Source organism: Cohnella sp., from assembly GCF_041640265.1.
Lineage (GTDB): Bacteria > Bacillota > Bacilli > Paenibacillales > Paenibacillaceae > Cohnella.
The window spans coordinates 1-57,671 of record NZ_JBEQAP010000015.1 but is presented as its reverse complement, the minus strand read 5'-3'; the positions used below and the strand labels follow the sequence as shown (position 1 = coordinate 57,671).

Genomic DNA, 57,671 nt, shown 5'->3' with positions numbered 1-57,671 from the left:
ACGTTGATTTTACGCGGGAACAAAGGATGCTTCTCCAGCTTCGGTCCCCATGTTGCCAAATCGAAACCGGCAGCATCATCCACATAAATAACGCAGTGAGGATTACCCATGGAAACCGCGGTGAAAGCAAACTCCCTTCCGTCTACCGTTACTTTGTGGCCTAATACCGGGTTAGCGTCGATCGTTGTCGGTACATCGAGCCCATTCAGGATCGGTTGTCCCATATCTACGGTTACGCGTTGAACCTGCCCGCCATCTATCTCTAACTGCACAGGCTGAACACCTGCACCCAAAGTTTCGATAGTCAGCTCCGTTTTATCCGTTAGTCCATTGTCATATACGTACTTCGCTACACATCGAATGGCATTGCCGCATTGCTCCGCTTCCGAGCCGTCGGAGTTGATGATCCTCATCCGGAAGTCAGCTTTGTCCGAAGGAAGAATGTATACCAAGCCATCAGCTCCGATACCGAAGAAACGGTTGCATAGCTTCTCAGCCAATTCCGCAACGTTAGCGGGAAGAGCATGCTCTCCTGCTACTATGATGAAGTCATTACCCAAGCCGTTCATTTTTGTGAATTCCATGTCCTATTTACCTCCCGCAAATATAAGCCCGTCTTATTGGTTCCCTATATTCGATCATATCGATTAATCGGGGGGAAGGGTATACAGCAATCCTCTTTTTGTTTGCACTTTTCCGCTTATTGCAACTTACTATTCACCTATTATACGTAACTGATCCAGCGCTTTCTTGGCCCGTTCACGAGCCTCAATTACAGTATCCCCGGTCGACAAGGTTACCGCCATTCGACGGCCTGACTTCGTGACTGGTTTCCCGAAAACACGAAGCTGCGTTTGAGGAACAGACAAAGCTTCGCCAATGCCTTCGAGCTTGTACGCCGCAAGCTCCGTCTCTGCTTTAAGCGGCCGGCTCGCACCCGGAGAGGTTACGTAAATTTCCGGAATCGGGTAGCCTAGTATTGCCCTTACATGAAGCGCGAATTCCGATAAGTTCTGGCTGACAAGTGTCACCAAACCTGTATCATGAGGACGCGGGGAAACCTCACTGAAATAAACTTTATCCTTGGCTAAGAACAGCTCGACGCCGAAAATACCGGCTCCTCCCAGCGCATCAGTGATGACTCCCGCTATTCTTTTGGCTTCCGCAATCTGAACTTCTGTCATCACATGCGGCTGCCACGACTCGATATAATCGCCGTCCTTCTGAATATGACCAATAGGCGGACAGAATAAGGTTCCGTTCACAGAACGAACGGTAAGCAGCGTGATTTCCGATTCAAACGAAATAAATTCCTCGACAATTACTCTCGCCTGCTGAACACGACCGCCTTCCATCGCGATGGCCCAACAGCGTTCCAGGTCGTCCTCGGAGCGACATACGCTTTGACCTTTGCCTGACGAGCTCATCAGTGGTTTAACGACACAAGGAAAACCCATTTCGCTTGCCGCTTGTGTAAATTGCTCATATGTATCCGCGAAGCGATAACCAGCCGTCGGAAGCCCAAGCGTCTCGGAAGCAAGCCTTCTAATTCCTTCGCGATCCATCGTCAGCTGCGCAGCACAAGCAGTTGGAATTACACGATAGCCCTCTTCCTCAAGCTTTACGAGCTCTGCGGTTGCAATTGCTTCGATCTCCGGTACGATGAGGTCTGGCTTTTCCCGTTCAATAACCTCACGAAGCGCTTGCCGATCCAGCATATCAATCACATAACTGCGATGGGCAACCTGCATAGCCGGCGCATGATCATATCGATCGACTGCGATGGTCTGGGCTCCGAGACGCTGCGCTTCAATGATGACCTCCTTGCCCAACTCTCCAGATCCGAGCAGCAACAACTTTTTAGCTAAATACATGAACCGATTCCTCCCAATTGCTTATGTAATAACGTCCATTATACACCAATGAACATAACAGGCTGTAGAGCCGAGTATCATTTCTCGCAAACACCTCCCCATTCGGTATAAGACGGAGATTTCCGGAGCGAAGTATGGAGGCTGCAGAAAACGAACTGATGATCTTAACAGGATAACCCGCGGATTATGCCGCGGGTTATCCTGTTTTCATAAGCATAATCCATGACCTGGCTTGACGCTTCGGATAGGACTATGTGCACTAATTCTTGAGCTTAATTTTTTAGTAAATCGTCAACTCTTGCTTTCATGGATGATATCGTCGTTTTCTTATACTGTAACCCGAGTCGAATGACTTTGATTTGCTGCCTCCGGGATAAATTTTTAAACCGGGGCTCCTGTTTTAAGAAGGTATTTATGATGGACCAGCTGCTGCCAGCGGACCTGCCCGGTTTAATGAGCGGAACATCATAAGGCAGTTTTCGCTTTCTGAAACGATAAATGAACGAAGCAATACCGGACGAAGCTTTACTTTCGTCGACAAGGCAAGGCGCATATTTTTTTTGCGTATGGTTTTTGAGGTATTTAAAATGAGTATCTCCGCTTACAATGATATAACCGCGCGGTTTCCTGCTTTTTCGAACAATCAACAAATGCATGCAATCCTGCGCCGCTCTGCGCAGCTCCTTAACGCGCTGCGTTATTCGGGCTGATAAGTCGGGCCTGATTTTGCTAAGTGGTATATATTGCACCGTATACCTCACGAGGCGGTTCCCCCTTTAGGAATAATCTTGTATGTAGTGTATGCTGTGCTATTGTCTTTGGTCAGGGGGAGCAAAGGCTTAGAGGATCTACCAAGGATAGGCTTAGTGAACCTTCATTTCGTTCGGAACATAGAAAAGACAACTCCCAAACATACATAACATCTGTATGGGAGCTGCCATATTTGGGTTTTGAGCTGCTAAGTTTACAATTATCTCACTACAGTAGGAGGTGCAGAGCTCCCTCGATAGGTAATTTTACGGTTCTTCTTCTGTTTGGACGAGCCGAGCACGCTGCCAATCCCCAATGCAAATGTAGGGATTCCAGCTGCAACTAGCACGAGTGCCCAATCCCTAAAGTTAAGCGGCACGGTTTTGAAAACCGGCTGTAATGGCTCCAAGTAAAGAACGGCAAGCATGAGCAAGAGAGAGGACAATACCGCTAGGACGAGAACTTTATTCTCTAGCAGCTTACGATGAAATATCGACCTGGAGCTCCGGCAATCGAACACATGAATGAGCTGTGCCATAACCAACGTTGCGAAAGCTACGGTTTGAGCATGAATCAGCTGCTGGGAATGACCGGCGCCTTCGTTTAATGCAAGAATGAATGCCCCCAAGGTACAGAAGCCGATGAGCAATCCCCGACTAATAATTTTCCAGCCCAGGCGGCGAGCGAAGATATTTTCTTTAGCGGAGCGCGGCTTATGCTGCATCAAGTCACTCTCTGCTTGATCGACACCCAGCGCCATCGCAGGCAAACCATCCGTCACCAGATTAACCCACAAAATTTGAATCGGAACGAGCGGCAAAGGCAATCCCATCATCATGGCCATAAACATCGTCATAATTTCCCCGACGTTAGAGGCAAGCAAATACCGGATAAACTTACGGATATTCTCGTATATTCCGCGTCCTTCTTCTACTGCCGCAACAATGCTGGAGAAATTATCGTCCGCAAGCACAAGAGCGGATGCTTCCTTCGTAACGTCCGTTCCAGAAATCCCCATAGCGATACCGATATCCGCAGCTTTGACGGCCGGCGCATCGTTGACTCCATCGCCCGTCATCGCAACGACATGCCCTCGACGCTGCAAGGCTTGAACGATTCTTAGCTTGTGCTCCGGGGAAACCCGCGCATAAACGTACACATCGTCCGCTATCTTTTCCAGCTCATCATCACTCATTCTGGATAATTCCGCACCTGTTACGACACGACCTCCGCGCCCCATAATCCCGAGCGTTTTGGCGATGGCTTCTGCGGTTGTTCCATGGTCCCCGGTAATCATGACCGTCTTAATACCTGCTTGACGGCATTTATAGATCGCTTCTTTAACCTCCTTGCGCGGAGGATCCATCATCCCTGTTAAGCCAACAAAGATGAGTCCATTTTCCGCCTGCTCATTGTCGCTGCACTCATCATTTGATTTCACCTCGCGGAAGGCCAAGCCGAGTACGCGTAGAGAATCCCTCGCCATGCCCTCATTAGCCGCCAGTACTTTCTGCTTCAGCGTTCCAGTGAACGGTACAACGTGATCTCCCCACAAAACATAAGCGCATTTCCCCACGAGCAAATCCGGCGCCCCTTTGGTACAAATCAGCTTGCCGCCTTGATGAGAAACAAGAACGGACATCCGCTTGCGCTCTGGATCGAATGGAAACTCCTTCACTCGAGTATACAAGCTTTCCAGAGACGATTTGGTTAAACCCGTTTTGGCAGCGAGTACGAGCAAGGCACCTTCTGTAGGATCTCCCTTAATCCGCCATTCCATGGAATCCTCGGATGCTTGTTCACCTTTCACTGATTTCCGCTTCTTCTGCTCTTCACTGTGCTCTTGGAGAGCAAGCTCCGAATTATTGCACAAAGCCGCAATTTGAGTGAGCCGCCTTAGCGCCGCATCACCCTTAGCGTCTATCCCTTTTCCATTTTCCTTTAATTGACCGACGGGGTCATAGCCTTCACCCGTAACCTCAATTACTCGGGCTCCGAGCCAGAGCTGGGTCACCGTCATTTTGTTCTGTGTCAGCGTCCCTGTTTTATCGGAACAAATAACGGAGGCACAGCCCAATGTCTCTACTGATGGCAGCTTACGAACAATTGCCCTGCGCTTAATCATTCGCTGTACGCCAAGAGCTAGAGCAATGGTCACGATCGCCGGGAGTCCTTCAGGAATCGCGGCAACGGCCAAGCTGACGCCCGCAAGGAACATATCGTACAGCGGCTGTCCATGCAGAATACCCGCAAGCACTACCATTACCGTAAGGCCAAGAGCAACGATGATCAGAATTTTGCCAAGCTGCTCCAAACGGTGCTGTAATGGAGTATCCGCTTCTTCCGTCTGTTGGATGAGATTGGCGATCTTACCCATTTCGGTGTTCATCCCAGTAACGGTTACGACTCCTTTGGCCGTTCCGCGAGTGACCATCGTCCCCAAGTATCCGCAGTTTTTACGGTCCCCGAGAGGGATATCGGCTCCATCGATGCTTGTTGATTCCTTGACAACAGGCACGGATTCACCTGTCAATGCCGCTTCATCAATGGAGCATTGATTGCATTCCACAAGCCTTAAATCAGCCGGAACGCGATCTCCGCTTTCGAGCAGCACCAAATCCCCTGCGACGAGATTCCGCGCGGGAATCACCTCATACTCGCCGCCGCGGATTACCTTGGCATTAGGCGCCGACAGCTCCTTAAGCGCGCGAAGAGAGCGTTCAGCCCGGAACTCTTGGTAGAAGCCAAGAATTCCGTTAATGAGGATGATGGCAACAATCGTTAATGCATCCAGCATTTCGCCCAGCAATCCCGAGACTATCGTCGCTCCAAGCAAGACCAGCACCATAAAATCCTTGAATTGATTCAGCAATAGCTTAAGTGGAGATTCCCCACGCTTTTCCTCCAGCTCGTTATGGCCATGCTCTTCCAACCGCTTGGCTGCTTCATCAGCCGTCAACCCGTTTTTGAGGTCGGAGTTAAGCACCTCCAGCATTTGCCCCTCGCTCATCTGATGCCATGCCTTTCCTTCCACGATGGTCAGCTCCTTCCGCCTTGTCCGCATTTATGACCTATATGTATTCAGACAAGCCAAGAAATATCCCCTTAGGCAACAGAAGACATTTCTGAAGACTTTCCCTTTGCGGGGATGTGTGGCATCATAGGAAGACACAAGCATAAACGTTGAACGCCGTCCTTTATCGGCGTTCAACGTTTATGTCGGAGACGATTCAGGACAAGTATAAAAAAGGTTTATGCTTTCTGAATCGTGAAAACACACATCCCAAGCGATGTAACAGGAGCTGCCGCTATGTCTTTGGACGGAATTGTCACACGCGCCCTCGTGCATGAGCTTCAAGCTTGCATCAGAGCCCGTATTCATAAAATTTATCAGCCTACAGATAATGAGTTGATTATGCATATAAGAGGACAAGGCGTGAACGGAAAGCTGCTATTGTCAGCACATCCGTCCATGCCGCGAATTCATTGGACAGAGCAAACCTGGGCAAATCCGCAGGAGCCGCCTATGTTCTGCATGCTGCTGCGCAAATATTGCGAGGGCGGCGTGATCGAAACGATCAGGCAGGTCGGTCTGGAGCGTATCATTGAGATCGAGGTTCGGCATCGTGATGAGCTCGGAGATTCTTCTCTTAAAAAAATTGTACTTGAAATTATGGGTCGCCATAGCAACTTGATCCTTCTTGATCCTGTTACGGGAATTATTCATGACGGAATTCGCCACGTAACCCCAGCCATCAGCAGCCATCGGGTCGTGCTGCCGGGCAGCGCTTATATATCGCCTCCGTCGCAAGACAAGGTGAACCCGCTGGAGCAAACGGAAGCGGAATTTAACGAAGTACTAGCTCGTTCCGCGAAGAATGAAGATACAAATTCAAATTCAATAGCACTCTCTACTATTCTTCTTAATGCTTATACAGGACTAAGTCCTCTCCTTGCGAAGGAGATTGAATATCGAGCCAAAGTGCAACAAGATAAGCCCTGGACTGCTTTCCATGAAATGATGGAGCAAGTCGCGAAACACAGCTACGAACCTAATTCTGTCATCTTAGAGGATGGCAAGTCGCTATTCTCAGCCATATCCTTAACTCAAGCACAAGGAGCAGTCCAGAGCTTCACTTCCATGCATCAATGCTTGGATGCTTATTATCAAGATAAGGCATCAAGAGACTTAGTCCGCCAGCGTACGACGGATCTGAATCGGTTTCTCTTGAATGAAGTGGCCAAAAACGAGAAAAAAGTCGTTAAGCTGCAAGAAACCTTGGAGGAAGCGATCGAAGCAGATCTTACTCGCCGCAGGGGCGAGCTCCTTACTGCACACCTTCATCTATATAAGAAAGGCGACAAATCCGTCGAAGTGGTTGACTATTATGACGAGGAGCAGCCGAAAATCTCCATTGCGCTGGATCCTCTTCTTACGCCAAACGAGAACGCACAGCGCTATTTCCGCAAGTACAACAAGTTGAAGAATAGCCGCTCTATCGTTATAGAGCAATTGCAAGCGACGGATTCAGAAATAAAATATTTAGCCTCTGTACTTCAAGGTCTTGAATCCGCGACTCCTAACGACATCGGAGAAATTCGCGAGGAGCTTATCGAACAGGGCTATATTCGGGAACGTGGTCTTAAGCGAGGCATGAAGAAGAAAAAGAAAGGAAGTCCCTCCATTCTCTGCTACACCTCTAGTGAGGGGATTCCGATCTATGTCGGCAAGAACAATACGCAGAACGACTATGTAACAAACCGCTTAGCGATGTCTTCCGATACTTGGCTGCATACGAAGGATATTCCCGGATCTCACGTCCTCATTCGCAGCCCGGAATTCGGGGACGCGACCCTGCATGAAGCTGCAATGCTTGCTGCGTTTTATAGTAAAGCGAGAGCTTCTAGCAGTGTCCCGGTCGATTACACTCGCATTCGTAATGTCAGGAAACCAAGCGGAGCGAAGCCAGGCTTTGTTATCTATGAAGGTCAAAAAACCTTATATATAACTCCTGATGAGCCTTTCATTCAACAAATGCCTTCTACAGTAAAATGAAAAAACAAGGGGCTGTCCCATTATGATATGCCCCCGCTATTTTTCTTGAAGGGTGTAACTCTATGGAGAAACTTGCTGCTTTTCTACCGCTAAATTTCTTCCGATATCTCAATATTGAATGACTAGCTGCAAAAGTACATCTAATTGACCCCCATATCCACTCAATCAGGACATTATAGGCAAATTAGAGGTATGAATACATCTACATCTCCAATAACGATAATATTCGAGAAATTAGCGGCACTTTTACATCAAACTCTACTTGTCCTTCTCCGATTGCCTCAATAGATCTATTTCTGCAAAAGCCGGCTTATAATCTCTATATCGACGCTTCGGCTGCCGATCGAGCCGTGGAAAGCTTCTCCGTCCTTTATACCATGAAAATCAGAGCCTCCCGTCACCAGCTTGCCCCGGCCCATTGCCCACTCCTCATAACGCAGCTCCGATGGAGCATCATGATCTGAATGAAAGGCTTCCAAGCCATCCGCTCCTGAATCTAACAAAGAGAGAACAAGATTATCATCGTTATATATTCCCGGATGAGCAATGATGGCCTTCCCGCCGGCTTCATGAATCCAGCCTATCGCCTCTAAAGGAGTAATTCGCGGCGGACTAACGTTTGCAGGCTTCCCCTCGCCCAAATAACGATCGAAAGCATCCTTAATATTAGCGGCATAGCCTTTATCGACAAGCACCTGCGCGATATGCGGCCTTCCCACCGAACCGCCGCTTGTATGAGCTTTACCTGCTGCATGTTCCAGCTCTTCGATGGAAACAGTCATGCCTAACTCAGCTAATCGTATTAATATTGCGTCATTTCGTCTATGACGTATATTCCTCTGAGAAAGCAATCGACTCTGAAGCAATTGATCATCATGCGATATCCCGTAACCCAATATATGAATATCTTTACCTTCAACGGCTGTACTAATTTCTACACCTGGCACGACAATAATTCTGTATGTTTTTCCCGCCTCTATAGCCTCCGGTATTCCCGATAGCGTATCGTGATCTGTGATTGCGATTGCCGATAAGCCCGCATCCTGAGCCAGCTTGACGTTGACTTCCGGGCGGAACATTCCATCCGACGCTGTTGTATGTGTATGCAAATCCGCTTTATTGATCATGTGACAGCCTCCTTAAATCATGCAGCAAAGCTTCGGCGGGCACCGGGAGGAGTGAAGATTGCAAGCGGATTGCGAAAAATTGCCTATTGAAGCTAACTCCTGTTATTCTGACCGGTTTGAGTAAACCGAGAGCAATTTCGTGCTTAATGGTCCATACAGACAAGATCGATAAGCCTAATCCAGCTTCTACAGCAGATTTGACAGCACCCGTGCTTCCAAACTCGCTAATAACGTGCAGCTGCGATTCCGAAATGCCATGACGAAGCAGCTCCTCCTCCATAATTTGCCGAGTCCCAGAGCCTTTCTCACGCAGCACCAACGGTTCCCTTATCACTTCTTCCAGAGTTACGGCATCACGGGATGCAAACGGATGCTCCGCAGGGATTACCAGCATCAATTCATCGTTCATTACCGGCTCCGCAACGAAACCGGCTACCTCGCAAGGCGCCTCAATAATACCGAAATCCAAGCCATGATGAGCAATCTCATCTATGATTTCAGTCGTATTCATGACCTTCATGTTTACCGAAACCTCGGGAAACCGCCGTAAGAATGACCCCAGCAGTCTTGGTAATACATATTCCCCTATGGTTAAGCTAGCCGCAAACTGCAACCGCCCCTTCAAATCTTCAATATAGCTTACCATCAATACATCGGTGTCCCGCATCAGCTCGACAGCTTTACGCGCTTGCGGCAACAGGCGATGCCCAGCCTCAGTCAGCTCTAATTTCTTGGTCGTCCTGTTGAGCAGCTTCGTTCCGAATCTTTCCTCCAGCGCTTGTACCTGCATGGTGACGGCAGGTTGTGTCATATGAAGCGACTGGGCTGCAGCCGAGAAGCTTCCTCTCTCTGCCACTGTGTAAAAAATATGAAGCTGATGTACGTTCAGAGCCATGCTTCTTCCGCCTTCCGCCCCAACAATTTACCCGCATTATACCACAAGTGATAAACGCGTGTTTTTCCTACAAACTAAAAACAACCAGGTGAGAATAGCTCTCCAGCCCGGTTGCTCTAAATTCCTTTATCGGCGTTTGCGGTTGTTCTTAATCAAGGTCATTCGTCGTGAATGCCTTAGCCACGAATAATACGTTTTCAAATCTCGCAATTCCATCGTCTCGGACATTCGCCCAAGAAAGGTTACGACAATCATTTTATGAAGCGGATTGCCCAGCAAATCGGTGTCAGTCTCGCTAAGCGAGAATTCCGCAACAAAAACGAGATCGTCATCAATCGTATACACGTCCTGCTCGTTCCGATAATAGGAAACGATACGATCTTCCTTCAAGCATTCCCACATGTACTCGGCGATATCTGAATAACCGGTTTTTTCACTCTCCACCCGGTCCGTCCAGCGCGTACGAGCATGGTTGGTAATGATAATATCAACAATCTTCTTATCCCCCAGAACGACATGGAAGGGTTCGTAAGTATGCCAACGCTCAGTGTGTTTGTCCTTCACCGGGCTATCCCCTTCCCGTTTCTAGGTCTTTTAGATCATATTTCAACCGAAAGCCTAGGAGTTTAATCTTATTTTACCGCATTTAATCCCGAGGATACAACAAAAAAATAAAAGCTATCCTTACGTTCCACCTTTTGTATAATAATATATCTATTAAAAAATACGAAAAAAAGTCTCCTAAAGATTAGGAGACTTTCAAATTTAATGGCTGTCTAGAATATCAGCCTTTACTGAAGCCCATAAAAACGCGATTTATCGGGTACATTTTTCTCATATTCGGTTTTGATCTCGTTGCGATAAGAACGTTCGACCTTGCGTACGAAGGGCAGACGCTGTAGGCTGCGAACGGCTTCTTCAGCAACATCGGCGTTCATATACATAACGGCATATTGCATTTTACGAGATAAATAATGCAAAGTTCCGAATTTCTCCAGCCCTTTGGCCGCTTTCGAATCGCTGAACCACACGATATATCCTGTCCGTTCGGCAAACATGTCTAACCTCCGTTATGTGCAAAATCTATTAGCCGCATCCACCCGTGCTGCTGCAAGAGCAGCTCCCGCCATTACCGCAGCCTGAGGCCTTAGGATTGGGATTATTGTCTGGAACCTTAATCGTTGTCGACACGGCATGAGCCAAAGTTCGAGATATATCATTAAGCAATTCATCCATCATGGATTCCGCTGCTTTAAATCTGCGAACGGACTCCACCTGATCTAGACGTCCTTCCATCTCATAAACATGGTCTAGAGCGGCGTTATATTCGGGATGAAACCTTCCGAACCGTTCACATTCGGCGAACTTTTCTTTCGCCTTCGCGAATTGCTTGGTTAAGTTCTGTACCTCGACGTCCTGATGTACTTGCTGTTTCCAATAAACATATTCCGCTGCAAAAGCGGATTGCTTAAGCGAATCCCCGAGCTCGAAGGCATGGGACAAAAGCAGCGCCATATCGGCTGGCTCGTTCTCCATCATACCTTCAACTGCCGCAGGGAGGGTTTGAGTCATACTGGCCATGGGCCTCACCTCACCTTTCGGCTATGCCATACCCTACTATAATAACATAATTCAACGATATTCGGTCAAATAGATTCCAGCTCCTGCAGCGGAGGCAGTAAAATCATAATTTCCCTTATGTCATCTGCCTGAACCGATACAATCCCTTTTTCCGTTAGCCACTGTCCATACACTCGCCAGCTTGAGTCTTCCTCTTCTAGTCTTACGGGAGTAAATGAATGTTGTCCGCTATTCTGACCGATTTGGACAGCTGCCTGCCAATTAATTGCACGGTGGATAATTTCCTTATGTGTGGTTTTATGGTATGTCCGAGGTTGAGAAATCCAGCTCGCGGGTATACTCGACATTCCGGGAAACAATTCATCCTTATTCGGAATTGTCCGATCAGCCTCATATACGGACAACGCATGGCTCCTGTAAATCCAGCCTTGCTCCTTTTTCGAAAGACGATCTGTAGCTGCTCCAGTTGCTGTTGCCTCCGCAGCCTTCGATGAGGCTGGGCCCCTCCGAATTTGTTCCAAAGGGGGAATTCCGATAAGTGGTGCAAACCAATCCTGAAGCGCCCTCAAGCAAGGCTCTGGCAGACTCGTGCCGCTATTTCGCTCCAGAAACGCCACAACGGATTGAACCGAATGTCCAGAATTAAAGGCACGGATACTCGCATCCCGAGTTAAGCGATAGACAAACAAGTGATCTGCTGTCACTCTTTCCGCGATTTCCTCCAGCATCCATCTCTGTTCAAGCACCGTCTCTGGCGGTACGAAGATTTCGCCATCCGGCTGCACAAAGATAGTTTCTGACCTCATAGGGACGGATTGCAAGCGAGGATCTAATCGGTCCTTCTTCCGGAAGACGGGCCTCCCTTTGTACATTCCTCTATCTACCCAACCGAAAGACTCCATAAGATCCAACCACTGATCAACTTTACCCTCTTGTTCACCCATAACCTTAATCGATTCGTCCATCACCCATTTCATGGTTGGCAATGATTGTACAGCTGACGCTGTCAGGTGTAAAGAAGGATCAACTGATCCATATCTTGTCATGATTAGCTCATGTAATCGAAGATCTGCTTCAATAGGAGAAAGAACAAGCCAAGTCTCAAGAATGCAATCGGAAATACGAATTTCATTCCCTTTCTCGCATAAAATCCCACAGTGCAAGCCGATGTCCAGCGCTAGAGCAACTTGGGCTGGGATCTGCTCTGATTGGGGGTAGGTCAATGCTAAACAGTCTAGCTCCCTCTGAATCAGACGCATTTTTGCAGCCATGCGGGCAATGGCAGGACGATGTAAGGCTCCCTTCGCGGTAAAGGCAATCGGTTGACGATAAATCGTATGCCATGCTATTAGCAGCTCTAAGGACAGCGGAAGACGAAAGTCTTTACCAGATTGTGATACCTCCCTCATGTCTTTCTCTGGCAACGCTTCATATTCCACAGGAAGAAGCAAAGGCTGCCACATTGCGAAGGTATCCGCAGGTAAATAAATCAGTTGCTCTCCCCAGGCTTTACGCATAGCAAATAGAATTCCGCTTCTACGCAGACGCGCCACCGCTACTCGAATTTCCGCTCCAGTTAGAAAGTGCCTTACCGTTCCCGTTTTCATTAAACCTTCCAATTCGAATGGCAATCCGGCGAATCGAAGCAATATCCTAGTTAGAACCTCAACTTGGGCAAGGTCGGTGGACTGTTGCCATGTTGCTGCCCATTTCGAACAGCTTAAAATTTGCTCCAGCCCTTCTCCCTGCTCGTAACGTCTTCTAACTGTTGGCTCTGATGAGATAAGCTGTCTGATTGAATCTGATATTCGTTCGATGGACATCTGTAGATTCACGGACTCACCTTCCCTTCGGGCATTGAATCCATGGGGTTCCATAGATCTACCTTATAAGGATAGCCTTGCTCCAGAAGAAATCGCCCTCGGTTACGTGAAAATTCCACCTCATTCGTTCCTTCGCTAACCAAAGAATAGAAGGTTGCCCCTTCGCCTGATACTTTCGGACGCAGGATGCGGCCAAGCCGCTGGGCTTCCTCTTGGCGGGAGCCGAAGCAGCCGGATACTTGAATGGCGACGGCTGCATCCGGGAGATCAACCGCGAAGTTGGCTACCTTGGAAACCAGGAGAACATCGATCTCCCCTTGATTAAAGCGATCGAACAATTGCTTGCGGCGCAAATTGGGCATCTTTCCTGTAATAAGGGGGAGAGACAGCTCGCTCGCAAGCTGGTGCAGCTGATCTAAGTATTGTCCAATAACTAACGTTGGAGAGCCAGTATGCCGCCTAAGCAGGGCTTTGACCACTTCGGCCTTACGCGGATTTTCCCCCGCGATGCGATGACGATTCCGCTTGGATGCATCATTATACAAGATAGCTGCCGCGGGATCGAGCGGTATTCTTACCTCCGTACAATCGGCTTTTGCAATCCAGCCGTTATCCTCCATCGTTTTCCAAGGTATCTCATACCTTTTGGGACCGATAAGAGCGAAAGCGTCTCCTTCACGACCGTCTTCGCGTATTAGTGTAGCTGTCAGCCCTAGCCTTCTCGTGGCCTGAATATCCGCCGTTATCCGAAAGACAGGGGCAGGCAGCAAATGAACCTCATCATAAATGATGAGACCCCAATCCCGATTTACGAATAACTGCAGGTGAGGATAAGACTCCTCCTTTGAGCGGCGATACGTAAGCACCTGGTAAGTTGCAACCGTTATAGGCCTAACGTTCTTTGCTTGTCCGGTGTACTCTCCAACCTCATTAGCCGTTAGGGTTGTATTCTCCAGCAGTTCTGAGATCCATTGGGACACCGACACTCCGTTAGGTGTTAAAATAAGGGTTTCACACTTCAATCGAGCGATTGCACTCATGCCCACCCACGTCTTCCCTGCTCCGCAAGGCAACACAACAACACCGCTTCCTCCTTCCCGAGTTTCGTCACCGAGTAACGCATCGACCGCATCGACCTGATAATCTCTCAGCCTAATGGGTCGGCCGGAATGCGACACAGCTCTCAGTGAAATATCCAGCGCTTGCCCTCTATGAAAACCAGCCTCATCCTTCACGGGATATCCTCGAACGGCAAGCTCACGTTTGATCCATCCTCGCGCCTCCGGAATCAGGCTAACTATAGTTCCTGCAGGTTCGCCAATAAAGGCCGCGGCAATATCCTTCCATGCCTTTAACGCCTTCATCCTCTCCTCTGTATCGGTTTCAAGCGTTAATCCGATTTCAGTGGAGTAAATTCTAATTTGTCCATAACGATTCATTTGGGTAAATATTTCCTCTTCCATGGCTCGAGGCAGCTGGTGGCAGAGACTAGCTAATTGATCTACAACCTCGTCAGCTTTCCACCCTGCTGCCGCAGCATTCCAAAGTGAGACTGAAGTTAGACGATAGGTGTGCAGCACTCCAGGCCGCTTATGCAGCTCCGCGATTTCCCTCAACAGGTTACGAGCATTCTCATATTCAGAGTGTCGTTCATCCAACAGCAGCGTTCCATCTGATTGTGCCCATAACGGACGAGAATTGTTCATTCTGCAACCTCCTTGCAACTACAGCCTTCCCATTCCGATTTCGTTAATGCATAACTAAACGTAATTCCATCCTAAATTAAAAAAAAGGTTCATTTTCCAGCACTGCCGGAAAATGAACCTTTTCGCTCAGTGGGAGTATGCCGACCCCTGATGCACATGCTCGGATATTTCGCTTAATGCTTCGCCAGCTTCGTTAACGAAGATTTCACGGACTGCCAAATCTCCTAAGGAGACGACACCTACAAGCTCCCCGTTCTCAACAACCGGTAAACGGCGAATCTGTCCCGATGCCATAATCGCGGTTGCTTCATCAATTGACGTATTCGGACTTACGGTTTTCACTTCATCCGTCAGTACTTCCCTAATGGATGTAGATCCGGAATGATTTTCTGCGTAACCTCTTATAACCATGTCACGATCGGTAACAACTCCGATCAGCTTGCGGTTGTCAATGACAGGCACGAATCCAATATCATGCTGCTTCATTAACGTTGCGACTTCGACAATACTATCCTGAGGAGTAACGGTCACACAATCTTCTGTCATAATATCGGCTATCTTTCGCAATGGGACTACCTCCTTTTCGGTCTTTTCTAGATTGACCATGATCGGGCTGCCTCATACGAAAAATTTAATTTATTCTTGCAGCTCAGAAGCTGCGTCATCCGATACCGCGATAAGAAGTCTTGCGGCTTGGAGCATCGCCTTCTCTTCAATATCGAATCGGGGGTGATGGTGAGCCTCGGAAGCCCCTTCATCGTTACCTGCACCCACGAAGAAGAAACAGCCCGGCTTTTGTTGCAGATAGTAGGAGAAGTCTTCCCCGGCCATGATCCTCTCGCAAGGCTCTATGCCAGATTCAGGCAATAATTCAGATATGATTCGAAGAACTCGGCTCGTTTCCTTGTCATCGTTCACAACCGGCGGATATCCCTCGATATATTTAAGCTTATACTCACACCCGTATAATTCGCATGTGTGCTTGACGATCTCTTCCAGGCGCTTACGTACGATTGAGCGAATATTGGAATTAAAGGATCTTATCGTACCGCTTAATCGGCAGCTTTCGGCGATTACATTATTAGCCGAGCCTGAAGCGAACTGTCCGACAGAAACAACAGCCGCATCCAAAGGATCGACACTTCGAGCTACGATCGTCTGTAATGCCATAACAAGCGAAGCACCCGTTACAAGCGCATCCTTGCTATGATGAGGTAAACCTGCGTGACCGCCATGACCAATAATTTCAATCTCGAATTCGTCCGGGGTCGCCATGAAGGGTCCAGGCCGGGTTCCTGCCCTGCCATAAGATAACGGTGACCACAGGTGAACGCCATAGATGATATCTACGCCGTCAAGCGCGCCTTCTTCAATCATGCGGATTGCACCGCCGGGCAATATTTCTTCTCCAGGCTGAAATAAGAATACCCGCGTACCTGCGGTTTCATCCTTATGAATACTGTAGTAGCGGGCGATCGCGAGGAGTTGTGCAGTATGGCCGTCATGTCCGCAGGCATGCATAACTCCGGGGACCGTCGAACGATAAGGGCAACTTTTCTCATCTTGAATGGCTAGAGCATCAATATCCGCACGAAGCGCTATAGTACGACCAGGCAAACGACCGGAGAGCTTAGCAACAATACCCGTTCCGGCAACGCCTTGACGGACCTCTAGTCCCCAAGACTCCAATAAGCCGACAATCATGCGCGAGGTTTCATATTCATGAAAAGAGAGCTCCGGGTGCTGATGCAAATGCCGGCGCCATTTCACCATGTCGCCATACAGTGACTGCAGCGTCTGTTCCTTTAATTTCAAGGTGGCGCCCCCCTTTTCCGTGTCCCATTTGTTTGTACCATTGTATCAGAAAGCATACTCCTACGTAACCTTACCTTCGCTGCATATGAAGAAAAATGTCAATGAACGTTCGAACTTGTGTGCTGATGCGGGCTTGCAGAAGGTCCGTAAACCGTCTATCATGGAATGGAACCATGCACGTTTTGACCTTCCAAAGGAGGATTATTTTATGTTGCTCGACAATACAGGATTAAACGGAATGCGCAGTGATCTCGGACATTTGGACGAATCCGGAGACAAATTGGGATTCGTTCGCTGGCAGTGGGAATATCGCCGTGCTACATACGACCTGAAGCTTGAAGACCGCACGAACGGAGAGGATTATTTCCTCCGTATTACGACTCGCGCGATCGAAGGAAAACTCGAAAATCCTGATGCTATACTTGAGGTGGAAGCCGTCTATATCGGCCGTGCAACTTTCCCGCATGGTCTTGATTACGAATCCCCCATACCACAACCTATCCTAAATATCGCAACACAGCGAGTGCAGGAATTGAAAAAACTGTTGTCTTGACGAAGCGGAGGATGCAGAGATGAAATCATCGGAGAGCGGCCAGCGCGGAACGCCGGATTTTCTGCTGCTTATTCTGACGCTTCTGCTTGTTGGTTTCGGTCTGATCATGGTGTTCAGTGCTAGCTCCAGTATGGCAGTCACCAAGGAATTGTATAACTATGATTCCTTGTATTTCGTGAAAAGGCAACTGATGTTTGCTGGGATTGGCACGCTGTCTATGTTAGTGCTAATGAACATTCACTTCGCGAAGTATAAGAAGTTGTTTATTCTTTTCTTTGTTGGAACGCTCTTATTGCTTATGATCGTCCCCTTCGTTGCAGACGTAAGGAACGGAGCTAGAAGCTGGCTAGACATTGGCGGCTTCGGCATACAACCGACTGAATTCGCCAAGCTCGCCATCATTCTCTATTTGGCTGCGATTATCGCGAAGAAGGATGAGAACTTCCGCGATTTCAAACGGGGGTTGCTGCCCGTGATGATTGTCGTTGGTTTCTTCGCCTTCCTGATTATGCTGCAGCCAGATTTCGGCTCTTGCGTTATCCTCGTGATGTGTGCCTCCGCGATCGTTATAGCCGGGGGCTCCAACCTCAAGCATATCATGTTGTCCTCGGCTGTACTGATTGGACTTGCCGCACTTGGGACAAGCTTCTATTTCTTGATCAATCCCGAAGCAGATTTCGGATTTCGGGGCGACCGTTTCACTTCCTTCCTCGACCCATTAGCTGACCAGCAGGGAAACGGCTATCATTTGATCCGTTCTCTCGAAGCTTTCGGTCATGGCGGCTTGAATGGAGCAGGTCTTGGGAACAGCGTACAGAAATTATTTTACTTGCCTTATGCATACAACGACTTCATTTTTGCCGTCATTGCTGAAGAGCTAGGCTTTATCGGTACAACGATTTTCATCCTGTTCTATATTTTCTTCCTATGGAGAGCGCTCATCGTCTCGCTTCGTTGCCCGGATATTTACGGCACCCTAATCGGAGTTGGTCTTGTATCCTTGATTGCGATTCAAGCTCTCATTAACATGGGCGGTGTCAGCGGCGCTATTCCCATTACCGGAGTAACTCTGCCCTTCATCAGCTATGGAGGGTCGTCGATGCTGACATTATTGATTGGAATGGGGATATTGCTTAGTGTTTCCAGAGAGTATAACCGTGTGGAACGGGATAGCAGCGCTCCTCAAACGACCAGATCACGGCAAACCTAAATTAGTCGCAAAAAAAGTGGTGGACAGGATTATTCCTGCTCCACCACTTTTTTAGTTGAACACATCCAATCAGCAGAAATGGATTATTTCACACGGTGAGCATCATCCGTTTCCTCATCCTTGAAGGCTACGCCTTCTACCTTCACATTCACTTCCACAACGTTAAGACCGGTCATATTCTCTACAGCTTCACGTACATTATCCTGAAGTCTTCGTCCGACCTCTTGAATCGGAATTCCATACTGCACCACGATTCTTAAATCAATTGCGGCCTCCACTTGTCCGACCTCGACGGAAACTCCTTTTTGTGCGTTACGTCCACTTAATCGCTTGGCCAAGCCCTCTGAAATCCCACCTGACATGGCGGCTACTCCAGGAGTCTCTAAAGCTGCCAATCCTGCGATTGTAGCGACGACATCATCCGAAATACGAATCAATCCTTGTTGCTGCTCTTCCGTCATGAGGGCCCACTCTCCCGAACCTAATATGCTTCCATTGTAAAGGAAGACCCGCCTATAAGCAACCGCATGTATTCCAGCATATCCCAAATCACAATTAAGCTTTTCGTTTACTTCAAATTACTTTTTGGTTATAGTATTTAATGCCTATCATTAAGAAACCCTAATTAGAAAATGAGGTGTCGAATTGATCAAAAGAATGTTTTTCCCCTTAATAGCAATAACTTTTATATTGAGCGCCGTGTCTCATTATATGCATTGGGGAGCGGAAATCGAATTCGCCTTCGCAGGCTTAGCGATATTATTCGCGGCCGGTCTACTCGGCAAAGCAACCGAATCTGTTGCCCATTATGCGGGACAGCGGATAGGGGGCTTTCTCAACGCTACATTTGGGAATGCAGCCGAGCTCATCATCGCCATATTTCTGATAAAAGAAGGACTATTCGAAATTGTGAAAGCGAGTTTGACAGGTGCAATCATTGGTAATCTGCTCCTCGTACTTGGTGCTAGTGCTCTTGCGGGAGGCTTGAAGTATAAGGAGCAGAATTTCAATGTGCATCTCGCCGGTCAGAACGCTACACTTATGTTACTCGGCGTTATCGCGCTGTTCGTCCCTGCAATCTTCGTTAAAACCGAGCATATCAGCACGGAAAACACGATGACGATTAGCATTATCGTTGCAGCCTTTCTTATTTTCGCTTATTTGGGATGGTTGTTCTATTCGATGTTCACGCATAAGGACATGCTGGAGGATCATATGGATACGCAAGCGGACCACGGCGAGAAGCCTGCTTGGAGCAGAAGAACGTCCATTATTTTCCTGCTTATCGCTACTGTAATGGTCGCTTTCATAAGCGAATGGCTCGTACATACCCTTGATACTTTCTCAGCGCGCTTCGGCTTGTCCGATTTGTTCGTCGGAGCATTTGTAGTTGCGATTGTAGGTAACGCCGCAGAGCATAGCGCAGCAATCCTGCTGGCGATGAAGAACAAGATGGGAGCTGCAGTTGAAATCGCTGTAGGCAGCAGCTTACAGATCGCACTGTTTGTTGCTCCTGTATTGGTATTCATCAGCTTGCTATTCGGCCAACAGATGGATCTTATCTTCACGACGATCGAGATCGCAGCCATCGGCGTTGCCGCATTGATCGCCATATCGATCTCCAGGGATGGGTCGACAACTTGGTTCGAGGGTAAGCTGTTGCTTATTGTCTATGCGATGCTTGGCGTTTGTTTCTTCTTCGTGTAACAATCGTTCCAACACACCTTTACGCAATAAAAAAAGAAGAGTGAGCACCCCTGGGTGCTACTCTTCTTTTTTCTCCAACGCTTCGTATAAAATCGCCAGGTTACGTTCAAGCTGGCTAATCAACAATTTACCCGCACCTTCGTCCACCAAACCTGTCCGCACCGCGAAATCAACCGCTCTCGAGAAGCCATACATCTGAGTGTCCAGCACTTCCTCATACAGCGGGCATTTGCGGGTTGTCAGATTTTCCATCTGGATCGCGATCAGCTTTTCGATTTTATCGGCATCTTCCTGAAGAAGACGTAACGCCTTTTGATTCAGATCGATGATTGTATCCGATGTAGCCATTCTCACTCCCCCTGTGCCCATACTCCCATTCCCAAGCGAACTGTGCGCTAGTGATGTAACAAGCACTCCAGTCATCTCTAGCTATCACTTTTATATTAGACGATATTAAGCAGAAGCACAAGGACGGGGTATCCAATTTGCCAAAACTCATTCTCATTTTCTCGTTTCATAATAAAAACGCCCCGTCCGTGGACAAGGCGCTTCATTCAAAGAGCAAGAGTATTCCGTGCTTACTATTCCATTACTTTGACTTTTAGGCTATGTTTGGCGAATACTTCTCCAAGTTCCTTCTTAGCCTCTTCGGCATCAGGACCGTGAACATGAAGCTCATAAGAAAGATTACCAACTAACGTGGTAAATAATCCCAGGATGCTTTTTACATCAATGTACTTGTTCTCGGCTTGAAGAACGATTGAAGAACGGTACTTGTTAGCGGTTTGAGATAGTTCTACGATCGCCGCGTTGTTAGACATGGGATTCCCTCCTAATATTTAGGCAATTTGTTGTCTATCACATCATACCTTGTTCCCCTAAATTCACGCAAGAGGAGAATGCATTATTTCAAAGATTCAGGGTTAAGTCCTTCAAGCTCGGGAATGACGAAGATTCCATCCTTACGAATTAAAATGTCGTCAAAATACACTTCTCCTCCCCCGTATTCAGGACGTTGAATAAGCACTAAATCCCAGTGGATGGATGAACGGTTGCCGTTGTCGGTTACTTCATATGCTTGACCCGGCGTAAAATGCAGGCTGCCTGCGATTTTCTCATCGAACAGCGTATCTTTCATCGGATGCAGAATATAAGGATTAAACCCTAAGCTAAATTCCCCGATATGGCGTGCCCCGTCATCGCTATCAAGAAGCGCGTTGATTCTATCCGTGTCGTTAGCAGTCGCCTTAACAATTTTACCGTTCTCGAAGGTGAATTTGACGTTCTCATAAGTAAAGCCGTTATATACGCTGGGAGTGTTATAAGCTAACGTCCCATTGATAGAGTCGCGTACAGGGCAGGAGTATACTTCACCATCCGGTATGTTGCGCTCGCCTGAACATTTTTGGGCGCCGATACCCTTTATTGAAAAGCTCAGGTCTGTACCTGGAGAGACAATCCTTACTCTATCGGTCCGGCCCATTAGCTGCTGCAGGGGATCCATGGCGCGGTCCATCTTGGCATAGTCCAAGTTACATACATCAAAATAGAAGTCCTCGAAAGCCTCTGTCGACATATTTGCAAGCTGAGCCATTGAACTATTCGGGTAACGCAGAACGACCCACTTTGTCCGCTTCACTCGTTGTTCCATATGTACGGGATGACGATGGATCCTATCGTATAGCTTCATTTTCTCTGAGGGTACATCAGCCAATTCGTTTACGTTCTCTCCCGCGCGAATTCCGATATAGCCTTGCATTTGTTTCATTCGTTCAAGATCGTAAGCAGCCCAGGTTTCTAACTGATCGGCTGTCGCATGATTAAGCAGTGTGCGAAGAACGGATCGGTCCTCGATTTCTACATAAGGACGTCCGCCAAGCTTGGTTATCTCTTCGATCAGACACTTGAGAAGTTCACGTTCGGAACCAATCATCTCGATAAGAATATTATCTCCCGGTTGAACTTTAACGGAATATCCAGCTAAATTGGCAGCTAATTTTTGCAATCTCGGATCTCTCATTTTAGAATTTTACCCTCCTAGATGTCCTTTACTTCTCTTTATTGTATCATCTTGAGCATGGAGGTGGAAATTGGTTTCCGAGACCCGTTCTTCCTTGAATGCTTTAGCATTCCATGTATAGCTCAAGACGGTTTCCTCCTTCAATTGCCGAGGAAGCCAATCCTGCGGATTTGCAGTCCAGGCACATGTTGTCGTAACCTTCAACGTGGCAAGAGCCTCCTCTAACCGTTTCTCTGCTCGGCTTAGTACTTTATTCGCTTCAACCGGATCGCGCTTTAGAAGGCCGCTCTCGCTGCGCAGAAGCTTCATCTCCGCTCTCAAGCCGCCCGCTGCTCTTTCACGTGCGATCCGATCATCCAGCTTAATCTTGAAGTGAACCATCTGATTGGATTTAGGTGTTTCGGCATAAGTAATTACGGCTGATCGATCGTTAATGATCTCCAATAATTGCAATGGGCGATAAGACGTAATCGCCTGTTCCTTAACAGAGGCAGGTTGAACGCTCAAGGCTCTCCACTGCAGCTTCAGATTCCCATGGCCTATGACCTTTCCTTCGTATCCCGCTTTATCAAAAACATAGCCGCCGGGCCCTAGAATAAATACTTGACCTTCGATCTCATAACGATCTATTCCAGACAGAGCCGATGCCGACAAGGCAAAAGCTTCATGCGCTGTTAATGAGGTTGACGATGCCATACAGCCTTGTAAGCACATGAGCAATAATACCGTGCTTGGTGCTGCAGCAAAAGCTTTCACTTTGTTAAGAATGCACACCTACCTCCTTTCGCTTCGTATCCTCTCCCCATTTGCAGGCAATATGCATGCATATTCATAAAAAAAGAAGCTTGCTTTTAGCCGTATGGCTAAAAACGTAAGCTTCAGAGATAAAGTAACTATCCTATCATTACGCAATTACGTCCGTGGCGTTTAGCATCATACAGGGCCATGTCCGCCTTATAGAACAAGGATTCTACACTCACTTTCTCATCCGTAGAGCGCCACTCCGAGATTCCGCAAGATACTGTTACCTGCGGGCTTGTCTCGCTTTCAACACGGGAACGAATCCGCTCTGCGACTCGCTCAGTTTGTTCCAGGCCAAGCAGGGGTAAGTAAATAGCCAGCTCTTCCCCGCCCCAACGGGCGGCAATATCGTCATCTCGGATGGAGCCTCGGATGATGGAGCTGACATGAATGAGAATATCATCACCAACCTGATGCCCGTACGTGTCATTGATTTTCTTGAAGTGATCGATATCTACGACGATGAGTGAGCCCGAGGCGTCTCTATTCTGCTTGCGTCCGATTCGTTCATTCAGGTAGTGTCGAGCGAACAAACCGGTTAAATTATCAGTGATGACCATCCTTCGAACCTCTGCATGAAGGGTCGCGTTTGACATCGCAAGCCCAAGATGTGTAGACAATACTTGCAGGAGCTTGTAATTGTCGTAAGAGAAATGATTCGCTTCACGCTTTGTAATCATTACCGCACCGATTAGATCTCCATTCAGCAGCAAGGGAGCTGCAAGGAGGGATCGAGAATTTGTGATGTCCATCAGTTCCGAACCGACTGGAGTTGCCGAAAAATAATCCGATAAAATTATCGGCTCCTTCGTCTCCCACATTACTCCAAGGAAACCATAATCCTTCGGGTATTTCGATCCGATAATCTCTTCCACGTTCGTAGACAAAACAACAAAATCACAGGTTGCCGGCTCAACCTGAAAAATAGTGCACTTATCCGATTTAAATATATTTAATAATTCAGCGGACGCGAATTGCAACGTATCGGACAACTTCAAGCTGCTATTCAGTCTTTGTGTCAGCTCATTAATGAGCCTTAACTCGCCCACCAGTATATTTGCCTGTTCATGAAGCTTTGCTTTTTCGAAAGTAGCCCCTGCAGCACCTGCAAGTATCGTCAAAAAGTTGATATCGGCCTCGTCAAATTCATTGTCCGGTAAGTCCAGCCTTAGAACGCCATATACACCCTGCTTGCCGGCAAGCGGCAACGCAAGCCGATGACGACCCTGAGAATGCTCCTCACGAATACGCCCGTCTACAAATGCGGATTTGCACAAATCCATGTCGTTGAGATGGAATGCAAGAGGCTTCACTTTCTCAATATTACTGTTATAATCCTGGGATAAAAATAAATCGGCTTTACAAACCGGATATAGTTGCTCGAGACTGTCCAATACTTCGGACAGGACATTCTCCACATCCATATGATCGTTTAATCGCCGCATGACATCAAACAGGATGTTGCGTCGGCGCTCTTCCTTTTTTGTAAGCGTCTGCTCTCTCAATAAGCTGCCAACAAAAAGACTCTCGAAGTGATAATAAATACAGCTTCGCAAATGGAGTGCAGCCGCCTGAAGCAGCTTTAAATCACCAGCCTGAGCAATTCCAGCTGGGAGTAAGCAAGCGATAACCGCATATGGAATGCCGGTCGTACGGGTAAAAATAGGAACGGCAATAGAATCGAAGGCTTTGAATTTAGGAAATTGATGCTCTTCGGCTCGCATGAGGGTAGGCCTGCAGGTAGCAAGAGCCGTTGTCGCGGCAGTCGGACCTATCACTTCCGTATTCCATGAGACCGGACAAGCTTCTTTATCTTCTACGAGTTGTCCATTGACTAATATATTCGTACCGTCCGGATGAAGCAGAACCATTTGACCGTTAAGCCACGGAAATCGATCCACATCCTCCAACCAATCTGTAAAGCTATTTACTAATAAAGGGTGAATATAAGGCAGGTCCGCTTCTGTAAGATCCTGCTTCTGCAGCCAGCCAGGAAATTGCTGACGGGTGCCGGATGGACTATTATGATCCATATCTTCTAGTTGCTGTATCTTCCTCTTATTAACCAAGCCCCGACACCTCCGCCCCCGATGTCTCTTTCTTTTCACTATACAATGAAATTGTGATTTTTGCACTAGGTTCATATAAGTCTATAGTCTATAGGACCATATCAGGAGAGTTATTAATAAATCCGATTTGCTTCATACGAATAACTTGACATTTGCGTACAATTTCATATAATATAACTTGTTGAATACTGGGCTTAGCTCTTGTGACACCCTCTCGGATTTCCCACCAGCGGGCTGCGGCTGAACATCCCTACTGGAACCGAAACTTCGGTTATGGAGAAATCCGCGCAACGAAACCCATTTTCAAAACATTTTATTTTGAAAAAGGAGTTTTCAAATCATGTCAAGATATACAGGCCCTAAGTTCAAGTTAAGTCGCCGTCTTGGAATTTCTCTAAGCGGATCCGGTAAAGAATTGAAGCGTGCATTCCCTCCAGGTCAGCACGGTGCTAACCAACGCCGCAAAATCAGCGGTTACGGCATGCAGCTTCAAGAAAAACAAAAGCTTCGCCATATGTATGGCCTGAACGAGAAGCAATTCCGCAACTTGTTCGACCGTGCATCGAAGCAACAAGGGATCGCCGGCGAGAACTTCATGTTCTTGCTTGAAAGCCGTCTAGACAACCTCGTGTTTCGTCTTGGCTGGGCTAACTCCCGCTACGGCTCGCGCCAGTTGGTTTCTCACGGTCACGTGACAGTCAACGGTAAGAAAGTCGATATCGCATCTTACACTGTACAAATTGGCGACCAAATCGGTCTTCGTGAGCGTAGCCGCTCCCTCAAATCGATCAAAGAAGCAATGGAAGGCCGTCATCACCTGCCGGGCTACGTTGAATTCGACGCTGATGCTATGCAAGGTAAGTTCATTCGTCTTCCAGACCGTGGCGAGCTGTCCCAAGATATCGACGTTAAGCAAATCGTTGAGTTCTACAGCCGTTAATTAACCAACATTGGACCGCTAGAACCATTCCAGTTATACTGGGGTGGTTTTTTTCTTTTGTATTGACTTTGATAATGATAATTAATATCATTTAACTTAGACATTGAATTTTTCTAGGAAAGTCGGGTTGCTCATGAAAAAGATCAAGTACTGCTGTAAAAATTTCAAGCACGGCTCCAAAGCGGTTTACAAAACCTTAAAAGCCGAATTCCCCGACTTGAAGCAGAAAAAGAAAGATTGTCTCAGCAACTGCAGGCTATGCGCCAAGCAGTGTATGGTCATGATCGGCAAAGCTGAAGTTCTTGTTGCTCCCTCCCCTAAAGTGCTCTATAAGAAATTAAAGCAGCGAATTGGTTGACTCGACATTAATATGGTACAATTCGAGTACAACTTCACCAATTCCTGAGGGAGAGTGTGTCAAATGATGAAAGAATCTCTAAGCGAAAGCTTAAACGAACAACTTAATTTCGAGCTCTATTCTGCTCACGTATACTTAGCCATTGCCGCATATTGTTCTGGCGAAAGTCTTGATGGCTTCGCCAACTTCTTCATGGTCCAAGCGGAAGAAGAGAAATTCCACGCGATGAAACTTTATAAATACTTGAATGACCGCGGTAAAAGAGTAACGCTATCCGGAATGAATGTCCCGAATAATACCTACCATTCCATTCTCGAAGCGTTCGAGCATGCGTATGAACATGAGCAAGAGGTTACGAAGCGGATTTATCACTTATCCGATCTCGCTATGAATGACCGGGAGCATGCAACCATCCAGTTCCTGAAATGGTTTATCGATGAGCAAGTGGAAGAAGAATCAATGTTCGACAGCATTATTAACAAGCTTAAGCGTATCGATAAAGACAGCAATGCGTTCTTCATGCTCGACAGCGAATTCGCTCAGCGTACGTTTACTCCACCAGCCATTTAAGTGTAATACAAAACCTGCCTTCGAGTTATAAACAAAATCAAGAGCTCTCCCCATAAGTCTATGACTTAAGGGAGAGCTCTTGACCGTTTATGGGGAAATGTTATTTTTTCACGATATCCGATACGGCTTTATCAAACTTCTCAAGCAATTGGTCGCCATTGATTTGCTTACCGAGATATTCCTGCATCGCCGCGCCCCATTGTTGTGTAATTCCATCTGGGAAGCGATCCCATTGCCAGCCTTTAACTTGATCCGGTTTAGCTTGTGAGAAGACCGCGAAGTCGCCTGCGATCTTACCGATCGCTTCTGGATTCGGTGTTATCGAATTTAATGAAGGAACGAATTTGAAATCGGTAGAGATGAATTTCTTGCCGGTTTCAGAGGTTACCATCCAGTTCAAGAACGCTTTAGCTTCTTCCGGATGCGCGGATTTGTTGTTGACAACCCAATTGCTCGGTACGCCGGTAAAGACGTTCGGTTTATCTAGCAGCGGAACCGGCATCATACCCAGATTTAGATTCGGATCAACTGCATCGACATTTCCTTGGATCCAGTTTCCGTGCTGAATCATCGCGCCTTTACCCGCTGCGAATTCCGCAACCTGGGTATTATAATCGACTGTAATCGCTTTTTCTTGGCCGTTAGCGAACATGATATCAACCAGGCGAAGCCATTGTTTCATGATTGGATCGTCTTTGAATGTTTTCGTTCCTGCTTTCACTTCTTCAATCCATGCCTCAGGATCCGGTTGGTTCGCGATTGCGATATTCAGCGTATGAATACCCATGGACCACCATTCGTTGGTAAGAGCAAATGGGGTAATACCGGCATCCTTCAATTTCTTAACCATAACCTCGAACTCATCGAGAGTTTGCGGAAGATCAGTTATGCCCGCTTGCGCAAACAGATCTTTATTATAAGTAAATGCGTAAGCTTCCAAATTCATTGGCAAACCGAGCAGCTTCCCATCACGCGAGATTTGTGCTTTGGAAGCTTCGACCAAATCTTTGGCCCATGTTTCATTGGACAAATCCACGGCGCGGTCGACATAAGGGTCGAAACCTGCCGAGCCGGCGGAGGTGATGATTTCCGGTTCTTCTCCCGCCGCAAGCGTAGCTTTCAATAAGGCACTATAATCCTCGCCGCCGCCGTGGGTTTCGATTTCTACTTTAACGCCGGTTTCTTTCTCGTATTCCTGTGCCATTTTTTCAAGTGCATCCCTGATCTCTACCTTGAATTGGAAAACTCTGATTGTGACGTCTTTTTTCTTCGGTTCAGCTGAAGCAGACGCCGATGCGGATTCTGCAGAAGAAGCTGGCGCCGAGCTAGCTTGTTCGCTCGTGTTGTTGTTTCCGTTCCCGCAAGCGCTGATAAGAGTAACAAGCATTACGGTAAGTAGAGCAAAGATTGAGATTTTCTTTAACAATTGAATGACCTCCCATAATGTATCTTAATGGTGCTGCCTCATTATAATTTGGAAACGCTTTAGTCCGACACCTAGAATATTGAACAACTGGGTGGAAAATCTTGATTATTTCTATCGGTTTAGTCAAATTCATTAACCTTTGACGGAACCAGCCGTTATTCCCGCTACGATATGCTTCTGAAGCGTCAGGAAAAAGAGAACGATCGGAATGGTGCTTAACGTTAACGCAGCCATTGCCAGATCCCATTTGCGCGTGTATTGGCCGAAAAAGAGCTGAATGGAAAGCGGGATCGTCGTATAGTTCTTGTTCACTACCAATACCGGAAGCAGATAATCGTTCCAGATCCACAGTACGTTCAGAATAATCACCGTTGCCGAAATCGGCTTGAGCAAAGGAAAGATGATTTTCCAGAACACGCCGTAGGGGGAACAGCCATCGACAATCGCCGCCTCCTCGATTTCGCGGGGAACCGACTTCATGAATCCGTGGAAAAGGAACATGGAGAGAGAGATTCCGAATCCAAGATAACAGATAAGCAGCCCGTAGACTTCGCCTCTCAAGTGAAAGAGCGAGGTGATTTTCATCAGTGGCAGCATGACGGATTGGAAAGGAATGATCATCGCCGCGATAAACACCGTGAATAGCACGCGGTTAAACAGAGTCGCTCTTCGTAAGATCCGGTAAGCGGACATGGAGCTGACGATGATCAGGCCGGTAACGCTTAGTACCGTAATGACAACCGAATGCATGAATACGGTCGGAAAGGCAATCGCTTCCCAAGCTTGACGGAAGTTATTCAGGCTGAATACCTCCGGCAGCTTTGCGGCATTCAGAAGAATTTCCTTTAAGCTCTTGAATGAATTGACCACTAGGAAATAGAACGGAGACAAAAAGACAAGAGCGAGCAATATTCCCCCTATTTCCGCCGCAAACAAACCCGGCGAATACCGTTTACTCTCTTCCATTATTCCTCTACCTCCCTTTTCTTGGTGATCAATACTTGAGTAACCGTGATGAGCGCAACCCCGAAGAAGAAGATCATCGCCTTAGCCGTTCCGAGGCCAAAGCGGCTATTCGTTAAGGCTTCGCGGTAGATGTTCAAGGCAATGGACTCTGTAGCATAACCCGGACCTCCCGAGGTCAATGATAAATTAAGATCGAACATCTTGAACGCATTGGATGTCGTTAAGAACAAACAAACCGTTATGGCCGGCATGATCATCGGAACGACGATGCTGCCCAGCATTTGCCATCTGCCAGCCCCATCAATCGTAGCGGCTTCTGTCAAATCCTTCGGAATACTTACCAGAGCGGCGATATATATGATCATGATGTATCCCGCCGTTTGCCATACGAATACGATAACGATACCCCAGAATGCCGTATCAGGCGTCCCGAGCCAAGGTAAATCAAACCAGCCGATTCCGGTAAATTCACCGATCGCTCCGAAGCCGCGAACAAAAATGAACTGCCAGATATAACCGAGAAGCAAGCCCCCGATTACATTGGGAAGAAAAAATAAAGTCCTTAAGATATTTTTGGTTTTCAGGCCGCGATTGAGCAGCATAGCCATGAAAAAGGCCAGTAAATTAGCAATGATGACCGAGGCTATCGTAAATTTCAAGGTAAACCAGAAGGCCGACCAGAACCTCTCGTCTTCCGTAAAGACGCGCTTTAAATTAGTGATTCCGGTCCATTTTGCATTTTCTGAAACCCCGTTCCACTCCGTAAAAGAGTAATAAAACCCCATAAAAAAAGGAACAAGAACAATCAGGGTAAAAAAAACAAGACCCGGTCCTACGAAAATAGCTTGCTGCAGCCATTCACTCCATCTCTTTCCCTTTATAACCATGATAACAACTCCCTTCAGCCTGCTCACGTATGTCCAAACCTTCTGCTAATCCCTAGATTTAGTATAAGACTGCTCAAATCTCTGTAACTACCTAGGATGATGATAATCTAGGTGGAATATATTGACCATTTGGAAAGCATGGTTTACTGTTCTTATGTGAGATTGATATGACAGAAAGGAGAAAAGAAGATGACTTCCCCTTCCTTTTTTCGCAATACGATACGCAACAAGCTTATGCTTCTTCTCCTTATTGCAACCATTTTACCAATCGCGACCTCCATGGTCATCTCCTATAATTCGACCAAACGTTCCATCTCCGAGGAGGCCTATGAGAAAAACACACGTCTCTTATCTCTCGCCAAGACCAATATGCTCAACTACATGCATAATATTAATCAGAAGTCTCTAGCCGTCTATAATTCTATCAATGTGCCGCGCTCCCTCTACTACATCCTAGAACACAACATGGAGAATGAAGTGTTTCCCAGCGGGCTGTCCGATGTCATCCGCAACCGAAACTTGTTAAAGGACCATCTCCTAAACATTTACCAAAGCGTCAGCGAATTTCATCAGGTAAGGCTTCATGTGGTCAAGCAAAACACGACCTACCTCCTGAAAAGCGATGACGATATCAAAGTAGGAACACCTGAAAATCCTCATCATGTTACCTTGAAAAAAACATTTATCGAGCCTAGTCATATGAGCCATAGTTACGGTTTGGCTTTCAAAACTTATAAAAAAGATGAGTTTGTTATCACCTTGCATCGTCCGATATTTCGCGCGCCCAGCGAAGATCTTCTCGCCGTGCTGTCCATTGACGTTAAGTTAAACGTACTAGACGATTTAAACGGCCAGGTCTATGACTCCGGACAAGAAACATTTTATATATTCGATGCGAACGGGAAAACCATCATTTCTTCGGAGAAAGATACCATTGGTGAAAATATAAGCGCTAAATGGTTTAATCAAATTCGCGATGCCAAACAAGTGAACGGATATATCAACTGGGAGGATGAAGCTTTCTCCGGAATGGTATTCTATGATCGCTTAGAAACTCCTTTTATGGATTGGTACTTAGTCAAACTGACCCCGTACACGCATTTATATAAGACCGCCGAAGGAATAACCCGGATTAATACGTGGGTTGGGGCGATTTTTTTATCTATAGCGGTTCTTGCAACGTTGTTTATTTCTCTGCGTTTCACGAAACCTTTGTTAAGTCTTATTGGATATGTGAATCAGATTGAAAGAGGAAATTTGAATGTTGATATCGATATTCGCAGTAACGATGAGATTGGATTACTCTCCAGAAGGTTCAGGTCCATGATGCAGACGATAAACAATCTTATTCTCAAGGAATACCGGCTCAAGCTTGCGAACAAGACCAATCAGCTCAAAGCCCTGCAGGCGCAGGTTAATCCTCATTTCCTATACAATGCGCTGCAATCTATTGGAACGGTCGCCTTGCAGCATAAGGACCAGCAGATTTATTCACTTGTTACCTCTTTAGGTAAAATGATGCGTTACAATATGAATACCAGTGATACCATCGTCGAGCTAGAAAAAGAACTAAATTATGTACAGGCTTACTTAGATTTGCAGAAGCAGCGATTCGACACTTCTCTTGAGGTAAATTTTCGATTGGAGCCTGAAGTCAGCGCTATCCTGGTTCCCAAGATGATTCTCCAGCCGCTTGTAGAGAACTTCTTCAAGCACGGCTTCCGTCAACGAAGCGACGAGCCCGCACGGCTGCTCATTTCCTGTACTCTCGAGAATCAGCTTCTGAAAATAAAAGTGGAGGATAACGGCCAGGGAATGACGGATAAACAGCTTGAAGCCGTGAACAAAAGTTTACGGGTCGGCGAAGAAACTGGTTTGGGTCAGGATAGCGGAATAGGTCTATTAAACGTACTCTCGCGACTCCAGCTCCATTTTCACGAATCTGCATCTATTACGCTGTCCAACCTTTCTCCGGAAGGCCTTTCCGTGGACCTTCACATTCCTCTAGGAAAGGAGCCGAATTGGAATGAAAGCACTCATTATTGACGATGAAAAGCACGTTAGGGAAGCCATTAAGCTTCTAGTACCTTGGGAACAATTCGGTATTCATCATATCCTTGAAGCTTCTGACGGACAAAGCGCCATCTCTATCATCCAAGCGGAAAATCCGGCTATTCTTTTTACGGATATGATGATGCCTCGCATGGGAGGCGTCGAGCTGCTCGAGTGGGCATCCGCGCACGCCCCAGCTAGTAAAATCATCGTGGTCAGCGGGCACGAAGACTTCGAATTGGTCCGACAAACCGTTAAATATGGCGGTATGGATTATTTGTTAAAGCCCATTGATGAAGCTCAGCTAATTACTGCATTAACAAAAGCTATTAAAGACTGGAAAGCAGACGAGGAAATTCGGTCAAGAGATCGAAATCGGAATATGGAAATCAATCAGCTAAAGCCAGTTTATTTAGACAAGTTCTTCTCTACTGTTCTTAGTGTACATGGTGAAAATACTGCAGTTCACGAAACACTCCAGCAGCAATTCGGCATCGATCAGAAGATACAACAGGCACGGGTTTGTGTTCTTACGCTTGAGTTGGCTCCTCCCTCTATTCGGAAGAAATTTCAGGCCGGGTGGGATCTACTCTACTTTTCGCTAACGAACATATGCAATGAATTTCTACGTAGACAGGGGTCGGGTTTTGCATTCCGTTATTGGGGTGAAGAGAACGAAATTGTTATCATCTATTGGAAAAACAACGAGCCGGCAGAAGCGATACTCACAGAAATTAATGAAGGAATCTTTCGGGCGTTAAATGTGAAATTAGCCTTCGGTATCGGCGAAACAACGCTGTTTCCCGAACAGCTGCATCTCTCCTATAGACAAGCGCGGAGCAATATTCGTCACCGTAACCTGAAACTTACGAGGAATTGGTCTCAACCCAGCGCTTCAGCCGAACCGGTAAATAAAAACACGATATACTTCTCGGAATATGAACCAAGGATACGTTATGCCATCCAAGGCGGAGATAAGGAGCAGCTTGAAGCCGCTCTCGCTGCTTGGTTTAAAGCCATCGAGCAATCCGAATCCATTACGCTCGAACAGCTTCACCACTGGAAGCTGGAATTCCGGCTTGCTCAAACCAGTTGGATGAACAATTCTCTCGAGCAATCGTCTTTTGCCCGCGAAACACAGATACTTACAGTGGTCGATGATCAAGGAAGTTTTACTTTAGAGGAATGGAAACAATACTTTGAAGGAGAAGCTCACACGATGTTGGAGCTCTTGTCGGTTGGCTCAAGCCGTAATCAGAGCTCTATGCAGGCAATTGCCAAATATATAGATAAGTTTCTTCATGAGGATTTGTCGCTTCAGGATATATCCAATCGTTTCTTTCTTAGTCGAGAGTATATCTCGCGCAAGTTCAAACAGGAGATGAACGAGAACTTAACCGATTATATTACACGGATTCGGATAGAACGTGCCAAAAGCTTGCTGGCGGACACTCAGCTGAAAATTGCCCATATTTCTGAAAAAGTCGGCTTTCAAGACGAAAAGTATTTCAGTAAGGTGTTCAAGAAATGGACGGATTGCTCACCTAACGAATATCGTAAGCAAGCGTTTGGCGGCAAATAAGCTAACACATACGAAAAATCATAAAAAGGTGCCTCTTCAAAGTCAAATGACTTTACGAGGCACCTTAGTTTTTCAACCTATTTCATCGAGAACCGGACAAATTTCCTTTTACCTACCTGCAGAACGTCGCCGTCCTTCGGCTCGATGTCTCCCATGATATCCGTAAGCTTCTCTTCATTGAGCCTTACGGCGCCACCCAGAATACTTCTGCGCGCTTCACTTACGGAGGGTTGCAAGCCAAGCCAAATAAGAAGCCTTGTCGTACGGATTTTGCCTTCAATAAGCTCCTCAGCCGGTACAGTAACCTCTTCGATGTCTTCTGGAATCGCGCGCTGCTGGAAGACGGTAACAAAGTAATTCTCCGCGGCTGCAGCAGCTTCTTCCCCATGGTACATTCGGACAAAAGTACGAGCCAGATTCATCTTCGCATCACGCGGGTGCACAGAGCCGTCCGCTAACCCTTCGCGGAGTGCTTTAAGGTCATCGTTGGTGAGATCGGTTGCCAGGTCATAGTATTTCAGCATCAGCTCATCGGGTACGCTCATGGCTTTACCGTAGATTTGATTCGCTTCCTCATCAATCCCGATGTAATTACCTAAGCTCTTACTCATTTTGTTGACGCCATCTAGACCTTCTAACAAAGGAAGGGTAATTGCAGCTTGCGTCGCTTTGCCATATTCTTTCTGCAGAGTGCGCCCCATCAGCAGGTTGAAGGTCTGGTCGGTTCCACCTAGCTCAATGTCGCTTTCCAGTGCAACGGAATCATAACCTTGCATAAGAGGATAGAAAAATTCGTGTACGCTGATTGGCTGATTCGATTGAAACCGCTTCGTAAAGTCGTCTCTCTCCATCATTCGGGCAACCGTGATTTTCCCTGCTAGTCCAACTACATCTGCAAAATTTAGTGGAGACAGCCAGGAAGAGTTATAATAAACAGTCGTTTTTTGCGGGTCTAGTATTTTGAAAATTTGTTTCTGATAAGTTTCGGCATTACGTTTAACGTCCTCCTCGCTAAGCTGCTTGCGAGTTTCTGACTTCCCTGTCGGATCGCCGATTCGTCCGGTGAAATCTCCGATAATAAGCTGAACCTCATGGCCCAGCAGCTGGAACTGCCGTAACTTGTGCAAGACCACCGTATGCCCGATGTGGATATCCGGTGCAGAAGGATCCAATCCCAGCTTAACTTTTAGCGTCCGGCCTGTAGTTACGGACTCTGTAACCTTTGCGACCAATTCTTCGTCTGGTACAATATCTGCAGTGCCGCGCCGGATCATCTCCAGCTGACGTGCGATCTCATTTTTCTGTTCATGGGTTATTGTCTTTTGTCCATCCGTCTTCAATTCCGATTTCCTCCCTTTTACTCAAACGCTTTTGTCCCGATTACCACGTATTCAGGTGCGAATTTCTCTCTTTATAGCACACCCTTCCGAAGGAAGTCAAACGATGGGTAAATGTGCTATAATAGTTGTGTTTGTTGAAGGAGGCTTTCCTATGAATGAAACTAAACAACCCTCTAGTTTGTCTTCACGTAAAGGTCAAGGCATCAAGACAGCTGGGAAAATCGCTGGATTTACTGTTCTTTGGCTCATTTTATTCGGTGTGCTTGCTGGACTAGTCGCAGCCGGCGCGGTTACGGGGTACATAGCATCATTAGTTCATGACGACCCGATTCGTGACGGGAGCTTTATCGAAGAGAAGATTAATGAGAATGCCATTACCGGTTTTGTCTATTTCAATGACGGTACCCCCGTAGGACAATTACGTACGGAAGAAGACCGCCGCCCTGTTACGTTTGAACAAATACCCGATATCATTATCGATGCGGTTATTGCGATTGAAGACAAAAATTTCTTCTCCCATTTAGGTGTCGATACGAATGGTCTGCTGCGTGCCGTTAAGCAGCAATTGTTGAATGAAAGCGTCCAAACCGGCGGGAGCACGATTACCCAACAGCTTGCACGCCGCGTTTTCTTAAACCTTGACCAAACGTCCAGCAGGAAAGCCAAGGAAATTTTCCTGTCATTGAGACTTGAACGATATTTGAGCAAGGAAGAAATTATTACGGCTTACTTAAATAAAGTACCATATGGCAACGGATCATCCGGTTATCAGGTGTTCGGAATCAAAGCCGCCTCCAAGGGTATATTCGGTATCGAGAAATTAGAAAATCTGAATGTGGCTCAAGCTGCCTATCTTGCCGGAGTTCCGCAGCTGCCATCCTTATATTCCGCTTTTACAGGCAAGGGAGATTTCAACGAGAAAAATTTCAAACGCGCGGTAGAACGGCAGAAACTAGTCCTTAGCCGTATGCTTATAGAGAACAAGATCGACCAAGCCGAGTATGAAGAGGCTTTAGCGTTCGACCTCTATAGTTCTTTGGCCAAGCCTACAGAAAAAGCCTATAACACGTTTCCGTATCTGATGCTTGAAGTTGAACGTCAAGCTGCAGAGGTACTCGTCTTGCAGCAGAACCCAGGGCTTAAACGGGAAGACCTGCAAAGCAAGGAAAATTCCGTTCTTATAGAGGATGCACGCAGACAGCTTCTTCGCAGCGGATACAGAGTCACAACAACCATTGATAAAAAAGTTTACAATCTCATGCGCCAAATTGCTGATAATACGGACAATTTCGCTCCCGACCATAAGGTCAAAGGAGTTGAGCAAATTTCCGCAGTGATGATGGATCAGAAGACGGGTGCGATTCTTGGTATGCTCGAAGGGCGCGACTTCCACATCGAGCAGATGAACTTCGCAACCCAGATGACCCGGCAGCCAGGTTCGGCAATGAAGCCAATCGCCGCATACTTGCCGGCAATTGACAAAGGTCTAATACAACCCGCCAGCATCCTTGATGATGCCCCTCTTATTCTGAAAAACGGAAGCAGCGGGTTCCATATCCCGAAAAACTCCAATAACCGTTATTCCGGGCTCGTAACCGCTCGCCAAGCCCTTAATATGTCTTATAATATTCCTGCTTTGAAAGTGTTTCTCGATAAAGTAACCATTTTGGATTCCTGGGCTTTCGCACGTTCTCTCGGAATTACGACTTTGGTTAAAGAGGATGATGTGGCTCAAACAGGTGTAATCGGTGGTCTTAAGTATGGCGTTTCCGTTGAAGAATTGACCAATGCTTATGCTGCGATCGCCAATAAAGGTGTCTTTAACGATGCATACTTAATCGAAGAAATACGTGACGCCAATAACAAAACGGTCTATAAGCATGAAGCAAATCCGCAGCGCGTCGTATCTGAGCAATCAGCATTTCTTATGACCGACATGTTGCGTACAGTCGTCACGAGCGGGACGGGAGCCTCTCTTAAATCACAATTTAAGAATTTTGGAGAAATCCCAATTGCCGGGAAAACTGGAACAACCCAAAACTATGGAGATGTATGGTTCCAAGGCTTTACGCCAGATATTACGCTTGGGGTATGGGCAGGTTATGAGAAGGTGATTCATACGCTGTCCTCAGGCAGCCATGGACGCGCTCGCTCGATCTGGGCCAAGATCATGAATGAAGTATCGGAAGCAAAGCCGGAGTTATTCCCTACCAAAGCCTTTGAGAAGCCTGAGGGTATCGTTAATATGACTGTATCGAGCGTCAGCGGTAAGCTCCCTACGGAATTAACGAAGGAAGCAGGAAAGCTCGTATCCGATATGTTCAACAAAAAGTTTATACCGACGGAAGAGGATGACGCTCTCGTCAAAGTGAAATACATTTCATTCAATGGCGTGAATTACTTGCCGCAGGATGGAACGCCGGAGGACTTGCTGCGTGAATCCGTCATGGTCATTCGCGAGACGCCGCTTGATGCGCTGATGGAAGATTTGCAGGCAAAGCTTGGAAAAACATCCGCCCAATCTCGTAAACCGCTCGCTTACTATTTGCCGCAGGATGCCTCCCAGAGTGCACCTTCCAAAATCGATCCGCGCGTAGACGACGGCGCAATGCCTAACGCTCCCGCTCATATCACTGTGGAGGTATTGGAGGGCAAGGCGAGAATTACATTCACGCCAACCGAACAACCAGACGTTGCCGGCTATCGATTATACCGTTCCCTTAATGGCAGTCCGTTCGAGAAGGTTGAAGCTTCCGTTCCGACAGGTAATGATCCGAAATTCGTCAATTTCATCAACGCTAGCCAATCTTACGTTTATTATGTGACCGCTGTAGACGTTGCTGGCCATGAATCTTCGCCTAGCCAAGCCGTATCGCCGGATGGTCAACAACCGGATTTTGACCCTAATTTCCCAGGTGACGGCAGCACCGATAATCCAGACGAGGGTAACCCGGCAAATCCTGCTGATCCACATAACGGAAGTGCACCCTCAACTCCAAGCGGACTTACTGCAAGCGGATCGGCTATCGGCGTAACGTTAAGCTGGAATGCGAATTCAACTCAAGAAGCCATTACCCAATATCAAATTTGGTACAGTCCAACGCAACAAGGTAAATATAAATTACTCGGAGGGTCGGAGTCCCCGAACTTCGAGTACATCTCTCCCCTCTCTTCCGGCTGGTACCGAGTAACAGCGTTAAACGCATCTGGAGAGTCAGCACCAACGGCATCAGTGGAGGTAGCTCCATAAAAAGAACCCGCCTCCGTTAACTAGAAACGGAGGCGGGTTCTTTTTAGGAGCATTATATATTTATTATAAAATCATGTCTTTCCTGACAGCGTCGCGAAGACTGTAATCAACAATTAGTCTTCAATCGTGGACAAGTCACCGGTTGGGAGATTGAGCTCCCATGCTTTTAGCACACGGCGCATGATTTTGCCGCTGCGGGTTTTAGGAAGCTTATCTTTGAATTCAATCTCGCGCGGGGAAGCATGAGCGGAAAGTCCTTCCTTAACGAAACGCACGATGTCTGCCTTTAATTCATCCGAAGGTAAATACCCTTCGCGCAAGGAAATAAAAGCCTTTATAATTTCTCCGCGCAATGGATCCGGCTTACCGATAACACCTGCCTCGGCAACTGCAGGATGCTCAACCAGCTTGCTCTCTACCTCGAAAGGTCCAACACGCTCGCCGGAAGTATTAATGACATCATCGATCCGCCCTTGGAACCAGAAGTAGCCTTCCTCATCCATATAAGCCGAATCACCTGAAACATACCAGCCTGGGATATGGAAATATTCAGCGTATTTCGTAGGATTGTTGAATATCTTGCGCATCATAGACGGCCATGGCGTGCGAATCGCAAGATTACCCATCCGGTACGGAGGAAGCACATTACCTTGGTCATCAATAATAGCTGCCTGGACACCCGGTACCGGCTTACCCATCGAGCCAGGTTTAATTTCCATGCTTGGATAGTTACAAATGAGCTGTCCACCGGTTTCTGTCATCCACCATGTATCGTGAATACGCTGACCGTACACTTTACTCCCCCAACGAACAACCTCGGGGTTTAAAGGCTCTCCTACGCTAAGGACGTGTCGCAAGCTGTTCAGATCAAACCCGGTAACGATATCATCTCCTGCTCCCATAAGCATACGGAAAGCAGTCGGCGCACTATACCATACTGTAATTTTATATTTTTGAATGGTTGAATACCAATCCTGAGGACTGAATCTGCCACCACGAACGACATTCGTAACTCCATTCAGCCAAGGTGCAAAAATACCATAAGAGGTTCCCGTTACCCAGCCTGGATCAGCCGTACACCAGTAGATGTCGTCTTCTTTAAGATCCAGTACTACGCGTCCTGTATGATAATGCTGAAGCATCGCATTCTGTACATGGAATACGCCTTTGGGCTTGCCGGTAGATCCAGAAGTATAATGCAAGATAAGTCCGTCTTCCCGATCAAGAAAAGTGACTTCAGCCTCATCAGAAGAGTCCGCCATTACTAAGCGATAATCAATTATTCCATCGCCCTGTTCTACCGAATCACCTAGAACAATGACATGCTTCAGATCCGGCAAATCCGCACGGGGTATTCTAGACAGGAGCGAAGGTGTCGTAACGATTGCGACAGCACCGCTATCCTGCAGGCGGTCTCTTACCGCCGATTCCATGAATGCCTCGAATAATGGACCTACTACTGCGCCGACTTTAAGAGCTCCGAACAAGCTGAAGTACAATTCTGGCGTACGAGGCATGAAAATAAATACACGGTCACCCTTCTCAACGCCAAGATTACGGAGGACGTTACCGAACCGATTCGATTGCTTGGACATTTCTGAGAAGGTGTAGCTTTCATCGCGCTGGCTGTCGCTGTAATATAGCGCGACCTTGTCTCCTAGACCATTGATCACGTGGCGATCTATGGCTTCATATGCCATGTTAACCTTGCCTGTCGTTGCCCAAGAAAATTGCTTCTCAATATCCGTCCAGTTAAATGTCTTTACAGCTTCTTCATACGATTTCATGTTAGACTCCGTCGCTGTGACGGCTAATCTCTCATTCTGCTCAAATGTCACGATCCATCACCTTCCCGTTTGAGTGCGGGCATTCGATAGCGAATGCGCTTTCATCTATCTGAGGGAACCTCATCTCAACCACAGTCAATTATATCATAGTGATTAATGAATCTGCATACCGTTTAAGGATATTTTCCCATGATAGTGTATAATAACAACAAAGTTTGATTACGGCTGAAATTCTATCGTCGCAGTCGTCGTGAAGGGAGAACGGCATGGAGCATATCAAATCTTATGTCCGGCATCCAATAAATCGTAAAGGCCGTTCTTTGATTGTAGAAGGTCCCGTCGCTCCGGAAGCTCTCAGCGAGCTGACTCTCCATCCTAAGCTAGATGCCTTCCGGAGACCCGCGGAGCAGCATCGGGCTTTGGTAGAAATTGCAGGCCTGCCTGAAGGGCGGATTATCCTCGTACGCGAAGAGAATGTCATCGTGGGTTATGTAACCTTTCACTACCCAGATGAGATGGAACGTTGGTCAGAAGGCGGCATGCTCGATTTGATAGAGCTTGGAGCAATCGAGGTAGCAGATGAATACCGTCATCTGGGTCTCGGTAAAACGCTTATTTCAGCAGCATTTCAAGATGGACAGCTCGACAATGCCATTGTCTTCACTACGGAATATTACTGGCACTGGGATTTAGAAACCAGCGGCTTGAATGTATGGGAGTATCGCGAAATGATGGAACGATTAATGAAGTCGGTTGGTATGGTTTGGTTCGCAACGGATGATCCTGAAATTTGCGCACATCCCGCCAATTGTCTCATGGTAGCCATAGGGAAGGACGTACCGTTCTCTTCCGTGGAACAGTTCGACCGCGTAAGATTCCGGCAACGCTTCATGTATTAATTTGAAAGGCAGGCGACCTTCTCTGAATTCTCGATCAATTTGGATTAACAATAAAGCTTCCGAGCAATATCGGTTCCATGACGAGCATCCCTTTCATCCGATACGCCTACAATTAACGGAGAATCTACTGCAAGCAAGTCATTCGTTGGATGATGCTCAGATAACTTCTGCCTTCTCTCTGATAGAAGCTGAAAGGGTAATTAGAGAGATCCATCGGGCGGATTATATTGATGCTGTTACTGCGCTTAGCAGTACATCTCCGAATCAAACCGCAATCAGGTTGGCGGAGAAATACGGATTGCAAACAGATGGCGACACCCCGTTTTTCCCAGGTATGCATAAAGCCGCACTTAGCGTGACCGCCGGTTCTCTCGCCGCTGCCGATGCGGTTATGTCCGGTCGATCGGAACATGCGCTGAACCTGGCTGGCGGACTGCATCATGCATTCCCTGATCGGGCCTCTGGCTTCTGTGTGTATAATGATGCTGCCGCAGCAATCTCCTACATTCGTCAAAAATATCATGCGCGTGTCCTTTATATCGATACCGATGTTCATCATGGGGATGGTGTTCAGTGGTTTTTCTATACGGATCCTGACGTCTTTACACTATCCATACACGAGACAGGCAAGTTCCTATTTCCTGGAACGGGCTTCCACCATGAAAGAGGAGAAGCTTCTGGTTACGGGGCTTGTCTTAACCTATCCATGGAGCCCTATACGGAAGACGAGTCCTGGCTGGAATGTTTTCAAGAGGCTGTAGATCATGCAGGACGCAGCTTCAAGCCAGATATCATTGTCACTCAGCATGGCTGCGATGCGCATGCCTTCGATCCGCTTGCTCATATTCATTGCAGCATGAAAATTTATCGTGAAATGCCTAGAATTATCCATGATGCAGCAGTGCGTCATTCACAAGGGAAGTGGGTGGCACTTGGCGGCGGAGGCTATGATCATTGGCGCGTTGTTCCGCGAGCCTGGAGTCTGCTATGGCTGGAAATGAGCGGTCATCCGTTACTTGCGCAGATTGACAGCTTACCTCATGGAGGTTTGTTGCCACCGCAATGGCCGGCTTTTCAACTGGCTGACGCGCCCTCTCAGCTTCCCCAAACATGGCTTGATGACACCAGCACCTGGATACCTATGCCAAGAAGGGCTGAAATTTCAGCAAAAAATAAAGCCATGCTCGAGATTGCTCTACAGCATATCGGCTAGACATTTCGTTGCCGTTATTCAGGAACAAAATAACCCTAAAGGGTCGTGTTAGAGGTGCGGAAGCAGTTAGTTTAGGCGGATTAAGACGCTCCGAGCGTGTTAGAGGCGCGGAAGCAGTTAGTTTAGGCGGATTAAGACGCTGTGAGCGTGTTAGAGGTGTGGAAGCAGTTAGTTTAGGCGGATTAAGACGCTGTGAGCGTGTTAGAGGTGTGGAAGCAGTTAGTTTAGGTGGATTAAGACGCTGTGAGCGTGTTAGAGGTGTGGAAGCAGTTAGTTTAGGTGGATTAAGACGCTGTGAGCGTGTTAGAGGTGTAGAAGCAGTTAGTTTAGGTGGATTAAGACGCTGTGAGCGTGTTAGAGGTGTGGAAGTAGTTAGTTTAGGTGTTTCCGCGCTTCACGCGAGTATATACAGAGGCAGCTCCAAAAGTCTTCGACTGTTTGGAGCTGCCTTTACATTACGTGCGCACCTTGCGGTACTTTCCTCAGAAGCCTACAGCCTATAGCTGTTTAATCATCTCATTCACGATAGCGTAGGATCGATTTGCTGCCTCCACTGTAAATTCCGCGAAGTTAACATGCGCGGACCCGTCAGCTTTATCTGACATCGAACGAATGATCACGTGCGGAATAGCATTCATATAGCACACTTGAGCTACTGCTGCCCCTTCCATCTCTGTGCATGCCCCTCCTAGCTCCTCGTAAAGTCGCTTAACGACTCCACGATCCGCAATAAACTGATCACCCGATAAAACCTTACCCTTATGACAGCGCCCCGGATAAACCGTTTTCCCGGCTTCTTCAGCCAGCTTCACTAATCCGCTGTCCGATGGGTATTCCGATACATCCTGAAAGGGGATCGTACCGCGCGGGAATCCTAAAGCCGTCACATCCACGTCGTGCTGCAGGCTGCTTGTAGAAACAACAATGTCACCGATGTTTAAAATCGGATCAACTGCTCCTGCCACTCCAGTGAAGATGATCACATCCGTATTAAAGCTATTAATTAAGATTTGAGTACATACCGCCGCATTCACTTTACCTACTCCAGAACGGGTTAGAACAACCCTCTTACCTTGAAATACGCCGCGATGATAAGTGATACCTGCATGCTCCTCTGCCGTCGCATCCTGCAACTGCGCTAACAGAAGGTCAATCTCCTCCTGCATGGCTCCCATAATACCAATTGTTCCATAGACCATCTCAATCTTCCTTCTCTCATAAAGAGGCCCCGCACCGGTCAAGTATTGACCGAGGCAGGGCATTCTATTTGTATTTTATTCGTATTAGTTGCCTTTGGGTCCGGTTACGGAACGTCGTATGATTAATTCATGCGGTAAAGTTACCTTCGAATTTTCCACGGACTCCTTCTTCATAAGCTTCGTAAGAAGTCTCATAGAAACGGCCCCGATATCGTACATCGGTTGGGCAACTGTGGTCAGAAGAGGACGAACCATCGATGAAATACGGCTATTATCCACGCTAATGACAGATACATCCTCTGGAACGTTTAACCCTGCATCCTGGATACAATGAATAGCTCCGATAGCCATCTCATCTGTCGCAGAGAAAACTGCAGTAGGCCGCTCAGGCAAGTCCAGGAAGTACTGCATCGCATCGATGCCTGATTCGTACTTATAATTACCCACTCTTACGAATTCCTCGCGATAAGGAATACCTGCTTGCTCCAAAGAGCGTTTGTAACCTTGGAAACGAGCATATCCATTCGCAGGATCCTGCAGGGTACCGCTGATCATCGCAATAGACTTATGTCCCTCAGCGATGAGTCGGTTAACCGCGTCAAATGCCGCTCCTTCATGGTCGATATCGACGGAAGGAATTGTACCCTTATCATCGGTTGTCGCACAAAGAACAATCGGTACATTTGAGGATCGGAACGCTTGAATGTGCTCTTCAGTCACAGCACCGCCCATGAATAACAAGCCGTCTACTTGCTTCTCCAGGAGGGTGTTAATGACTCTGATTTCTTTGTCTTTGCGTTTATCTGCATTACAAAGAATAATATTGTAATGGTACATATTCGCAATATCTTCTATTCCTCTTGCCACCTCAGCAAATATGGCATTGGCGATATCGGGAATGACAACGCCAACGGTCGTCGTCTTCTTGCTTGCTAAACCTCGTGCAACCGCGTTCGGTCGATAGCCAAGGCGTTCGATGGCTTCGAATACCTTCTTGCGAGTTTGGGGTTTAACATTAGGATTGTTGTTGACAACGCGAGAAACCGTCGCCATCGAAACTCCGGCTTCACGTGCCACATCATAAATGGTTACCGTCACTAGAATTCGCTCCAATGTTCGTGATCGGAGAGCAGATGCTTGTCCGATCATGGATTATAAAGGTAATCATACGACAAAACCTCATGTTTAGCAATCTGACATGAATGTAATCAGAATGTGAATTCGATATTATTGGCTATTTGCAGGGCTGCCTAGCTTCTCTGAAAGGAAGGCATATGTAATATGCCAATGGGAAGTATCCCAAACAGCCTCTCCGTCCTTCACAAGAATGGCTTGCGGAGAAGCATGTTTAATTCCCAGCTGTTCTGCAATCGCATTGCTTATCGGGCGTTCTTCAATAACATGTACAATGGCGAAATCGACTGGCGCTGTATTCGTATCTTTGATATAGTTCATCAATTCCTCGTGAGCACCTGCACTGACGGAACAGCTCGTGCTGTGCTTGAAAACAAGCAAGGGCTTCTCGGAAGACGCCTTCAAAGCAACGTCCCATTGGTTCACTGACATTAATTGCTGAATTTCTGCCATCATTTTTAGCCTCCTAGAAACACAATAAGCTAAGAGTAGCAGAAAAGTAAGCCGTTCGCAAAAAAAGGGAGCTGCAGCCCCCTTCTCTGTCTATGATATATATTGCGCGCTTAATTGGGATAATCGGTTATGTAATTCACTCTTCCACATTTTATCCCCTAATGATGAGGCAATCAACAATAAGTCTAGCAATTGATTCACTCTCTCTTCAGCCGCCCTAGCAACAACTGAGGCTTGCAGCGAATCCGCTTGGTTCATCACATGGGATAGCACGCCTGCCCACTCATGTACCTGATCGAACGGGATACTATGGGCCGCTGGCTTAGATCCTAATTGACCTACCAGCTTTCCAACGTCTTCCTTGACTCCTGGGAATACATCATGACGTCCACATTGGGAACAATTGTACACTGGGACATTGTTAATTTTTACTTTTCTCGCGAAAATAACGGTACGGAGCTTGAGATTCATATTTCCTCCGCATGAGCAGGTTTTAAGCAACGGGATTCTCTCCTTTAAACAAAAAGAGCTTACATCCCAAATATATTCGTTTACAACTCCTCAAATCCTGCTTTAACTGCCGGTGTAATTTCTGGAATTCCGTCCTCTATTCAGAAAAAAGCCAAATAGGACTAGAAGGCTGGCTGCCCCTGCACCAATAGCATCATGCCACAAATCTAAGCTGTCTGGACTCCTCATCGGAACATATGCTTGATGCCATTCATCCGTAATTCCGTATAACGTGCATATCGCGACGTTTAACAAACATCCCAGCCAAGTCCCTGCCAGCTTTCCAAGAGCAAAAGCAACAGTTAAGCCGAGAATAAAAAAAGCGACATAATGCATCGGATTGAAATCCGTCAACCAAGGCAGCCATTTCTGAACCCAAGGCAGAACGCTATCCAATTGATCCCCGCTGCGCGAGGAAAAAATGAAGATTGCCAGCATACAGAGGATGGCCGGAAGGTATCGCCAAGCTCGCTTGTATATTGCCAAATAGATGAGCTCCTTTCTTTTCTCGAAAACAAACGTGAAGGATGACTTATGATTTGGTACAATAGATGTCTGATGAACCCCTTAAATCAAAGATTGGAGGCTCACGAATGTCTGCAACCAAAAGTGTCGTATGTTTGCTGGATGATGAATTCGAGGATCTAGAACTATGGTATCCCGTATATCGAGCTCGCGAAGAAGGAGCCGAAGTCCTGTATGCCGGTCCTGAGAAGGGCCGTAAGCATATCGGAAAATATGGCGTTCCTGCCATAGCTGATATTTCGTATGATGAGCTTGATGCGGATCGCTTTGACGGAGTTCTTGTACCCGGAGGCTGGGCACCGGACAAAATCCGTAGAGATCCGAGAGTACTAGACTTCATAAGACGGATGAACGAGCTAAACAAACCGATCGGCCAAATCTGCCATGCCGGTTGGGTACTCATATCCGCTAAAATCTTGGAGGGTAGAACGGTTACCTCCACGCCTGGAATTCGGGACGATATGGAAAATGCCGGTTCGATCTGGCTGGATGAAGCAGTCGTGATCGATCGGAATATCGTATCCGCCCGCAGACCGCCTGATCTTCCACCGTACGCCAAAGCCTTCTGCGACCTTCTGTTTAACCGTGAATAATCTTTTCATTGTATGATAGCTAGCCTTCATGCCGCCGGGTATCCCCTATGCCAGCGGTGCGGAGGCTTTTTACGCTGCCTTCACACTCTTTATTGAACGCTGCCGGGTGTAAGCGCCGCTTCCGCGTGAAACTGATTTGCCAGCCGGCGGATTTCCCCTGCTGTCGCGCACCGGAACATCTCCTCTAGCAGCTTACGGCTATCTGCTGCCTTTGTCCGGAGCACGCTCTGTTTCACCGGCAGAATGGCTTGAGCAGATAAGCTAAGCTCCTCGATGCCAAGGCCAAGCCAAATCGGCAATGCATTCACGTCACCCGCGATTTCCCCGCAGACGCTGACTGGAATACCACGCTCTTTAGCCGCTTTGGTAACAGCTCGAATCATTCTAAGAATGGCCGGATGATACGGTTCATATAAATGGTTAATCTGTTCATTCATTCGGTCTACAGCCAATGTAAACTGGATCAAATCATTCGTTCCTATACTGAAGAAGGATACCTCCCGGGCTAATAAATCCGCGATCGCTACCGCAGCGGGAACCTCGATCATAATGCCTGTTGGGATATGCGCCATGTAGGGAATACCCTCTTCCAAAAGTTCGCGCTCCGCCTCAGCCAATACCTCATTCGCCTCGCGGACCTCTTCTACGGAAGCAATAAGCGGGTACATGATCTTAATGTTGCCATAGACGGAAGCTCTAAGAATAGCTCTTAACTGGACTTTGAACAAATCCTTGCGCTCCAAGCTGAAACGAATGGCTCTGAACCCAAGAAAGGGGTTAACTTCCTCAGGCAGCTCGTAATAATCAAGCTGCTTGTCACCGCCGATATCCAAGGTCCGAATAATCAATGTTTCTCCCTGAAGCTTCTCCGCGACTGCTCGGTAAACAGCGAATTGTTGTTCTTCAGTAGGGAAATGATCACGATCCATGTAAAGAAATTCCGTCCGAAACAGCCCTACGCCCTGCGCTCCGTTGCTCAGCGCTGCTTCTAATTCCTTTAATGAGCTGATATTCGCCGCCAGCTTCAGAGCGATTCCATCCGTCGTTATGGCTGGCAGTTCTACGATCGATAAGAGCTGTTCTCTTGCCGCTAACTGACTTTTGCGGAGTTCCGTATACCGTGATATCGTTTCTGGAGTCGGCTCCACCTGCAGCAGGCCTGCTCCTCCATCCACGATTAACAGGTCCCCGGTGCCAATGAGATGCTCGAGCTTCCCTTCTACTCCCATCACCATCGGTATACCGAATGCCCGGGCCATAATAGCGGAATGCGAGGTTGGACTTCCGATCATCGTGACGATTCCGAGGACGAGCTCAGGCTTCAGATGAATGAGCTGCGAGGGGGAAAGCTCGCGTACGACCAACACGAAGGGCTGAGTATCTTCGGGCAGAGCAATATCCGGGGCTCCAAGCAGATGCTTGAGCAAGCGGTTACCCACATCCTTAATATCGAGGGCGCGTTCTTTCATATATTCATCATCGAGAAGATCAAACATGGTCACAAAGTGATCAATTGCTTCTTTAACCGCTACCTCTGCCACTTTGTATTGCCTTTGAATAATGCCTTGAATTTCATTCATGAATACGGGATCTTCAAGTATAGCAATATGGGCATCGAAAATACTTGACTCTTCCGATCCGACTGCCTCGTCAAGCTCCGTCTTCATTTGCGTGATTTCTGTTTTAGAGCGACGGATGCCTTCGTATAGTCGATCGAACTCCTTAGCTAAATCAGCCACGTCGATCCTCTGATCCGGCAGCTCCCATTCCCAATGAGGCAAAACAAATGCTTTACCGATTGCAATACCATCCGAGGCCCCTAAAGCTTGAATCATTTCTCTGCCCCCTTCTTCTCTCTATCGTGCACGACCACAGACATTACAGCAGCCTGACCCTTTTTGACTGCTTTAAATGGTGCGAACCGCCAAGATTTAACGATATCAGGATTTGTTATGACCATCGGTGTTGCTAATGATTTGGCATGCAGCTTCAAGCTAGGGATATGGAACTTCAGAAGAGGCTGCCCCGGCGATACTTCATCTCCGATTTTGGTGAGAATCGTAAAGCCTTTCCCTTCCAGATGTGAGGTATTAATGCCGACATGCAGAAGGACCTCCAGGCCGTCTTTGGTCTCCAAGCCAATCGCATGCAACGAAGGGTGTATATGGATAACCTTCCCCTGAACCGGAGCTACCAGCTCGCCTTTGTCCGGAATAAAGGCTACACCGCGGCCGACCAATCGCTGCGCGAAAATGGGATCGTCTACCTCTTCAAGAGGTATCATTCTACCCTGTACAGGAGCATGGAATTGGACCTGCTGCACATCCAGCTGCATCAGCTTCTGAATCTCTTCCTTGATGAGCTCCGAGAAGGTACCGAATACGACCTGTACATGACCCCCGCCAAGCCGAATGACCCCCGCAGCCCCTAGGTGCCTTAGTGACTGCACATCCACTCTTCGATCGTCCTCCAAGGTTAACCGAAGACGCGTAATACAAGCTTCAAACCTGATCATATTCTCTTTGCCGCCTAAGGCTTGCAAGATTAACGGGGCACGGTAAGGGATATCACCCGCCCAGTCATCCAATCTCGTCGCGTCCTCGCGTCCAGGAGTCGGCAATTGAAATCGACGAATGCTATATCGGAACAAGACGTAATATAGCAGCCCGACTGCGAGACCGATCGGAAGTAATAGCCACCCTCGCGCAGCAAGAGGCATATTCACCAAAAACTCCAGCGCCCCTGCCGAGAACGTGAATCCATGATGAATGCTAAGCTCGTACACAAGCCACATGATCCCGCCAGACAAAAGCGCATGGACAAGAAATAAATAAGGGGCTACGAATAAGAACGCAAACTCTATGGGCTCCGTTATCCCTGTAAGAAAAGAGCCGAGGGCCGCCGTGCGAAATTGCTTTTTGGTTTTGGGCTTCAAGTCCTCCCTCGCCTCGTGGATAATGGCAAAAGCAATCGCCGGCAGGGCAAACATCATCGTTGGATACAACCCCGCCATAAATATGCCTGCAGTAGGATCACCCGCAAAAAAACGAGGCAAATCACCAAAGTATACGACGTCTTCAGCGCTCTTATACTCACCTACTTGAAACCAGAATAAGTGATTCAACAAATGATGAAGTCCGAATGCAACTAGAATCCGATGCAGAAAGCCATATAAGAAAATACCGAAGCCGCCGGCTGAATAGACGAGAGTTCCGGCTGAAGCCGCCCAGCTTCTCAGACCCTCGCCTGCACCGATCATAAGACAAGCAAACAAGAGTGAAACTACGCTCATGAATAACGGAACAAATCGGGTACCTCCGAAAAATTGCAAAAACTCAGGCAATTGAAAGGTTTTAAAACGGTCATGAGCCCATCCGGACAATATTCCGATAACAGCACCCGCGAACATAGAGGGTTGAACGCCGGACGGATCATAGGTGTGGGTGACAATATGAAAAATAAACATCCCAGTCAACGCCGCCATCCCAGCTGCAGCAGTCTGATTGGACATACCAAGGGCTATTCCAATCGCAAATACATAGGGCACGAATTGAAAGATTCCCATCCCCGCTGCGTACAGGAGCTCTGGTACTTGCGGCCATCCCATGGCTTCCCATGGCAATCTCGATAACATAAGAAATATAGCGGCGGCAGGAAGCACCGTCATCGGGAGCATCATAGCCCGTCCAAGCCTTTGGAGATAGCCGACTCCGAACATGAGTCTATTTCCCCCTCCTTTCACTAGGTGGTAAGAACCTTATCCGTTATTTATTGAAATTAGGATTTACCGTTTGGCAGCAGGATGGAGTCCTCCACCTTGATACAGCGATCCATGATGACTTGCAGACCGCCATCGGACGCTATTGCTGCTGCTTCTTCGTTCGAGATGCCCAGCTGAAGCCAGAGAACTTTGGCACCTACAGCAACGGCTTCTTCCGCAATCGGAGGTGTATGCTCGGGACGGCGGAAGACGTTAACGATATCAATCGGAACGGGAACGTCCTTAAGCGAGGCATAGCTAGTCTCACCTAGTATAGTTGCCGCGTTCGGATTAACAGGAATGATCTTGTAGCCCTTCTGTTGCATAGCCTCGGAAACCATATGCGAGGTTTTGGATGGATCATCTGATAGTCCTACAACGGCAATTGTAGTTGATTGCTCAAGTATTTTCTTAATCTCTTCACGTGGCGGGTGAGTATATGACATCGATTAAGCCTCCTTATAAGAGCTAACTTAGTTTACCCACTCTACCTTGGCGCCAAGCGCTTTCAGATGATCGAAATATTGCGGATACGACTTAGCTACGTGATGGGCATCCTTGATTCGAATTGGCTGAGCAGAACGTAAGCCGACTATCGTTAACGCCATAATAACCCGGTGATCAATGTGAGAATCGATTTCTACGCCGCCTTCAACGCCTTCGGGACGGCCATGAACGATAATCTCATCCTGCTTCTCTTCTACGCGCGCTCCGGCTTTGCGAAGCTCTGCCAAGTAATCGGTGATCCGATCGCATTCCTTGTAACGCAGATTTTCTACGTTATAGAAACGTGAAGTCCCTTCAGCGAATACCGCTGCAGCTACCATGGCTAGAACACCATCGGTAAATTCATCTCCATCGAACTCCCCTGCCGTTAGTCGGCCATTCCCTTTCACGTGAACAATGCCATTCTCATGGGTTAGAGGGACATTCATCGCTCGAAGCACATCAACAACCGCCCGTTCTCCTTGCTTGCTTTCCTCCAACAGACGATGAACAATCACATCCGATTCCGTAACCGCAGCTGCCGCGAGAATTGCGGCAGAGCCTGGATAATCGCCTTGAACGGTATAGGTTTGAGCTTTGTACTTCTGGTTGCCGGGAATCCGGTAATGCATCAGATCCTCAGAGGCTTCGACCTTAATACCCGCCTGTGCAAGCACCTCGAGCGTTTGTCCGATAACGACCTTGGACTTCAAATCATGCAGCACCTCAATTTCACTGTCCTCACTAAGCAGCGGAGTCAAGAACAACAAGGAGCTAAGGAATTGCGAGCTAATGTTTCCCGACACCTGAATTTTACCGCCGCGAGGGTTCCCGCCTCGGATTGTCATTGGTAAGCGTCCATTCTCATGCTCGATATCAACTCCCATACTTTCAAGAGCCACGATCAAATCATCATGCGGTCGCTTGCCTAGCGATTGAGGATAAGCGTTCACAAAGTAAACTTCGGGAAGTAAAGCGGCAATGGACATAATGAAACGGAGAACAGCTCCGGCATTCCCGACATTTAATTCCTTTGCAGGCTTGGGGTTACGGCCGAAGCCGGTAATGACAATTTTCTCCGCATCCTCTTCAACCACTGCCCCTAAATCGCGAATACAGCGCCGCATAGCTTCACCGTCTTCGCTGTGTGCCGGATACAAAATCGTACTTGTCCCTTCGGCCAATGCCGAGACAAGAAGATACCGGGTTGTGTAATTTTTGGAGGATAACGCTTGCATTTCGCCTTCAAGTCTGCCAGTTGGGTTTACGATCATATCCATGAACAAACACTCTCCTAGTACGTTATGTATATAGTAGATATCCTAATCCAACACCGATTGCCGTTAAACTCCAGCCCCCTAAATAGGTGGCAGCCATGTAACCGGCCAGTACATGTCTAGATTCATTGTTAACCATCGTTGCTTTCTGAACATTCAGTGTCGAATAGGTGGTGAGTCCACCTAATAGGCCAATTACCGTAAATGCATAAACAGCTTGATACTGATGCTCCCAGTTCAGTCCAATAAAAATTCCAATGGCAAATGACCCTGCCAGATTTACGATTAGTGTTCCATAGAAACTAGGCTTTTGTCTGGCGATAACCAAGCGGCCGATTCCATAACGAAGCAAGGAACCGATTGCACCTCCTGCTCCGACTAACAAGGCAAGCCATAGGCTCATTCAGCTGTGCCCCTTCCCCAGTTCAGTCCTGCAGCTGCAAGCATCCATCCCCCGATTGCGCTTAACAAAACATAAGCACCAGCATATAGAAAAGCGCGATGCTCATACAATAACCACAATTGCCCATTAAATGCGCTAAAGGTCGTAAATGCACCCAGAAATCCAGTCCCGGCTACTTCCCCCCACCATGCAGGCATGCGTTTACGGCTCAATAAGCCGAATAAATAACCAAGCAGTATGGAACCAAGTAAATTTACGAGTAGAGTTGCCCAAGGGAACGAAGCGTCTGAGCCTTGCGGAAGTAAGTATCCGATCTGATAACGGGCAATCGCCCCGAGAAACCCGGCAACGGCAATGCCAAGCACGATCCTCATGATTCCTCTGTCCCTTCATTGACAGCTCTATGCACAGTTTCTTATGATGAACATAAGTTTCAAGAAAGGATGACTAATGATGAGTAACTATACGACAACAACCGTCGAGGAATTAAAAGCACGACTGGATGCCGGAGAAAAAATTCATTTGATTGACGTTCGCGAGGACGAAGAGGTCGCGCAAGGCATGATTCCGGGAGCCATTCACTTGCCGCTGGGCCAAGTGCCGCAGCGTTTAGACGAAATTCCACGGGAGGAAGAAGTCATCATCATCTGCCGCAGCGGCTATCGCAGTGATCAAGCATGCCAGTACTTAGCGTCTCTTGGATATACAGGCACTACCAACCTTGTCGGGGGTATGCTGGCTTGGGTTAATCTGCCTTAGCATACCTTTGTTTTACGATTTTTCTATCATATCATATAAATGGCCGATGAGCTCCCGAATGGTCGGGGCTCGATCGGCCGCAGCTGCTTGCTCTTCAAATTCGGATTAAGTTTATGAATTTAACCATTCATGGTGGAACGAACCTTCTTTATCTAAACGTTTGAATGTATGTGCGCCGAAATAATCCCGCTGCGCTTGAAGCAGGTTCGCAGGCAAACGCTCCGAGCGGTAGCTGTCGTAATAAGCGATGGCGCTGGCGAATGAAGGTACTGGGATACCATAGCTGATAGCAGTCGAAACCACTTCGCGCCACGCATCCTGATACTTCTCAACGACGTCTTTGAAATACTCGTCCAGCAGCAGGTTGCGAAGCTGTGGATCGCGGTCATAGGCGTCTTTGATGTTTTGAAGGAAACGTGCGCGAATGATGCAACCGCCGCGGAAGATCATCGCGATGTCTCCATAACGCAGGTTCCAACCATATTCTTCGGAAGCCGCGCGCATTTGAGCGAACCCTTGTGCGTAGGAGCAAATTTTGCTTGCGAACAAGGCTTTGCGAACACTTTCAATGAACGCGGCTTTGTCGCCTTGAAATTTGCTTGTTTTCGGTCCTTTGAGAACCTTGCTTGCAGCCACACGCTCTTCCTTCATAGCAGACAAGAAACGTGAGAAGACGGATTCAGTAATGATAGACAGCGGAACGCCCAGATCAAGCGCACTTTGACTCGTCCATTTACCCGTTCCCTTCTGTCCGGCAGCATCCAGAATGACATCGACCATAGGCTTGCCCGTTTCCGGGTCCTTCTGCGCGAATATATCTGTTGTAATTTCAATGAGGTAGCTATCCAGCTCGCCTTTGTTCCATTCGCTGAAGATGTTATGCAGCTCGTCCGTGGAAACGCCAAGTATATCCTTTAGAAGCTGATAAGCTTCGCAAATGAGCTGCATATCGCCATATTCAATGCCGTTGTGCACCATTTTGACATAGTGTCCGGCACCGTCTGGTCCGATGTAAGTACAGCAAGGATCGCCGTTTACTTTCGCGGAGATGCCCGTCAGAATCGGCTCTACCAAACGATAAGCTTCTTCGGGTCCGCCCGGCATGATGGATGGGCCTTTCAAAGCGCCTTCTTCGCCGCCGGATACTCCCGTTCCAATGAAGTGGAAGCCTTTAGCCGTTAAATCTTTGCTGCGACGCTGCGTGTCTGGGAAATAGGCGTTTCCGCCATCAATAATAATATCGCCTTGATCCAGATGCGGCAGCAAGGAGTCAATCGTAGCATCCGTTCCTGCACCCGCTTGCACCATGATTAGAATTCTGCGAGGCTTCTCCAGAGAGTTCACGAATTCTTCAACTGAGAAAGTTCCAACAAGCTTCTTACCTTGACCTTCTGTGTTTAACAAATCATGAGTTTTTTCAGGTGAGCGGTTGAATACCGCAACGGTAAACCCGCGGCTCTCGATGTTCAGAGCGAGGTTACGTCCCATTACAGCTAAGCCGACAACACCGATGTTTGCATTAGACATGGTTTCTTCATCCTTTGATCCTAAAATTTTCACAATACGACCATTGTACTCTTTTTACCCGAAGAAGAAAACCTAGATCTGTTATTTGAAAATCAAGTTAATAAATTTCGCTTGCTTTATATCGTAACTTAATATTTAATAGTATATATAAATACTAAAGGGATGTGAATCAAAATGACAACAAGCAACTGGCAATTAGACAAATCTCATAGCGGTGTTACTTTTAGTGTACGTCACATGATGATCACTAACGTTCGCGGAAGCTTTAATGAGTTCGACGCGGCAGTAACCGCTGACACTGACAACCTCACGGCTGTAGACGCAACTCTTACAATCGACGTGAACAGCATCAACACCAAAGACGAAGGACGCGACGGCCACTTGAAATCCCCGGATTTCTTCAATGTCGAGCAGTTCCCACAAATCATCTTCAAGAAGACTTCGCTTGTTGCAAAAGGCGGAGACGACTACTCACTAACTGGCGACATTACGATTGCCGGTGTAACGAAATCCATTACTTTAAACACGGAGATTGCCGGTCCTGCGAAAGACCCTTGGGGCAACATTAAATTGGGTGTTGTAGCAGACGGCGTGATCAATCGCTCTGATTTCGGCCTGACATACAACGCGGCGCTAGAAACTGGCGGTTTCCTAATCGGAGACGCCATCAAAGTACACATCGAATTGGAATTCGCACAAGCTTAATACGCGATTCAATCGGCAGTAATCCTATATCATACAAAAGCGGAGCATTCCTTTTCGTTAAGGAGCTCCGCTTTTTTTTTGACTTTATAGTTATACTTCCTCATCAGAGCTCCAGAACCAACATCTCTATTCGCATACTCTTCAGCTTTTCCTTACTCGACTCGATCTGCTCCGTCCATCCGTTCTGAATCGCTTCATGAAGAACAGCTAACTCGTAATCGATTTCAAGACGCAGTACGCCCGCCCGTTGCTCGGCTCTCTTAGATTTGAAAGCCTGAACCATGTCTTCTACCGTAATCTGCGGTCGTTTTTGAAAAATAATCCGATGTTCCATGCCGGACACCTCCACGAGACGGATAATTTCACCGAACATGATGTTCTCAATTCTAAGCACTTGACGGTCGTTGAACCTCTTTACAATGGCGTGGCCGCGGGAATCGCCTATGAGCTTCTCGATCCAAATCGCCAGCTTCTCATCCTTGACCAGATAATCTCCTACCATTTTGTAACGATTAAGCACCCTTAGAAATTTAAGCTTTAGCAGCTTCCTCCCGGTTCGGACGGATACGATGAATTGGTGCTCACTCTCGTTCCAGTACAAGGAATAACCTTCCTGGATCAGCTCACGGATCAGATTCTGAATTTGGCGGCGGTCAAACCGAAGCTCCAGGTTGCAATACTCCACTTCATGACTGCGGTTCACGGCCATCCCCCCTCCTGCATTAATCGCATGGCTTGAGATGTTGACCGAATTATCAGACTATTTATTCTTACTTCTATCTTATACTCCATCTTATGTTATGGCAACTTGGTTTCTTGACTATTTTCTAACCTAATTTATCCAACAAACCCGCTCCGAGGATCGAAGAGGGTTTGGATATGGGCTAATTAACCCTTGGCAGGCTGTAAAATGGTTGATCCGAACGCTAGGAGTACGGCAGCTAATAGAAGAAGAAGAATTCCGAGCCCCATCCGGATAGCGGGCAACCAGACTATTTAATCGTCTTTTCATCCCGCCGGAGAAAGTACCCGGCATGTCCTGTGCGAATTTCTGAAGGCCGGTGAATTCAAGCGCTTCTTCAACTCGTTCGTTAAGCACGCTTCCTTGCAGTCCGCATAATGCAGAAAAAAAAGTAACGTTCTCGCGCGCAGACAGCAGATCATATATACTATTCTTAAGCGAAGGGACCGTCAAAAATTACATCTCCGAAATCTTAGGAAAGCTAGCTCTCCGAGATCGAACACAAATTGCAATCTTCTATTTGAAAAATTAAACGACAGGGAGAGTTTCCTAATATGACACAAGCAACAACTGCAGCAGCTGCTTTCGCCGGGTTTGGCGAGCGCGATTTTGAAGTATTCGAGATTGGAGGCCTAGAGGCGCGCATGGATGCGCTGATTGAAAGAGTTCGTCCGAAATTACACTTAATAGGAGATAAGCTAACTCCAAGCCTCAGCGAATTATGCGGAGAGGAAATGTTCACTCATGTCGCGAAGCATGCAAGACGCACAGTGAATGCCCCGAACGATACTTGGGTTGCCTTCGCTAACAACAAACGGGGCTACAAAGCTCATCCACACTTCCAAGTCGGGCTGTGGTCGACGCATGTATTCGTACAATTCGCTATTATTTACGAGTGCCCCAATAAGAACGTCTTCGCAGAGCGTGCGCTGGCTGAGCTAGACTCTGTTCGCGCTTCGGTACCCGGGAGCTTCGTGTGGTCCAAGGATCATATGGTGCCAACCGGCAGCGTTCATTCGGAGCTCACGAACGACGAGCTGTCTGAGCTCTTCATGCGGCTCAAGACAGTCAAGGCTTCCGAATTGACATGCGGCATACATGTCTTGCGGGGCGACCCCCTGCTCGCTGATGGAGAGGCTTTCTTGAAGCAGGTTAAAGAAACTTATCGTACCTTGCTCCCATTGTACCAGATGGCGTTCGCCTGATCATGGCGGAGTGTAATAGCCGGGCTTAGCGATAGTTTGCATAATGCAAACAGCGTCGCTGGTTTGGGTGCATTGGCGGGCTGTAGTTTACATAATGCAAACAGCGTCGCTGGTTTGGGTGCATTGGCGGGCTGTA

Annotated in this window: 54 protein-coding genes and 1 pseudogene (1 of these 55 running past the window's edge); 17 read left to right on the top strand and 38 right to left on the bottom strand. The window is 47.4% G+C overall.

Annotated elements, in window-relative coordinates:
• The 4 genes from dapF to ACESLK_RS13050 form a co-directional block, all read right to left on the bottom strand.
• Positions 1–584 carry the 5' portion of a diaminopimelate epimerase gene (gene dapF, locus ACESLK_RS13065; RefSeq protein WP_373229914.1) on the bottom strand. It extends 250 nt beyond the left edge of the window, so the window shows 584 of its 834 coding nt (coding positions 1–584); the start codon lies at positions 582–584; the stop codon falls past the left edge of the window.
• A gap of 129 nt (positions 585–713) precedes the next feature.
• A complete protein-coding gene (gene purT, locus ACESLK_RS13060) occupies positions 714–1,874 on the bottom strand; it encodes a phosphoribosylglycinamide formyltransferase 2 (protein WP_373229912.1) in 1,161 nt (386 codons plus the stop codon).
• A gap of 272 nt (positions 1,875–2,146) precedes the next feature.
• Positions 2,147–2,635: a hypothetical protein gene (locus ACESLK_RS13055; RefSeq protein WP_373229911.1), complete on the bottom strand. Its 489-nt coding sequence runs from the start codon at positions 2,633–2,635 to the stop codon at positions 2,147–2,149.
• A gap of 209 nt (positions 2,636–2,844) precedes the next feature.
• Positions 2,845–5,658 (bottom strand): calcium-translocating P-type ATPase, SERCA-type, encoded by a 2,814-nt coding sequence (locus ACESLK_RS13050; RefSeq protein WP_373229975.1) that lies wholly within the window; start codon positions 5,656–5,658, stop codon positions 2,845–2,847.
• A gap of 276 nt (positions 5,659–5,934) precedes the next feature.
• Here ACESLK_RS13050 and ACESLK_RS13045 point away from each other — a divergent pair, with 276 nt between their 5' ends.
• Entirely contained in the window at positions 5,935–7,680 is a 1,746-nt protein-coding gene (locus tag ACESLK_RS13045; protein WP_373229910.1) for an Rqc2 family fibronectin-binding protein, read from the top strand.
• Positions 7,681–7,970: 290 nt separating this feature from the next.
• On the opposite strand, the gene ACESLK_RS13040 is transcribed toward ACESLK_RS13045, so the two are convergent.
• From ACESLK_RS13040 to ACESLK_RS13000, 9 genes are all read right to left on the bottom strand, one after another.
• Positions 7,971–8,807 (bottom strand): PHP domain-containing protein, encoded by an 837-nt coding sequence (locus ACESLK_RS13040; RefSeq protein WP_373229908.1) that lies wholly within the window; start codon positions 8,805–8,807, stop codon positions 7,971–7,973.
• Positions 8,797–9,702 (bottom strand): LysR substrate-binding domain-containing protein, encoded by a 906-nt coding sequence (locus ACESLK_RS13035; protein WP_373229907.1) that lies wholly within the window; start codon positions 9,700–9,702, stop codon positions 8,797–8,799. The genes ACESLK_RS13040 and ACESLK_RS13035 overlap by 11 nt, the downstream gene beginning before the upstream one ends.
• Positions 9,703–9,828: 126 nt before the next feature.
• A complete protein-coding gene (locus ACESLK_RS13030) occupies positions 9,829–10,266 on the bottom strand; it encodes a hypothetical protein (RefSeq protein WP_373229906.1) in 438 nt (145 codons plus the stop codon).
• 227 nt (positions 10,267–10,493) lie between these two features.
• Positions 10,494–10,760: a YlbG family protein gene (locus tag ACESLK_RS13025; protein ID WP_373229905.1), complete on the bottom strand. Its 267-nt coding sequence runs from the start codon at positions 10,758–10,760 to the stop codon at positions 10,494–10,496.
• Positions 10,761–10,788: 28 nt separating this feature from the next.
• The gene (locus ACESLK_RS13020) at positions 10,789–11,283 is read right to left on the bottom strand and encodes a YlbF/YmcA family competence regulator (protein ID WP_373229904.1); all 495 of its coding nucleotides are present in this window, start codon (positions 11,281–11,283) and stop codon (positions 10,789–10,791) included.
• A gap of 65 nt (positions 11,284–11,348) precedes the next feature.
• Positions 11,349–13,118: a helicase-associated domain-containing protein gene (locus ACESLK_RS13015; protein WP_373229903.1), complete on the bottom strand. Its 1,770-nt coding sequence runs from the start codon at positions 13,116–13,118 to the stop codon at positions 11,349–11,351.
• Positions 13,115–14,812 (bottom strand): DNA repair helicase XPB, encoded by a 1,698-nt coding sequence (locus ACESLK_RS13010; RefSeq protein WP_373229902.1) that lies wholly within the window; start codon positions 14,810–14,812, stop codon positions 13,115–13,117. The genes ACESLK_RS13015 and ACESLK_RS13010 overlap by 4 nt, the downstream gene beginning before the upstream one ends.
• 126 nt (positions 14,813–14,938) lie before the next feature.
• Positions 14,939–15,379 carry a CBS domain-containing protein gene (locus ACESLK_RS13005; RefSeq protein WP_373229900.1) on the bottom strand — a complete coding sequence of 147 codons (441 nt, stop codon included), beginning with the start codon at positions 15,377–15,379 and terminating at the stop codon, positions 14,939–14,941.
• 69 nt (positions 15,380–15,448) lie between these two features.
• Positions 15,449–16,627, bottom strand: a complete 1,179-nt coding sequence (locus ACESLK_RS13000) for a M20 metallopeptidase family protein (protein WP_373229898.1) — start codon at positions 16,625–16,627, stop codon at positions 15,449–15,451.
• 208 nt (positions 16,628–16,835) lie between these two features.
• Between ACESLK_RS13000 and ACESLK_RS12995 the strand changes: the two genes are divergently transcribed.
• Together ACESLK_RS12995 and ftsW are read left to right on the top strand one after the other, a co-directional pair.
• Positions 16,836–17,180: a YugN family protein gene (locus ACESLK_RS12995; protein ID WP_373229974.1), complete on the top strand. Its 345-nt coding sequence runs from the start codon at positions 16,836–16,838 to the stop codon at positions 17,178–17,180.
• A 19-nt stretch (positions 17,181–17,199) separates the two neighbouring features.
• Positions 17,200–18,390, top strand: a complete 1,191-nt coding sequence (gene ftsW / locus ACESLK_RS12990) for a putative lipid II flippase FtsW (RefSeq protein ID WP_373229897.1) — start codon at positions 17,200–17,202, stop codon at positions 18,388–18,390.
• Positions 18,391–18,473: 83 nt separating this feature from the next.
• On the opposite strand, the gene ACESLK_RS12985 is transcribed toward ftsW, so the two are convergent.
• A complete protein-coding gene (locus ACESLK_RS12985) occupies positions 18,474–18,851 on the bottom strand; it encodes an Asp23/Gls24 family envelope stress response protein (RefSeq protein WP_373229896.1) in 378 nt (125 codons plus the stop codon).
• Positions 18,852–19,035: 184 nt separating this feature from the next.
• On the opposite strand from ACESLK_RS12985, the gene cax reads away from it, so the two are divergent.
• Entirely contained in the window at positions 19,036–20,097 is a 1,062-nt protein-coding gene (gene cax / locus ACESLK_RS12980) for a calcium/proton exchanger (RefSeq protein WP_373229895.1), read from the top strand.
• A 57-nt stretch (positions 20,098–20,154) separates the two neighbouring features.
• On the opposite strand, the gene ACESLK_RS12975 is transcribed toward cax, so the two are convergent.
• From ACESLK_RS12975 to ACESLK_RS12955, 5 genes are all read right to left on the bottom strand, one after another.
• Positions 20,155–20,445, bottom strand: a complete 291-nt coding sequence (locus ACESLK_RS12975) for an Fpa/YlaN family protein (RefSeq protein WP_373229894.1) — start codon at positions 20,443–20,445, stop codon at positions 20,155–20,157.
• 233 nt (positions 20,446–20,678) lie between these two features.
• Positions 20,679–20,918 (bottom strand): HPr family phosphocarrier protein, encoded by a 240-nt coding sequence (locus ACESLK_RS12970; RefSeq protein ID WP_373229893.1) that lies wholly within the window; start codon positions 20,916–20,918, stop codon positions 20,679–20,681.
• An 83-nt stretch (positions 20,919–21,001) separates the two neighbouring features.
• Positions 21,002–22,117: an aminopeptidase gene (locus ACESLK_RS12965; protein WP_373229892.1), complete on the bottom strand. Its 1,116-nt coding sequence runs from the start codon at positions 22,115–22,117 to the stop codon at positions 21,002–21,004.
• A 9-nt stretch (positions 22,118–22,126) separates the two neighbouring features.
• Positions 22,127–22,873 carry a hypothetical protein gene (locus ACESLK_RS12960; protein WP_373229891.1) on the bottom strand — a complete coding sequence of 249 codons (747 nt, stop codon included), beginning with the start codon at positions 22,871–22,873 and terminating at the stop codon, positions 22,127–22,129.
• 137 nt (positions 22,874–23,010) lie between these two features.
• Complete coding sequence (locus tag ACESLK_RS12955) at positions 23,011–24,987, bottom strand: sensor domain-containing diguanylate cyclase (protein ID WP_373229890.1); 1,977 nt, start codon at positions 24,985–24,987, stop codon at positions 23,011–23,013.
• 340 nt (positions 24,988–25,327) lie between these two features.
• Here ACESLK_RS12955 and rpsD point away from each other — a divergent pair, with 340 nt between their 5' ends.
• The 3 genes from rpsD (at position 25,328) to ACESLK_RS12940 (ending at position 26,855) form a co-directional block, all read left to right on the top strand.
• The gene (gene rpsD / locus ACESLK_RS12950; protein ID WP_373229889.1) at positions 25,328–25,927 is read left to right on the top strand and encodes a 30S ribosomal protein S4; all 600 of its coding nucleotides are present in this window, start codon (positions 25,328–25,330) and stop codon (positions 25,925–25,927) included.
• A 133-nt stretch (positions 25,928–26,060) separates the two neighbouring features.
• Positions 26,061–26,285 (top strand): DUF1450 domain-containing protein, encoded by a 225-nt coding sequence (locus ACESLK_RS12945; protein ID WP_373229888.1) that lies wholly within the window; start codon positions 26,061–26,063, stop codon positions 26,283–26,285.
• 66 nt (positions 26,286–26,351) lie between these two features.
• Positions 26,352–26,855, top strand: coding sequence for a ferritin (locus ACESLK_RS12940; protein WP_373229973.1), 504 nt, complete (start codon positions 26,352–26,354; stop codon positions 26,853–26,855).
• A gap of 100 nt (positions 26,856–26,955) precedes the next feature.
• Here ACESLK_RS12940 and ACESLK_RS12935 read toward each other — a convergent pair whose 3' ends face one another.
• The 3 genes from ACESLK_RS12935 to ACESLK_RS12925 form a co-directional block, all read right to left on the bottom strand.
• A complete protein-coding gene (locus ACESLK_RS12935) occupies positions 26,956–28,281 on the bottom strand; it encodes an ABC transporter substrate-binding protein (protein ID WP_373229887.1) in 1,326 nt (441 codons plus the stop codon).
• A gap of 132 nt (positions 28,282–28,413) precedes the next feature.
• The gene (locus ACESLK_RS12930) at positions 28,414–29,247 is read right to left on the bottom strand and encodes a carbohydrate ABC transporter permease (RefSeq protein WP_373229886.1); all 834 of its coding nucleotides are present in this window, start codon (positions 29,245–29,247) and stop codon (positions 28,414–28,416) included.
• Positions 29,247–30,134: a carbohydrate ABC transporter permease gene (locus tag ACESLK_RS12925; protein ID WP_373229885.1), complete on the bottom strand. Its 888-nt coding sequence runs from the start codon at positions 30,132–30,134 to the stop codon at positions 29,247–29,249. The genes ACESLK_RS12930 and ACESLK_RS12925 overlap by 1 nt, the downstream gene beginning before the upstream one ends.
• Positions 30,135–30,323: 189 nt before the next feature.
• Here ACESLK_RS12925 and ACESLK_RS12920 point away from each other — a divergent pair, with 189 nt between their 5' ends.
• Positions 30,324–32,180, top strand: coding sequence for a cache domain-containing sensor histidine kinase (locus ACESLK_RS12920; protein WP_373229884.1), 1,857 nt, complete (start codon positions 30,324–30,326; stop codon positions 32,178–32,180).
• Complete coding sequence (locus tag ACESLK_RS12915; RefSeq protein ID WP_373229883.1) at positions 32,161–33,768, top strand: response regulator; 1,608 nt, start codon at positions 32,161–32,163, stop codon at positions 33,766–33,768. The genes ACESLK_RS12920 and ACESLK_RS12915 overlap by 20 nt, the downstream gene beginning before the upstream one ends.
• Positions 33,769–33,845: 77 nt before the next feature.
• Here ACESLK_RS12915 and tyrS read toward each other — a convergent pair whose 3' ends face one another.
• The gene (tyrS, locus tag ACESLK_RS12910) at positions 33,846–35,042 is read right to left on the bottom strand and encodes a tyrosine--tRNA ligase (protein ID WP_373229972.1); all 1,197 of its coding nucleotides are present in this window, start codon (positions 35,040–35,042) and stop codon (positions 33,846–33,848) included.
• A 217-nt stretch (positions 35,043–35,259) separates the two neighbouring features.
• On the opposite strand from tyrS, the gene ACESLK_RS12905 reads away from it, so the two are divergent.
• Entirely contained in the window at positions 35,260–38,358 is a 3,099-nt protein-coding gene (locus ACESLK_RS12905; protein WP_373229882.1) for a transglycosylase domain-containing protein, read from the top strand.
• Between the two features lie 113 nt (positions 38,359–38,471).
• Here ACESLK_RS12905 and acsA read toward each other — a convergent pair whose 3' ends face one another.
• Positions 38,472–40,145 (bottom strand): acetate--CoA ligase, encoded by a 1,674-nt coding sequence (gene acsA, locus ACESLK_RS12900; protein ID WP_373229971.1) that lies wholly within the window; start codon positions 40,143–40,145, stop codon positions 38,472–38,474.
• A gap of 266 nt (positions 40,146–40,411) precedes the next feature.
• On the opposite strand from acsA, the gene ACESLK_RS12895 reads away from it, so the two are divergent.
• Complete coding sequence (locus ACESLK_RS12895) at positions 40,412–41,044, top strand: GNAT family N-acetyltransferase (RefSeq protein ID WP_373229881.1); 633 nt, start codon at positions 40,412–40,414, stop codon at positions 41,042–41,044.
• A gap of 1 nt (position 41,045) precedes the next feature.
• Entirely contained in the window at positions 41,046–42,257 is a 1,212-nt protein-coding gene (locus ACESLK_RS12890) for an acetoin utilization protein AcuC (RefSeq protein ID WP_373229880.1), read from the top strand.
• A 497-nt stretch (positions 42,258–42,754) separates the two neighbouring features.
• On the opposite strand, the gene ACESLK_RS12885 is transcribed toward ACESLK_RS12890, so the two are convergent.
• From ACESLK_RS12885 to ACESLK_RS12865, 5 genes are all read right to left on the bottom strand, one after another.
• On the bottom strand, positions 42,755–43,456 hold the full coding sequence (locus ACESLK_RS12885) for a 5'-methylthioadenosine/adenosylhomocysteine nucleosidase (protein ID WP_373229878.1): 702 nt from the start codon (positions 43,454–43,456) through the stop codon (positions 42,755–42,757).
• Positions 43,457–43,540: 84 nt separating this feature from the next.
• Complete coding sequence (gene ccpA / locus ACESLK_RS12880; protein WP_373229876.1) at positions 43,541–44,554, bottom strand: catabolite control protein A; 1,014 nt, start codon at positions 44,552–44,554, stop codon at positions 43,541–43,543.
• A gap of 129 nt (positions 44,555–44,683) precedes the next feature.
• A complete protein-coding gene (ytxJ, locus tag ACESLK_RS12875; RefSeq protein ID WP_373229875.1) occupies positions 44,684–45,046 on the bottom strand; it encodes a bacillithiol system redox-active protein YtxJ in 363 nt (120 codons plus the stop codon).
• Between the two features lie 87 nt (positions 45,047–45,133).
• A complete protein-coding gene (locus tag ACESLK_RS12870; RefSeq protein ID WP_373229874.1) occupies positions 45,134–45,514 on the bottom strand; it encodes a hypothetical protein in 381 nt (126 codons plus the stop codon).
• A gap of 102 nt (positions 45,515–45,616) precedes the next feature.
• Complete coding sequence (locus tag ACESLK_RS12865) at positions 45,617–46,039, bottom strand: VanZ family protein (protein ID WP_373229873.1); 423 nt, start codon at positions 46,037–46,039, stop codon at positions 45,617–45,619.
• Between the two features lie 107 nt (positions 46,040–46,146).
• Between ACESLK_RS12865 and ACESLK_RS12860 the strand changes: the two genes are divergently transcribed.
• Positions 46,147–46,671 (top strand): type 1 glutamine amidotransferase domain-containing protein, encoded by a 525-nt coding sequence (locus tag ACESLK_RS12860; protein WP_373229872.1) that lies wholly within the window; start codon positions 46,147–46,149, stop codon positions 46,669–46,671.
• An 89-nt stretch (positions 46,672–46,760) separates the two neighbouring features.
• Here ACESLK_RS12860 and ptsP read toward each other — a convergent pair whose 3' ends face one another.
• From ptsP to ACESLK_RS12830, 6 genes are read right to left on the bottom strand one after another with little or no spacing between them, the layout of a single operon-like run.
• Positions 46,761–48,506, bottom strand: a complete 1,746-nt coding sequence (ptsP, locus tag ACESLK_RS12855; RefSeq protein ID WP_373229871.1) for a phosphoenolpyruvate--protein phosphotransferase — start codon at positions 48,504–48,506, stop codon at positions 46,761–46,763.
• Complete coding sequence (locus ACESLK_RS12850; protein ID WP_373229870.1) at positions 48,503–50,389, bottom strand: glucose PTS transporter subunit IIA; 1,887 nt, start codon at positions 50,387–50,389, stop codon at positions 48,503–48,505. Before ACESLK_RS12850 ends, ptsP begins: the two co-directional genes overlap by 4 nt.
• Positions 50,390–50,448: 59 nt before the next feature.
• The gene (locus ACESLK_RS12845; RefSeq protein ID WP_373229869.1) at positions 50,449–50,877 is read right to left on the bottom strand and encodes a CoA-binding protein; all 429 of its coding nucleotides are present in this window, start codon (positions 50,875–50,877) and stop codon (positions 50,449–50,451) included.
• Between the two features lie 27 nt (positions 50,878–50,904).
• Positions 50,905–52,197 carry a 3-phosphoshikimate 1-carboxyvinyltransferase gene (gene aroA / locus ACESLK_RS12840; protein WP_373229868.1) on the bottom strand — a complete coding sequence of 431 codons (1,293 nt, stop codon included), beginning with the start codon at positions 52,195–52,197 and terminating at the stop codon, positions 50,905–50,907.
• 22 nt (positions 52,198–52,219) lie between these two features.
• A complete protein-coding gene (locus tag ACESLK_RS12835; protein WP_373229867.1) occupies positions 52,220–52,597 on the bottom strand; it encodes a fluoride efflux transporter FluC in 378 nt (125 codons plus the stop codon).
• Positions 52,594–52,971, bottom strand: coding sequence for a fluoride efflux transporter FluC (locus tag ACESLK_RS12830; RefSeq protein WP_373229866.1), 378 nt, complete (start codon positions 52,969–52,971; stop codon positions 52,594–52,596). Before ACESLK_RS12830 ends, ACESLK_RS12835 begins: the two co-directional genes overlap by 4 nt.
• 79 nt (positions 52,972–53,050) lie before the next feature.
• Between ACESLK_RS12830 and ACESLK_RS12825 the strand changes: the two genes are divergently transcribed.
• On the top strand, positions 53,051–53,356 hold the full coding sequence (locus ACESLK_RS12825) for a rhodanese-like domain-containing protein (RefSeq protein WP_373229865.1): 306 nt from the start codon (positions 53,051–53,053) through the stop codon (positions 53,354–53,356).
• 111 nt (positions 53,357–53,467) lie between these two features.
• Here the strand turns inward: ACESLK_RS12825 and gndA are convergent, their stop codons facing one another.
• Positions 53,468–54,883, bottom strand: coding sequence for an NADP-dependent phosphogluconate dehydrogenase (gndA, locus tag ACESLK_RS12820; protein ID WP_373229864.1), 1,416 nt, complete (start codon positions 54,881–54,883; stop codon positions 53,468–53,470).
• Between the two features lie 174 nt (positions 54,884–55,057).
• On the opposite strand from gndA, the gene ACESLK_RS12815 reads away from it, so the two are divergent.
• The gene (locus ACESLK_RS12815; protein ID WP_373229863.1) at positions 55,058–55,588 is read left to right on the top strand and encodes a YceI family protein; all 531 of its coding nucleotides are present in this window, start codon (positions 55,058–55,060) and stop codon (positions 55,586–55,588) included.
• Positions 55,589–55,691: 103 nt separating this feature from the next.
• On the opposite strand, the gene ACESLK_RS12810 is transcribed toward ACESLK_RS12815, so the two are convergent.
• Complete coding sequence (locus ACESLK_RS12810; RefSeq protein WP_373229862.1) at positions 55,692–56,291, bottom strand: hypothetical protein; 600 nt, start codon at positions 56,289–56,291, stop codon at positions 55,692–55,694.
• A 129-nt stretch (positions 56,292–56,420) separates the two neighbouring features.
• Positions 56,421–56,783 carry an ATP-binding cassette domain-containing protein gene (locus tag ACESLK_RS12805; protein WP_373229979.1) on the bottom strand — a complete coding sequence of 121 codons (363 nt, stop codon included), beginning with the start codon at positions 56,781–56,783 and terminating at the stop codon, positions 56,421–56,423.
• Between ACESLK_RS12805 and ACESLK_RS12800 the strand changes: the two are divergent.
• Positions 56,758–56,862: pseudogene (locus ACESLK_RS12800) on the top strand (LuxR C-terminal-related transcriptional regulator); the annotation flags it as partial. The gene ACESLK_RS12805 and the pseudogene ACESLK_RS12800 sit on opposite strands and share 26 nt — an antisense overlap.
• Before the next feature lie 22 nt (positions 56,863–56,884).
• On the top strand, positions 56,885–57,535 hold the full coding sequence (locus tag ACESLK_RS12795; RefSeq protein WP_373229861.1) for a DUF1054 domain-containing protein: 651 nt from the start codon (positions 56,885–56,887) through the stop codon (positions 57,533–57,535).
• Positions 57,536–57,671 lie beyond the last annotated feature (136 nt).

Excerpts from the sequence above, each read along its gene's own strand:
- purT (WP_373229912.1), bottom strand. The coding sequence starts at position 1,874 with ATGTATTTAGCTAAAAAGTTGTTGCTGCTCGGATCTGGAGAGTTGGGC.
- ACESLK_RS13045 (WP_373229910.1), top strand. The coding sequence starts at position 5,935 with ATGTCTTTGGACGGAATTGTCACACGCGCCCTCGTGCATGAGCTTCAA.
- ACESLK_RS13040 (WP_373229908.1), bottom strand. The coding sequence starts at position 8,807 with ATGATCAATAAAGCGGATTTGCATACACATACAACAGCGTCGGATGGA.
- ACESLK_RS13035 (WP_373229907.1), bottom strand. The coding sequence starts at position 9,702 with ATGGCTCTGAACGTACATCAGCTTCATATTTTTTACACAGTGGCAGAG.
- ACESLK_RS13025 (WP_373229905.1), bottom strand. The coding sequence starts at position 10,760 with ATGTTTGCCGAACGGACAGGATATATCGTGTGGTTCAGCGATTCGAAA.
- ACESLK_RS13020 (WP_373229904.1), bottom strand. The coding sequence starts at position 11,283 with ATGGCCAGTATGACTCAAACCCTCCCTGCGGCAGTTGAAGGTATGATG.
- ACESLK_RS13010 (WP_373229902.1), bottom strand. The coding sequence starts at position 14,812 with ATGAACAATTCTCGTCCGTTATGGGCACAATCAGATGGAACGCTGCTG.
- ACESLK_RS12995 (WP_373229974.1), top strand. The coding sequence starts at position 16,836 with ATGTTGCTCGACAATACAGGATTAAACGGAATGCGCAGTGATCTCGGA.
- ftsW (WP_373229897.1), top strand. The coding sequence starts at position 17,200 with ATGAAATCATCGGAGAGCGGCCAGCGCGGAACGCCGGATTTTCTGCTG.
- ACESLK_RS12985 (WP_373229896.1), bottom strand. The coding sequence starts at position 18,851 with ATGACGGAAGAGCAGCAACAAGGATTGATTCGTATTTCGGATGATGTC.
- ACESLK_RS12975 (WP_373229894.1), bottom strand. The coding sequence starts at position 20,445 with ATGGCTACATCGGATACAATCATCGATCTGAATCAAAAGGCGTTACGT.
- ACESLK_RS12970 (WP_373229893.1), bottom strand. The coding sequence starts at position 20,918 with ATGTCTAACAACGCGGCGATCGTAGAACTATCTCAAACCGCTAACAAG.
- ACESLK_RS12965 (WP_373229892.1), bottom strand. The coding sequence starts at position 22,117 with ATGAGAGATCCGAGATTGCAAAAATTAGCTGCCAATTTAGCTGGATAT.
- rpsD (WP_373229889.1), top strand. The coding sequence starts at position 25,328 with ATGTCAAGATATACAGGCCCTAAGTTCAAGTTAAGTCGCCGTCTTGGA.
- ACESLK_RS12945 (WP_373229888.1), top strand. The coding sequence starts at position 26,061 with ATGAAAAAGATCAAGTACTGCTGTAAAAATTTCAAGCACGGCTCCAAA.
- ACESLK_RS12940 (WP_373229973.1), top strand. The coding sequence starts at position 26,352 with ATGAAAGAATCTCTAAGCGAAAGCTTAAACGAACAACTTAATTTCGAG.
- ACESLK_RS12930 (WP_373229886.1), bottom strand. The coding sequence starts at position 29,247 with ATGGAAGAGAGTAAACGGTATTCGCCGGGTTTGTTTGCGGCGGAAATA.
- ACESLK_RS12925 (WP_373229885.1), bottom strand. The coding sequence starts at position 30,134 with ATGGTTATAAAGGGAAAGAGATGGAGTGAATGGCTGCAGCAAGCTATT.
- ACESLK_RS12920 (WP_373229884.1), top strand. The coding sequence starts at position 30,324 with ATGACTTCCCCTTCCTTTTTTCGCAATACGATACGCAACAAGCTTATG.
- ACESLK_RS12915 (WP_373229883.1), top strand. The coding sequence starts at position 32,161 with ATGAAAGCACTCATTATTGACGATGAAAAGCACGTTAGGGAAGCCATT.
- tyrS (WP_373229972.1), bottom strand. The coding sequence starts at position 35,042 with ATGATCCGGCGCGGCACTGCAGATATTGTACCAGACGAAGAATTGGTC.
- ACESLK_RS12905 (WP_373229882.1), top strand. The coding sequence starts at position 35,260 with ATGAATGAAACTAAACAACCCTCTAGTTTGTCTTCACGTAAAGGTCAA.
- acsA (WP_373229971.1), bottom strand. The coding sequence starts at position 40,145 with ATGAAATCGTATGAAGAAGCTGTAAAGACATTTAACTGGACGGATATT.
- ACESLK_RS12895 (WP_373229881.1), top strand. The coding sequence starts at position 40,412 with ATGGAGCATATCAAATCTTATGTCCGGCATCCAATAAATCGTAAAGGC.
- ACESLK_RS12885 (WP_373229878.1), bottom strand. The coding sequence starts at position 43,456 with ATGGTCTATGGAACAATTGGTATTATGGGAGCCATGCAGGAGGAGATT.
- ytxJ (WP_373229875.1), bottom strand. The coding sequence starts at position 45,046 with ATGATGGCAGAAATTCAGCAATTAATGTCAGTGAACCAATGGGACGTT.
- ACESLK_RS12870 (WP_373229874.1), bottom strand. The coding sequence starts at position 45,514 with ATGAATCTCAAGCTCCGTACCGTTATTTTCGCGAGAAAAGTAAAAATT.
- ACESLK_RS12860 (WP_373229872.1), top strand. The coding sequence starts at position 46,147 with ATGTCTGCAACCAAAAGTGTCGTATGTTTGCTGGATGATGAATTCGAG.
- ptsP (WP_373229871.1), bottom strand. The coding sequence starts at position 48,506 with ATGATTCAAGCTTTAGGGGCCTCGGATGGTATTGCAATCGGTAAAGCA.
- ACESLK_RS12850 (WP_373229870.1), bottom strand. The coding sequence starts at position 50,389 with ATGTTCGGAGTCGGCTATCTCCAAAGGCTTGGACGGGCTATGATGCTC.
- ACESLK_RS12845 (WP_373229869.1), bottom strand. The coding sequence starts at position 50,877 with ATGTCATATACTCACCCGCCACGTGAAGAGATTAAGAAAATACTTGAG.
- aroA (WP_373229868.1), bottom strand. The coding sequence starts at position 52,197 with ATGGATATGATCGTAAACCCAACTGGCAGACTTGAAGGCGAAATGCAA.
- ACESLK_RS12835 (WP_373229867.1), bottom strand. The coding sequence starts at position 52,597 with ATGAGCCTATGGCTTGCCTTGTTAGTCGGAGCAGGAGGTGCAATCGGT.
- ACESLK_RS12830 (WP_373229866.1), bottom strand. The coding sequence starts at position 52,971 with ATGAGGATCGTGCTTGGCATTGCCGTTGCCGGGTTTCTCGGGGCGATT.
- ACESLK_RS12825 (WP_373229865.1), top strand. The coding sequence starts at position 53,051 with ATGAGTAACTATACGACAACAACCGTCGAGGAATTAAAAGCACGACTG.
- gndA (WP_373229864.1), bottom strand. The coding sequence starts at position 54,883 with ATGTCTAATGCAAACATCGGTGTTGTCGGCTTAGCTGTAATGGGACGT.
- ACESLK_RS12815 (WP_373229863.1), top strand. The coding sequence starts at position 55,058 with ATGACAACAAGCAACTGGCAATTAGACAAATCTCATAGCGGTGTTACT.
- ACESLK_RS12795 (WP_373229861.1), top strand. The coding sequence starts at position 56,885 with ATGACACAAGCAACAACTGCAGCAGCTGCTTTCGCCGGGTTTGGCGAG.